Origin of the sequence: uncultured Vagococcus sp., assembly GCF_963518325.1 — a bacterium.
Lineage (GTDB): Bacteria > Bacillota > Bacilli > Lactobacillales > Vagococcaceae > Vagococcus_D.
The window spans coordinates 1-56,066 of record NZ_CAUQJB010000012.1; the positions used below are offsets into that span (position 1 = coordinate 1).

Annotated in this window: 69 protein-coding genes, 1 tRNA gene and 1 other annotated feature (1 of these 71 running past the window's edge); of the genes, 15 read left to right on the forward strand and 55 right to left on the reverse strand. The window is 38.5% G+C overall.

Annotation, left to right across the window (positions count from 1 at the left end; translation table 11 throughout):
* Positions 1-65: 65 nt before the first annotated feature.
* From RWN13_RS11315 to RWN13_RS11405, 19 genes are all read right to left on the reverse strand, one after another.
* Positions 66-851, reverse strand: a complete 786-nt coding sequence (locus RWN13_RS11315) for a DNA adenine methylase (RefSeq protein WP_314063481.1) — start codon at positions 849-851, stop codon at positions 66-68.
* Between the two features lie 44 nt (positions 852-895).
* Positions 896-1,174, reverse strand: coding sequence for a hypothetical protein (locus RWN13_RS11320; RefSeq protein WP_314063484.1), 279 nt, complete (start codon positions 1,172-1,174; stop codon positions 896-898).
* 124 nt (positions 1,175-1,298) lie between these two features.
* Positions 1,299-1,472: a hypothetical protein gene (locus RWN13_RS11325; protein ID WP_314063486.1), complete on the reverse strand. Its 174-nt coding sequence runs from the start codon at positions 1,470-1,472 to the stop codon at positions 1,299-1,301.
* A 33-nt stretch (positions 1,473-1,505) separates the two neighbouring features.
* The gene (locus tag RWN13_RS11330) at positions 1,506-1,877 is read right to left on the reverse strand and encodes a hypothetical protein (RefSeq protein ID WP_314063489.1); all 372 of its coding nucleotides are present in this window, start codon (positions 1,875-1,877) and stop codon (positions 1,506-1,508) included.
* A 30-nt stretch (positions 1,878-1,907) separates the two neighbouring features.
* Positions 1,908-2,087, reverse strand: coding sequence for a hypothetical protein (locus tag RWN13_RS11335; protein ID WP_314063492.1), 180 nt, complete (start codon positions 2,085-2,087; stop codon positions 1,908-1,910).
* On the reverse strand, positions 2,084-2,281 hold the full coding sequence (locus RWN13_RS11340; protein WP_314063494.1) for a hypothetical protein: 198 nt from the start codon (positions 2,279-2,281) through the stop codon (positions 2,084-2,086). Before RWN13_RS11340 ends, RWN13_RS11335 begins: the two co-directional genes overlap by 4 nt.
* 42 nt (positions 2,282-2,323) lie before the next feature.
* The gene (locus RWN13_RS11345) at positions 2,324-2,578 is read right to left on the reverse strand and encodes a hypothetical protein (protein WP_314063496.1); all 255 of its coding nucleotides are present in this window, start codon (positions 2,576-2,578) and stop codon (positions 2,324-2,326) included.
* Between the two features lie 12 nt (positions 2,579-2,590).
* Complete coding sequence (locus RWN13_RS11350) at positions 2,591-3,409, reverse strand: tyrosine-type recombinase/integrase (RefSeq protein WP_314063499.1); 819 nt, start codon at positions 3,407-3,409, stop codon at positions 2,591-2,593.
* Between the two features lie 65 nt (positions 3,410-3,474).
* Positions 3,475-3,837 (reverse strand): RusA family crossover junction endodeoxyribonuclease, encoded by a 363-nt coding sequence (locus tag RWN13_RS11355; protein ID WP_314063501.1) that lies wholly within the window; start codon positions 3,835-3,837, stop codon positions 3,475-3,477.
* The gene (locus RWN13_RS11360) at positions 3,834-4,010 is read right to left on the reverse strand and encodes a hypothetical protein (protein ID WP_314063504.1); all 177 of its coding nucleotides are present in this window, start codon (positions 4,008-4,010) and stop codon (positions 3,834-3,836) included. The genes RWN13_RS11355 and RWN13_RS11360 overlap by 4 nt, the downstream gene beginning before the upstream one ends.
* Positions 4,011-4,013: 3 nt before the next feature.
* Positions 4,014-4,325, reverse strand: a complete 312-nt coding sequence (locus RWN13_RS11365; RefSeq protein WP_314063506.1) for a hypothetical protein — start codon at positions 4,323-4,325, stop codon at positions 4,014-4,016.
* Positions 4,322-5,146: a helix-turn-helix domain-containing protein gene (locus tag RWN13_RS11370; protein WP_314063508.1), complete on the reverse strand. Its 825-nt coding sequence runs from the start codon at positions 5,144-5,146 to the stop codon at positions 4,322-4,324. The genes RWN13_RS11365 and RWN13_RS11370 overlap by 4 nt, the downstream gene beginning before the upstream one ends.
* A gap of 13 nt (positions 5,147-5,159) precedes the next feature.
* Positions 5,160-5,633 carry a single-stranded DNA-binding protein gene (gene ssb, locus RWN13_RS11375; RefSeq protein ID WP_314063511.1) on the reverse strand — a complete coding sequence of 158 codons (474 nt, stop codon included), beginning with the start codon at positions 5,631-5,633 and terminating at the stop codon, positions 5,160-5,162.
* On the reverse strand, positions 5,626-6,324 hold the full coding sequence (locus RWN13_RS11380; RefSeq protein ID WP_314063513.1) for a putative HNHc nuclease: 699 nt from the start codon (positions 6,322-6,324) through the stop codon (positions 5,626-5,628). The genes ssb and RWN13_RS11380 overlap by 8 nt, the downstream gene beginning before the upstream one ends.
* Positions 6,325-6,336: 12 nt before the next feature.
* Positions 6,337-7,245 (reverse strand): DUF1351 domain-containing protein, encoded by a 909-nt coding sequence (locus RWN13_RS11385; RefSeq protein WP_314063515.1) that lies wholly within the window; start codon positions 7,243-7,245, stop codon positions 6,337-6,339.
* Positions 7,246-7,256: 11 nt separating this feature from the next.
* On the reverse strand, positions 7,257-7,928 hold the full coding sequence (locus tag RWN13_RS11390) for an ERF family protein (protein ID WP_314063518.1): 672 nt from the start codon (positions 7,926-7,928) through the stop codon (positions 7,257-7,259).
* On the reverse strand, positions 7,925-8,242 hold the full coding sequence (locus tag RWN13_RS11395; RefSeq protein ID WP_314063520.1) for a hypothetical protein: 318 nt from the start codon (positions 8,240-8,242) through the stop codon (positions 7,925-7,927). Before RWN13_RS11395 ends, RWN13_RS11390 begins: the two co-directional genes overlap by 4 nt.
* Positions 8,243-8,293: 51 nt before the next feature.
* A complete protein-coding gene (locus RWN13_RS11400; protein ID WP_314063522.1) occupies positions 8,294-8,419 on the reverse strand; it encodes a hypothetical protein in 126 nt (41 codons plus the stop codon).
* Between the two features lie 234 nt (positions 8,420-8,653).
* Positions 8,654-9,046, reverse strand: a complete 393-nt coding sequence (locus RWN13_RS11405; RefSeq protein WP_314063525.1) for a helix-turn-helix domain-containing protein — start codon at positions 9,044-9,046, stop codon at positions 8,654-8,656.
* A 94-nt stretch (positions 9,047-9,140) separates the two neighbouring features.
* Between RWN13_RS11405 and RWN13_RS11410 the strand changes: the two genes are divergently transcribed.
* Complete coding sequence (locus tag RWN13_RS11410; RefSeq protein WP_314063528.1) at positions 9,141-9,359, forward strand: hypothetical protein; 219 nt, start codon at positions 9,141-9,143, stop codon at positions 9,357-9,359.
* On the opposite strand, the gene RWN13_RS11415 is transcribed toward RWN13_RS11410, so the two are convergent.
* From RWN13_RS11415 to RWN13_RS11430, 4 genes are all read right to left on the reverse strand, one after another.
* Positions 9,313-9,786, reverse strand: coding sequence for a hypothetical protein (locus RWN13_RS11415; protein WP_314063531.1), 474 nt, complete (start codon positions 9,784-9,786; stop codon positions 9,313-9,315). The two genes, RWN13_RS11410 and RWN13_RS11415, sit on opposite strands and share 47 nt — an antisense overlap.
* A gap of 11 nt (positions 9,787-9,797) precedes the next feature.
* Entirely contained in the window at positions 9,798-10,556 is a 759-nt protein-coding gene (locus RWN13_RS11420; protein WP_314063534.1) for a phage antirepressor KilAC domain-containing protein, read from the reverse strand.
* A gap of 9 nt (positions 10,557-10,565) precedes the next feature.
* The gene (locus RWN13_RS11425; protein ID WP_314063537.1) at positions 10,566-10,799 is read right to left on the reverse strand and encodes a helix-turn-helix domain-containing protein; all 234 of its coding nucleotides are present in this window, start codon (positions 10,797-10,799) and stop codon (positions 10,566-10,568) included.
* Between the two features lie 96 nt (positions 10,800-10,895).
* A complete protein-coding gene (locus tag RWN13_RS11430; RefSeq protein ID WP_314063540.1) occupies positions 10,896-11,105 on the reverse strand; it encodes a helix-turn-helix transcriptional regulator in 210 nt (69 codons plus the stop codon).
* A gap of 275 nt (positions 11,106-11,380) precedes the next feature.
* On the opposite strand from RWN13_RS11430, the gene RWN13_RS11435 reads away from it, so the two are divergent.
* The 4 genes from RWN13_RS11435 (at position 11,381) to RWN13_RS11450 (ending at position 13,989) form a co-directional block, all read left to right on the forward strand.
* The gene (locus RWN13_RS11435) at positions 11,381-11,701 is read left to right on the forward strand and encodes a helix-turn-helix transcriptional regulator (RefSeq protein WP_314063543.1); all 321 of its coding nucleotides are present in this window, start codon (positions 11,381-11,383) and stop codon (positions 11,699-11,701) included.
* Between the two features lie 14 nt (positions 11,702-11,715).
* On the forward strand, positions 11,716-12,078 hold the full coding sequence (locus tag RWN13_RS11440) for an ImmA/IrrE family metallo-endopeptidase (RefSeq protein ID WP_314063545.1): 363 nt from the start codon (positions 11,716-11,718) through the stop codon (positions 12,076-12,078).
* A 45-nt stretch (positions 12,079-12,123) separates the two neighbouring features.
* The gene (locus RWN13_RS11445) at positions 12,124-12,732 is read left to right on the forward strand and encodes a hypothetical protein (protein WP_314063548.1); all 609 of its coding nucleotides are present in this window, start codon (positions 12,124-12,126) and stop codon (positions 12,730-12,732) included.
* A gap of 102 nt (positions 12,733-12,834) precedes the next feature.
* The gene (locus tag RWN13_RS11450; protein ID WP_314063549.1) at positions 12,835-13,989 is read left to right on the forward strand and encodes a site-specific integrase; all 1,155 of its coding nucleotides are present in this window, start codon (positions 12,835-12,837) and stop codon (positions 13,987-13,989) included.
* A gap of 152 nt (positions 13,990-14,141) precedes the next feature.
* On the opposite strand, the gene RWN13_RS11455 is transcribed toward RWN13_RS11450, so the two are convergent.
* The 4 genes from RWN13_RS11455 to RWN13_RS11470 all read right to left on the reverse strand — a co-directional run bounded on the left by RWN13_RS11455 (position 14,142) and on the right by RWN13_RS11470 (position 17,152).
* Positions 14,142-14,214: transfer RNA gene (locus RWN13_RS11455), tRNA-Lys, on the reverse strand.
* A 153-nt stretch (positions 14,215-14,367) separates the two neighbouring features.
* On the reverse strand, positions 14,368-14,511 hold the full coding sequence (locus RWN13_RS11460; protein ID WP_399553656.1) for a FeoB-associated Cys-rich membrane protein: 144 nt from the start codon (positions 14,509-14,511) through the stop codon (positions 14,368-14,370).
* Between the two features lie 9 nt (positions 14,512-14,520).
* Positions 14,521-16,680 carry a ferrous iron transport protein B gene (gene feoB, locus RWN13_RS11465; RefSeq protein ID WP_314063550.1) on the reverse strand — a complete coding sequence of 720 codons (2,160 nt, stop codon included), beginning with the start codon at positions 16,678-16,680 and terminating at the stop codon, positions 14,521-14,523.
* Positions 16,681-16,684: 4 nt separating this feature from the next.
* Positions 16,685-17,152 carry a ferrous iron transport protein A gene (locus tag RWN13_RS11470; protein WP_314063552.1) on the reverse strand — a complete coding sequence of 156 codons (468 nt, stop codon included), beginning with the start codon at positions 17,150-17,152 and terminating at the stop codon, positions 16,685-16,687.
* Between the two features lie 538 nt (positions 17,153-17,690).
* On the opposite strand from RWN13_RS11470, the gene nrdH reads away from it, so the two are divergent.
* From nrdH to nrdF, 4 genes are all read left to right on the forward strand, one after another.
* On the forward strand, positions 17,691-17,921 hold the full coding sequence (nrdH, locus tag RWN13_RS11475) for a glutaredoxin-like protein NrdH (RefSeq protein WP_314063554.1): 231 nt from the start codon (positions 17,691-17,693) through the stop codon (positions 17,919-17,921).
* A gap of 1 nt (position 17,922) precedes the next feature.
* Positions 17,923-18,303 carry a class Ib ribonucleoside-diphosphate reductase assembly flavoprotein NrdI gene (nrdI, locus tag RWN13_RS11480; protein ID WP_314063558.1) on the forward strand — a complete coding sequence of 127 codons (381 nt, stop codon included), beginning with the start codon at positions 17,923-17,925 and terminating at the stop codon, positions 18,301-18,303.
* Positions 18,281-20,440, forward strand: coding sequence for a class 1b ribonucleoside-diphosphate reductase subunit alpha (gene nrdE / locus RWN13_RS11485; RefSeq protein ID WP_314063560.1), 2,160 nt, complete (start codon positions 18,281-18,283; stop codon positions 20,438-20,440). The genes nrdI and nrdE overlap by 23 nt, the downstream gene beginning before the upstream one ends.
* Positions 20,441-20,590: 150 nt before the next feature.
* Positions 20,591-21,553 carry a class 1b ribonucleoside-diphosphate reductase subunit beta gene (gene nrdF / locus RWN13_RS11490; protein ID WP_314063562.1) on the forward strand — a complete coding sequence of 321 codons (963 nt, stop codon included), beginning with the start codon at positions 20,591-20,593 and terminating at the stop codon, positions 21,551-21,553.
* Between the two features lie 75 nt (positions 21,554-21,628).
* On the opposite strand, the gene RWN13_RS11495 is transcribed toward nrdF, so the two are convergent.
* The 3 genes from RWN13_RS11495 to spxA all read right to left on the reverse strand — a co-directional run bounded on the left by RWN13_RS11495 (position 21,629) and on the right by spxA (position 23,678).
* On the reverse strand, positions 21,629-22,312 hold the full coding sequence (locus RWN13_RS11495; RefSeq protein WP_314063563.1) for a YjjG family noncanonical pyrimidine nucleotidase: 684 nt from the start codon (positions 22,310-22,312) through the stop codon (positions 21,629-21,631).
* A 132-nt stretch (positions 22,313-22,444) separates the two neighbouring features.
* Positions 22,445-23,140, reverse strand: coding sequence for an adaptor protein MecA (locus RWN13_RS11500; RefSeq protein WP_314063566.1), 696 nt, complete (start codon positions 23,138-23,140; stop codon positions 22,445-22,447).
* Between the two features lie 139 nt (positions 23,141-23,279).
* Positions 23,280-23,678 (reverse strand): transcriptional regulator SpxA, encoded by a 399-nt coding sequence (gene spxA, locus RWN13_RS11505; RefSeq protein WP_209532780.1) that lies wholly within the window; start codon positions 23,676-23,678, stop codon positions 23,280-23,282.
* Positions 23,679-24,111: 433 nt separating this feature from the next.
* Here spxA and trpS point away from each other — a divergent pair, with 433 nt between their 5' ends.
* Positions 24,112-25,122 (forward strand): tryptophan--tRNA ligase, encoded by a 1,011-nt coding sequence (gene trpS / locus RWN13_RS11510; RefSeq protein ID WP_314063569.1) that lies wholly within the window; start codon positions 24,112-24,114, stop codon positions 25,120-25,122.
* A gap of 125 nt (positions 25,123-25,247) precedes the next feature.
* Complete coding sequence (locus RWN13_RS11515) at positions 25,248-25,820, forward strand: ATP-dependent Clp protease proteolytic subunit (RefSeq protein ID WP_314063571.1); 573 nt, start codon at positions 25,248-25,250, stop codon at positions 25,818-25,820.
* A 191-nt stretch (positions 25,821-26,011) separates the two neighbouring features.
* Here RWN13_RS11515 and RWN13_RS11520 read toward each other — a convergent pair whose 3' ends face one another.
* From RWN13_RS11520 to RWN13_RS11550, 7 genes are all read right to left on the reverse strand, one after another.
* The gene (locus RWN13_RS11520; protein ID WP_314063574.1) at positions 26,012-26,155 is read right to left on the reverse strand and encodes a hypothetical protein; all 144 of its coding nucleotides are present in this window, start codon (positions 26,153-26,155) and stop codon (positions 26,012-26,014) included.
* Entirely contained in the window at positions 26,146-26,376 is a 231-nt protein-coding gene (locus RWN13_RS11525) for a hypothetical protein (RefSeq protein ID WP_314063576.1), read from the reverse strand. The genes RWN13_RS11520 and RWN13_RS11525 overlap by 10 nt, the downstream gene beginning before the upstream one ends.
* 118 nt (positions 26,377-26,494) lie before the next feature.
* Positions 26,495-27,895 carry a glucosaminidase domain-containing protein gene (locus RWN13_RS11530; protein ID WP_314063578.1) on the reverse strand — a complete coding sequence of 467 codons (1,401 nt, stop codon included), beginning with the start codon at positions 27,893-27,895 and terminating at the stop codon, positions 26,495-26,497.
* Positions 27,896-28,223: 328 nt separating this feature from the next.
* Complete coding sequence (locus RWN13_RS11535) at positions 28,224-28,712, reverse strand: aromatic acid exporter family protein (RefSeq protein WP_314063770.1); 489 nt, start codon at positions 28,710-28,712, stop codon at positions 28,224-28,226.
* Positions 28,713-28,886: 174 nt separating this feature from the next.
* Positions 28,887-29,891, reverse strand: coding sequence for a lipoate--protein ligase (locus RWN13_RS11540; protein WP_314063580.1), 1,005 nt, complete (start codon positions 29,889-29,891; stop codon positions 28,887-28,889).
* A 21-nt stretch (positions 29,892-29,912) separates the two neighbouring features.
* Positions 29,913-30,653, reverse strand: a complete 741-nt coding sequence (locus RWN13_RS11545) for an MBL fold metallo-hydrolase (protein ID WP_314063582.1) — start codon at positions 30,651-30,653, stop codon at positions 29,913-29,915.
* 130 nt (positions 30,654-30,783) lie between these two features.
* Positions 30,784-31,866 carry a M42 family metallopeptidase gene (locus tag RWN13_RS11550; RefSeq protein WP_314063585.1) on the reverse strand — a complete coding sequence of 361 codons (1,083 nt, stop codon included), beginning with the start codon at positions 31,864-31,866 and terminating at the stop codon, positions 30,784-30,786.
* 329 nt (positions 31,867-32,195) lie between these two features.
* On the opposite strand from RWN13_RS11550, the gene RWN13_RS11555 reads away from it, so the two are divergent.
* Positions 32,196-32,972, forward strand: coding sequence for an endonuclease/exonuclease/phosphatase family protein (locus tag RWN13_RS11555; RefSeq protein ID WP_314063587.1), 777 nt, complete (start codon positions 32,196-32,198; stop codon positions 32,970-32,972).
* A 51-nt stretch (positions 32,973-33,023) separates the two neighbouring features.
* On the opposite strand, the gene dltD is transcribed toward RWN13_RS11555, so the two are convergent.
* From dltD to RWN13_RS11590, 7 genes are all read right to left on the reverse strand, one after another.
* On the reverse strand, positions 33,024-34,292 hold the full coding sequence (gene dltD, locus RWN13_RS11560) for a D-alanyl-lipoteichoic acid biosynthesis protein DltD (protein ID WP_314063590.1): 1,269 nt from the start codon (positions 34,290-34,292) through the stop codon (positions 33,024-33,026).
* Positions 34,289-34,528, reverse strand: a complete 240-nt coding sequence (dltC, locus tag RWN13_RS11565; RefSeq protein ID WP_314063592.1) for a D-alanine--poly(phosphoribitol) ligase subunit DltC — start codon at positions 34,526-34,528, stop codon at positions 34,289-34,291. The genes dltD and dltC overlap by 4 nt, the downstream gene beginning before the upstream one ends.
* A gap of 30 nt (positions 34,529-34,558) precedes the next feature.
* The gene (gene dltB / locus RWN13_RS11570; protein ID WP_314063773.1) at positions 34,559-35,812 is read right to left on the reverse strand and encodes a D-alanyl-lipoteichoic acid biosynthesis protein DltB; all 1,254 of its coding nucleotides are present in this window, start codon (positions 35,810-35,812) and stop codon (positions 34,559-34,561) included.
* 26 nt (positions 35,813-35,838) lie between these two features.
* Positions 35,839-37,350, reverse strand: coding sequence for a D-alanine--poly(phosphoribitol) ligase subunit DltA (gene dltA, locus RWN13_RS11575; RefSeq protein ID WP_314063594.1), 1,512 nt, complete (start codon positions 37,348-37,350; stop codon positions 35,839-35,841).
* A gap of 29 nt (positions 37,351-37,379) precedes the next feature.
* Positions 37,380-37,538: a teichoic acid D-Ala incorporation-associated protein DltX gene (locus tag RWN13_RS11580; RefSeq protein ID WP_314063776.1), complete on the reverse strand. Its 159-nt coding sequence runs from the start codon at positions 37,536-37,538 to the stop codon at positions 37,380-37,382.
* 343 nt (positions 37,539-37,881) lie between these two features.
* Complete coding sequence (locus RWN13_RS11585; protein ID WP_314063597.1) at positions 37,882-39,951, reverse strand: ABC transporter permease; 2,070 nt, start codon at positions 39,949-39,951, stop codon at positions 37,882-37,884.
* Positions 39,938-40,702, reverse strand: a complete 765-nt coding sequence (locus tag RWN13_RS11590) for an ABC transporter ATP-binding protein (protein WP_314063600.1) — start codon at positions 40,700-40,702, stop codon at positions 39,938-39,940. The genes RWN13_RS11585 and RWN13_RS11590 overlap by 14 nt, the downstream gene beginning before the upstream one ends.
* A 454-nt stretch (positions 40,703-41,156) precedes the next feature.
* On the opposite strand from RWN13_RS11590, the gene RWN13_RS11595 reads away from it, so the two are divergent.
* The 3 genes from RWN13_RS11595 (at position 41,157) to RWN13_RS11605 (ending at position 43,788) form a co-directional block, all read left to right on the forward strand.
* Entirely contained in the window at positions 41,157-41,936 is a 780-nt protein-coding gene (locus RWN13_RS11595) for a hypothetical protein (RefSeq protein WP_314063603.1), read from the forward strand.
* Positions 41,937-42,042: 106 nt separating this feature from the next.
* Positions 42,043-42,717 carry a response regulator transcription factor gene (locus tag RWN13_RS11600; protein WP_314063605.1) on the forward strand — a complete coding sequence of 225 codons (675 nt, stop codon included), beginning with the start codon at positions 42,043-42,045 and terminating at the stop codon, positions 42,715-42,717.
* Between the two features lie 27 nt (positions 42,718-42,744).
* Positions 42,745-43,788, forward strand: coding sequence for a sensor histidine kinase (locus RWN13_RS11605; protein ID WP_314063607.1), 1,044 nt, complete (start codon positions 42,745-42,747; stop codon positions 43,786-43,788).
* Between the two features lie 105 nt (positions 43,789-43,893).
* On the opposite strand, the gene nrdG is transcribed toward RWN13_RS11605, so the two are convergent.
* From nrdG to RWN13_RS11660, 11 genes are all read right to left on the reverse strand, one after another.
* Entirely contained in the window at positions 43,894-44,496 is a 603-nt protein-coding gene (gene nrdG, locus RWN13_RS11610; RefSeq protein ID WP_314063609.1) for an anaerobic ribonucleoside-triphosphate reductase activating protein, read from the reverse strand.
* Between the two features lie 99 nt (positions 44,497-44,595).
* Positions 44,596-46,785 (reverse strand): anaerobic ribonucleoside-triphosphate reductase, encoded by a 2,190-nt coding sequence (nrdD, locus tag RWN13_RS11615; protein ID WP_399553660.1) that lies wholly within the window; start codon positions 46,783-46,785, stop codon positions 44,596-44,598.
* Between the two features lie 318 nt (positions 46,786-47,103).
* Positions 47,104-48,738, reverse strand: a complete 1,635-nt coding sequence (locus tag RWN13_RS11620; protein ID WP_314063614.1) for a peptide ABC transporter substrate-binding protein — start codon at positions 48,736-48,738, stop codon at positions 47,104-47,106.
* A 30-nt stretch (positions 48,739-48,768) separates the two neighbouring features.
* Positions 48,769-49,845, reverse strand: a complete 1,077-nt coding sequence (locus tag RWN13_RS11625; RefSeq protein WP_314063616.1) for a M20/M25/M40 family metallo-hydrolase — start codon at positions 49,843-49,845, stop codon at positions 48,769-48,771.
* 174 nt (positions 49,846-50,019) lie between these two features.
* Positions 50,020-50,760 carry a glucosamine-6-phosphate deaminase gene (locus tag RWN13_RS11630; RefSeq protein ID WP_314063619.1) on the reverse strand — a complete coding sequence of 247 codons (741 nt, stop codon included), beginning with the start codon at positions 50,758-50,760 and terminating at the stop codon, positions 50,020-50,022.
* A 54-nt stretch (positions 50,761-50,814) separates the two neighbouring features.
* Complete coding sequence (locus tag RWN13_RS11635; RefSeq protein WP_314063621.1) at positions 50,815-52,644, reverse strand: beta-glucoside-specific PTS transporter subunit IIABC; 1,830 nt, start codon at positions 52,642-52,644, stop codon at positions 50,815-50,817.
* A 107-nt stretch (positions 52,645-52,751) separates the two neighbouring features.
* Entirely contained in the window at positions 52,752-53,579 is an 828-nt protein-coding gene (locus tag RWN13_RS11640) for a PRD domain-containing protein (RefSeq protein WP_314063623.1), read from the reverse strand.
* Between the two features lie 272 nt (positions 53,580-53,851).
* Positions 53,852-54,211 carry a 50S ribosomal protein L20 gene (gene rplT / locus RWN13_RS11645; protein ID WP_314063625.1) on the reverse strand — a complete coding sequence of 120 codons (360 nt, stop codon included), beginning with the start codon at positions 54,209-54,211 and terminating at the stop codon, positions 53,852-53,854.
* A gap of 111 nt (positions 54,212-54,322) precedes the next feature.
* Entirely contained in the window at positions 54,323-54,523 is a 201-nt protein-coding gene (rpmI, locus tag RWN13_RS11650; protein ID WP_209531305.1) for a 50S ribosomal protein L35, read from the reverse strand.
* Positions 54,524-54,553: 30 nt separating this feature from the next.
* Positions 54,554-55,078: a translation initiation factor IF-3 gene (gene infC / locus RWN13_RS11655; protein WP_314063627.1), complete on the reverse strand. Its 525-nt coding sequence runs from the start codon at positions 55,076-55,078 to the stop codon at positions 54,554-54,556.
* A 28-nt stretch (positions 55,079-55,106) separates the two neighbouring features.
* Positions 55,107-55,243 (reverse strand) — a sequence feature (ribosomal protein L20 leader region).
* A gap of 91 nt (positions 55,244-55,334) precedes the next feature.
* Positions 55,335-56,066: the 3' portion of a plasmid pRiA4b ORF-3 family protein gene (locus RWN13_RS11660; protein ID WP_314063629.1), read on the reverse strand. It continues 249 nt past the right edge of the window; 732 of the gene's 981 nt are visible here — the last part of the coding sequence; its start codon lies beyond the right edge, outside the window; it ends in the stop codon at positions 55,335-55,337.

The following is a 56,066-nucleotide window of genomic DNA, read 5'->3' on the forward strand; positions in this document are numbered from 1 at the left end:
AATTCTAAATTTAGCCATTTTATGACCTCCTATTTTTGATTGTTATTCTTAAACCAATTAATAACTTACTCAAATAAATTCATCTGAGTTGGTGGCTCAAAATTACACCAAAGCGTCTCTAATCGTTTCTGGCCACCTTCTGCATTCGCATGATAGTAAACCTTATACCAATCAGGCAAAGCTTTGTCATACATTTCATGATCATATCCACTTAAAATTACTTTCCCTTGGAAATCATTCAGGATCTCGAGCATTGCGGCATGATCTTCATTTGATAATTCTGTTTCGTAATAGCGGCTTGTTCTGGTTTCTAATAAATATGGTGGATCAATATAAGCAAAAACATCTTTTCGGTTATATCTTTCCAACAACTTTATTGCATCCTGGTTCTCGATCTGAACTTGCTTCAATCGACCAGCTACCTCTAAGACTCTTTCAGGTAAGTCATTCCATTCATGCAGCTTGCCACCTAATTTATCAATATTGCTCCGCCATCCTGTTTTATACATTTGGATTCCACCAATAGATTGCCAACTTTGAACTAAAAACAGACGTGCGTTTTCGATTGGATCTCGAGTATTTGAGTTACTCAATTTATGCTCTTCTCTACTCATCGGTGTGAACATAATTGAATTTGCTAACTGCCCTGGTTGGTCTCGGCAAACTTTAAAAAAGTTAAATACACGAGAATCAAAATCATTGATCGTTTCCACTTTTGATGGCGGCTTATTAAAAAGCACTGCTCCGCTTCCGAAGAACGGTTCTAAATAGGTTATGTGCTCCGGAATCATGTTGATAATAAACTCGGCCATACTCCATTTACTTCCCGGATAGTTTAAAATCCTTTTCAATCAGCGTCCCTCCTTTGGTTGGTATTTCTAAATCAATTAACAAATTACTCAGCGGTTTCAAGCCACTCTTTTTTTAGTTTATCTATTTCTTGTTCCATCTGCTCATAACTTTCGATATCCTTAATAGATAATGACGTTCCGACACTGCTATCCCAAAACATAACTTTGGTATCTTCCGCCTTCACGTTTTCCAATTTGCATTTGCTATATTTCATGACGTTAAAAACTATCGAAAACTTACCTTCTTTTTTGACTAAAATAAAATTGAATCTTGCCGGTAACCTCATTCCGCTTTTTTCCATCGCTTTTTGTAATTCACTCATCTTGCTCACTCCTCTAATTTCGTCGTTTTTAATCATCCTTGTGTTGCTAGTGCTGTTTTGTATCCTTACTGGTCTATTTATACCATACGTGCCTAAAACGTCTGTACGGGTCTTAAAACACTGTTTAATTATTAGCTTTACGTTTCTCAAATTCTGCGATTGCTGCAATTAACACCAGCTCGTTAATCTCTATGTCCTCAGTGCTCATTGATTCGTAGTTATTTTGTTGATCCGCATGGTATCTCATCTTGTTTATGAGTTGGCCCATGGTGTAGTCTTCAAAAACATCTTTAGTCATGCTATTCCCTCCTAGTTGGTATTTCTCCGCAAATTAATTATCTTTAATAGATTCATCTAACAGATAATCTATATCCGTGAATTTTAAAGCTGGATAATTGTTGCTCCATCCACAATCAACATTTACTTTTTTTACATCAAATCCAAACTCTTGGTAATTTGCAATGACTTCATTTTGAACTATGATCTGATTGTTTTTCGACAATGATTGGTCATACCACAGATCGTAAAATTCTGTTTTTACACTTCCGTCTCTGGTATATTCACCGGTACAAACTGTAAAAGTTGTTTTTCCACTCAATGCGTTATATTTTATTCTTTTATCGATAAAAGCTTCCAATTTTTCTTTACTTTTATTTCGGTCGCCTTCAGCCAGCCAGTCTTTTAAATCGTCTTTTTTTATCATTTCGTTTCCTCCTTGGTATTTCGTGGTAAACTAATCATTTCCCTTAGCTTCATGCCAATTATCAGCTACTAAAACTTTATAAGGTTTGTCCTGCCGCTCTTTATTTAATAATTCGCAGCGTTTAATGGCTGATGACTTCCTTTTATAAACTTTCATGTCATCAGGCATCATGTAGGGACCGCTAACGATTGCTACACAATAAATTTTCATTCTGGCACCTCAATCAATTCAACTGCTTGGCCATGAGCATACTCATTGTTAAACTTGTATATTTCTTGCATGACTTCTTCAGCGTATTTCCCCTTAATTTCTTGACCTATTTTATAGTTTGAGTTGTTAAATCTGTTAAAAGCTCCCATCCAACCTTGTTGGTCCCCATCCGTTGTAATTATATATTTTGCCATTTTAATCCTCCTTGGTAATCCGCCACATATTAACAACATGGCTTATAAAAAATCGTCTTCCTCTTCGTCTTCGTTATCAAGTTGCATTTCATCAAATAACTTTCTCATAAATCTAAGACTATCAATCCACTTATCAACATCTTGTTTCGTTTCCATACTGGGCCAATGCCCTGGAACAACTCTAATCGGCTGCTCCATATATTTTTCTACAAAATATTCTTTAATTTCTGGTGCAACATATCCAGTATGACCTTCATGTGTAGTAACTTTGTGACCTCGTTCTTCAAATTTAGTCATTCTATATTCTCCTTATGCAGCTATCATCATGTCTGCAACCTCTGTATTGGAAAATTGCAGATATATCATTGTCGTTGAAATGTCGCTATGCCCCAAAATTACTTGGAGAACTCTTAACGCTCTCTGGTCCTCAGCGGTGCGGAGAAATTCTTTAGCGAAATAATGTCTAAAGGCGTGAGGATAAACAAGCTCCGACTCAACACCTGCGAGGCGTCCCGCTTCACTCATTCTGTTTCTATAGGTCGTCTGAGAGAGACTAAATAACGGTTCATCAGGTTTCTTATCCTTGAAAAATGCTCTTATCTCAGCTTTTAGTTCTGGCTTTAACCCAATAGTTCTCCATTTCCCCTTATTCTTTATCATAATTTTCTTAGGCTTAATTTGATCGAGCGTGAGGCCTGTGGCTTCACTTATTCTCAGACCGCTGTTAGCAATCACCTTAATTAATAGTTGTGTTTCACTGTGGACGCAGTTCTCATAGATGGCTGCATATTGACTCTCAATTAAATACTCTCGATCATTTGTACTCTGTATTTTTTCTTTCTTGAGCTTCAATTTCCGTGTACGCCTAACTTTCTTTTGATTTTTTAAGTAGTTGAAATATGTGTTTAGAATTGTTATTTTGGTGTTTACGCTAGACACTTTGTCTTTTTTTATTTTCAACAAGTAATCTTTGTACGCTTCCGTCGCTTCACCAGATAACCCAGTATAGCCATTTGCAATCATGAATTTTTCAAACATCCTCAATTGAGTCATGTAATTCACAATAGTCCCTTCGGCCTTCTTAGTTTCTTTTAAATACTGTCTGTACTCTTCTAAATTAATAATCATTTCAACCACTCTCCTATAAAAGTTTATGAATCTGGACCATTAAGAAAATTAAGTTTATTCAGTTATTAAATTACTTCTATCTCAACTCTCGGATTCCTCTTATCAACTTCAAAATAATCCTCAAAACCTAATACTTGCTGCCATCCATCATTTTCGATGAATCCCGCTTTAACCATCCCATCTAATACGAATTTCTTTTGAAAAGCTATATTGTCTGGATCTTGCCGTTTATCTTTGCAATACCAGGTAAACTTTAAACGAAAAGGAGGCTCGAATCTTACGCCACAATTCATTGCACTTTTCACATGGGTCTGACAAATTCTGGTACTTTGCTTCTTTGCGTTTGCACCTGCATATCTGTTAATCCGTTGCTTGTTCGTGTACTCATTCAACGTCATAAGCGGTAAAGGTATTATGATTCTATTCAACTAAGCCCTCCTTTAATTTCCAATGGTTCAGGATATACATATTTAACCTTATTAACCCCATCGCCAAATTGATATGAACCATAATAAAACAAATGATTGGCCATCCTTAACAAGGTTTGCTTGTCGGCAGCCTCAAGATACACTCTTCTAGTAAACGTGCCGACTAGTTGCATAAGCTAACCTCCTATCAGTTTTTCTCGGAATTTACGGCCGTACTCCCATACATAATCGTTATCTTTTTGGATCATACGTAAGTACTTACTACCAGTTGTTCGATGTAAGTACAAATCAACCATACACATAAACGTTTGGAAGTATGCTGCACTATGATAATCGTCTTTACTACCACCTTTTGAAACATTTTCAGCAATTTCACGACGACACCGTTTGCCAAAACTTTGTAACTCTTCTGACACTTCCTTAGAGAATTGCTCAGTAATTGATAAATCGTCAATAAGAACCTCAGTAATCTGGAAGTAATCTCTCATAGCACACCCAACTTTTTAAGACGAGCAATCTCAGCTTCTTCATCGAATTCCTTTTTTTCTGGAGCTTTTTCTTTTGCCCATTCGGGCAGTGTTTCTTTTCGATTTGACTGATTCCCGTATGAATTCTTAAAACCTGCTTTTGGCTTGTTACTTTCATTTTTAGCCCATTTACGTATTACTGCTAAGAAATTTTTATATTTTGCTCCATTAGCCGCCACATATTCAGATACTTTTTCAATCCTTTGTTGCCAATCGTTTGGAAATTCATTCTTAAGCTTCTCCATTTCGGTATCACTCAGAAGAACATTTTTGTATTCTCCATATTTATGACGAGTTGGCTTAGACGGAGAAGTCTTCTTCGGAGGCGTCATATCTTTTTTAGTATTATCAGTATTTTGTATAGCTAAGTCATTAGTAATATAAGTACTTAGTAGCTTCCGATTTTCTACTTCTAGGTTTTCTACTTCTAGGTTTTCTACTTCTTGAAAATCGGTATGTGGTGAGAATGCTGTTAAATCAACAGTTTCGAATATTTCTGTTCTCCACTCTACTATTTTTCCGCCTTCCCTTATCGGATATCTCTTTACATATCCTTTTTCTTTAAGCTCGTCCCAGCCACTTCTAAAACTCGCTTTTTTATCAGTTGCGTTGTTCATCAACTCTTCGAGATAGATTTCCCAATTGTCAGGAAGCATCAATATGTAACACATCAATCCTTTAGCTTTCCAACTCATGTCCACACGTCTTAATACTTCATTATTTATGATTGAATAGTTATTCTTATTTGTATTTCGGTATATTCGGGTTCTTTTTTCAGCCATTTACATCAACTCCTTAGAATGGCAAATCGTCATCTGAAATATCTATTTGGCTTACTGATCCGAATGGATCAGTTCCTTTATTATGCGGATCAACGCCTGGGAAACTACCTTGTTGCCCGCCTTGGTTAGATTGAGTATTTGACGACTGATTATTTGATTGGTGATTATCAGATTTTGAATCAAGAAACTCAATTCCATTAAATTTGTCAGCAACTACTTCCGTTACATATACTCGTTGACCTTGTTGATTTTCATAATTCCTTGTATTGATAGAGCCTCTAACAGCAATTTTCGAACCTTTTTTCGTGTAGTTAGCAAGCGCTTCTGCTGATTTCTCCCAGACCACACAACCGATAAAGTCAGCGCTCTTCTCACCGTTGGAATATTTATCAACTGCGAGTGTAAATGTCGCCACCGCTTTACCGCTTGATGTATATTTTAAATCCGCATCTTTTGTCAATCTTCCAATCAAAATTACATTATTCATTTTTTTCCTCCTCTATCTCGATTACAGGCATATTTAATTTCTTCAAATCTTTCCTTGTTAACCAAGTTGGGATAACAATATGCTTTTCCAAAAATTTCGTTAACCCTATTGTGTGTTGCTCGCTATGGTGCATTCGGCATAAACTCATGAATTGATGTAGCGTATGATCGATTGTTTTACGGCTGCGACCAATCCCAACTGCTTGAACGTGGGCTTTCTCACCTTTATCTCCACATAAGCAACACATCGAGTTCATGAGACACGAATAAAACCAATAGTTACTATTACCTAAATATTTGAATGATTCACTGAACTCAATATTTCTTGATAATAAAACGAAATCAATGACTAAGTTTATTAAATTTGTTACCTCTTCAACAGAATTAATTGAATCATCAGCCACAGATACATTGCGATAGTATTTGTTGAAGAAGGCATTCTTAAAGTATTCATCAAGTGACTCTCTAGGCTGTCCATAAGACAACTCTATGTCATTTAGCATCGCCCAATATAAACGCCTTTGAGCCTTGCTGAACTTTCTTGGGTCTTCTACTTCGTTATGAACTAACACTCTGCTTAAATCAGCACTATAGTAAGTCTCAATTCGTTTTACATTTAAAGGTTCCCTTAACTTTTGAGTTAACAAATTATTTTTTTCGTCATAGCTAACTATTCGTCCGGCGAACTCCATCCAATCACGCCTTTACACTTTTTCTACATGAATTCCAATGCTCGTAATAAAATCGCTTAGTTGCGTTAGTTGTATTTCAGTTCCAACAAATTTCAAAATTAAGGTTTGAGTTGCAAGCATTTCCATTTCTTTATCGGGTACTTCTTTTTTAGGTATGGCACATTTTTCAGATTCAACTTTGACACTGCTCTGCTCAGCTAACTTCTGCTGTTCGATTCTTGCTTGCCGATCAATTTCAAATTGTTTTTCACGTTCAATACGTTCTTTTTCACGTTGATTGTATTCGTCAATCGACTTCATTACTTCCGGACTTGAAACGCCTTGATGAATTTGTAACAGCCAGCCTCCATCGTCTAAATTTAGCGCTTTACAATAGCTTTCGATGATACTTAACTCATTAGCTAACTTTTGCTTTTCTTGTTGAATTCGCGTCATTTCATCAGTGACTAACTTAGTTCGCTTAATATCACTGATAGATTTAATTAGCCAGGAATCTTGAATAATTATCTCGCTGGGTTCTAAGTCAAAATTAACCGCCGACTCATTAATTAAACCTTCTACCACTTTTTTTCGTTTATTTTTTTGGGATTCTTCGAATTCTTTAATCCCTTCATCGATAGGGTTAATTACATTTGTAATACGGTCTACAAAGCCTTTCATCTTTTTCTCGAAATCTGCTACAGGTTTAAGAGCTTCATTCTTAACTCCTTTACGACCAGTATCTATTTGTTTGATAATTTTATTTAAAGTTGCTCTTGTTTCTTTTGCTTCTGGTACATTTTCATCTGTAAAAACTAGTCCAGCCATTTTGCTTTCCACCTCAGTCACAAGGGTATTTAACTGATCTTCATTTTTCATTTGAACAGAAGTGTTCACCTCCACATCAAATTGTATTTCCTGATTAATTAATTCGTTTGACATATTGTCCTCCCTTAATCCCACGCTTTTTGTTTAGATTCCGTTTGACGTGGAGCTTCATTTTTAGTTTTTAAATTTTGATTTAGATAATTCATAAGCTTTCCAAAATCGTCATCTGTTAATTTAGAAACTTCACTATTAATTTTCAAATAGCCAGACAGTTTATCCAAAACATCAACAAACTCAAGCCCCTGTTTTTCAGCGAATTCGTTTACTTTTCCAGTTACAATTACTTGTTTGGTTTCGTCAATTATCTTTTCGTTTCTAGCAGGTTTATTTTGCGAATTTTGATACTCATCACTATCAGAGTCTTTAGTATCATCAATTAGATACAGTCCATTCATTGCATACTTGCGGGCATACGAAGATGCTGTGCCAGTGATTTGGCTGTCATCCATACCTTTCTTTGTCTCGGACTCTCTAGCGTAACCCGTTGCTGATTTTGTTGTGTTTTTATCACTAATTGAAGCAGTAGCCTTAATATAATATCTATCACCAATTTGTACTATTTCATCCGATAGGTTAGGCAAAAGTTCATACTTAACTGCTAATGGCTTCACAGCTTCTAAGATATCTTCAGCTGACCTGAAATTATACTTACCAAAAGTATTCTTCTGTCCTTTTGGAGCTTTTAATTCACCTACTAACTTAATTAATTTTTGGTGGAAAGTTAATTCTTCACTCATTCACCGTACACCTCTCTCTTATAATTTTTACCAACGCCTTGCCAGTCCAGAGATAAATAGCTATCAATCTCACCCTCCATAAAATTGGTTAACGAATCATGTGTTAGCACCGCTGAAGTTTCTTTATATCCAGCAAGCAATTTCTTCTCTGAATAAATTGGCCGATTGTAACGAACAATGAAAACTCCGTCTTCGTCTTGAATCTCATTACCAAAGTAATCAGTCACCGATTCTTCAATACACATTTGCTCTGGCACATCATACGGTTGCTGACGTGCTCCGAGGCTGTCATAATCTTCCAACGCTTGACACATCCTCTCGCTGTGTGATATTCTTTGTTCAAATTAATTTACGTTTGTTTTACACTAGCCTTCGGTTGCAGCCGTTGGCTCTTTTTCGTTTTCTTGCTGCTTTTGAATAACAGGAGACATTAGTTCCCACCAGTCATCAGCTAACTTTTTGTTTAGCGCCCAATCTTCTGTACTGTCCATCTTCGTCCCTCCTTGTAAACGCGTTTTATTGATCAATAATTTCTAGGGTGCCGATCGTTCTTGTGTACCCAATTTCTGTCTTCCCAATGGAATAGATAACCTACCGCTACACCTCCAAGTAAAGCGTATGCTAGAGTAAGAGACTTGTCTCCTACGTATGAGAACAAAACTGCGAATACTAACATAAACACAAATCTGCGTAGTTTGAATTTCATTAGATATCTCCTTTCATCGTTAAATCCAAGCACGGGCTGTCATATTGTTCGAACGCTCACGCCATCCACTGACTAACTTTTTCTGACTCTTATGCCAAAGACCTGTTCTGTTGCCGTCTTGAACTGCTATTGTATGTTCGTATTCGTTTAATACTTCAACTTCAATACCATCAACAACCATTGTCTTATTCGTGATCATTACAGCTTCAGGGACAAACGGAATCATGGGTCGTTTGCGCTTATTCGCCGCTCTTTTAGCACGAACACCGGTTATTCCTTCTTGTTTTAAGATTCGATACACCGATGACCGATTAATTGATAATTCGGATGCAATCACTTCTTGTGATAACCCTTGCTGTTTCATAGAAATTATTTGTTTACGTTTTAATTGTGATATTACTGGTCCAGCCATTTGATTTCCTCCTATTTATTAATTACTCACTTTGATATAATTGATCTATCAGCAAACTGTTTGCTGAATACTAACTATGAAAAGTGGTGAGAACATGTCTAAAACTTTAATTATCAAAAACATGAAGACTGGTGAACAGAAAATTTTTACAGATGTTCACAACTTAATAATCCCGAATTACGAAACTAAAAGTTTTCGCGCTATTTTTGATTTAGCTGATAAGCAAGACGTTAAAGCCATTACTTTTAACCATTCTGACGGTGAATTTACTTTTTCAACGGCAATGTGGACTCCGATTCACTTAAAGGGTTAAACATAGAAACTATCAATTCACGATTTGGACAACCATTAAACGGGCCGTGTGAAATACTTGAAATTTCAAAACCCTCTCGATTACTTTTCTCAAGGGAATCTAATATCACTTTATAAAAGTATGAGTCAGACGATTTTGGAGAATTTAAAATTTCATTTCGCTCCTGGTTACTCACAATAACTTGGAGCAATTCGTTCGTTTTCTTTTGTTCTGCCAGATTTTCTCTTAATAATTGTTCACTCGTTTTTTTGCCTACTTGCTTATTCGCGAGTTGGTTCTTTAATTTATCTACTTCTATTACTAAATCACCTACCAAGTACACCACCTGGTTAATTACATCTGTTGACGATGGTACATCTGGCATTTCTTTCCTAGGAGTATCTCCAGCTAGCTTGACTACATGTTCTTTAAAATTCATTTCATTCATTATATTTCCTCCTATGCTATGTCTTGTTGTTCAATCACCGGGTAATATCCATTTGTTTTTAACAGCTGATAGATGAATAAATGGCCTTTTTGTGTCCATTTGGTACTAGGCACTAATTTCCCACCATTCTTAACATCAATCATTTCAGTGTGTGTATATCCTTTATCTTGATACTTGCTATAAAGAAGCCACGTCTTACCCTGGCGGTACTGGACAGCTAAATCATGAAGTAAGCTGTTTAATTTATTTGCGCTCATTCCGTAGTTCTTGGCAACAACACTGATCGTTGTTAAGCTGTCATTTTTCAGTATGTTGTCGTAGTAGTCAGCTTTCGGCTGTAACTCGTTTACTCGCTGCTCTGCGACAAGTCTTAGCGTTTTTTCTTCCTTATACTTAGTTGCAACCTGTATTAGCAAGTCTGGATTGTCCACTAAAGCGTCTGTAGCATACATACCGTACTTTCGGATATCCTTAAGTATCTTCTTTATCTCTTTTTTAAACCGTTTAGCGATTGGTTTACGAGATTGCATTAACACTTCGTAAAGGCCATCTTCTGTTAAGAACCACATTTGACGATTTTGACCTGACACGAATATTGTTCGTTTCAGCTTTTCTTCTGCATCAATAGTTTCTAACATTTTGGAATTATCTGAATGTTCAATCCATCCAGCTACATCTTTAGATAGAAATAGCAGATTATCTATGTCACCATAAACTTTAAAATATCGGCCTAGTAATTCTTGTTCATTGATCACTTGTAATTCATCCATGTTGTTACCTCACTTTCCTCTATTAGATACAAACTCAAACAATGCGATTGAACTGTACTTCCACTCTGAACCAATTTTTACGCAAGGTATGTTCCCAGCTAAAGATTGCTTGGTAAGGTGAGATATAGAAACATTCAGATAGTTACTAGCTTCTTTCGTTCCCCACACTTCATTTTTGATTACTTTCTCAGATAAAATCGCTCTTAAATCTTCCATATCAATTAATGCTAAATTTTGGCCCATCCCTTTTACCTCCTGTGTGACGTAATAATTAACCACCTTTTAAATCAATTTAACTTCAAAATGCTTTACTTTATTTCGTAACATGGTAAAATTTAATCACGAACACACGTTCCCTTTTTCTGTATCATCACTTTTCAAATTTAAAAATAATTTGATTCTTTCGATTTGCTCGGCTGGCTCATCTCTACCATTCAATATTCTCGATAAATAACCAGTATTCATATTCAATTCATTTGCTAGCCAAGTTTGAGTTTTGCCTCTCAAAGCTAAAGCAACCAGTACCTGACGTTTCAAATCTACTGACATTTGAACACCTCCTTTTGTATAATATTTTCGAATAAACAATAATATTTACAAATTATATTGACAATTAGTATAAAGTTTTGTACAATTAATCCATACCAAATAGATACACTAACCCCTAATTTATAAGCTTGGCGGCAATTGATTTAGGTTTATTAGGTAATTTATTTTGTAAATATTATTGCTATGACATAAATTTAACATAGTTTTATACCTATGTCAACCGAAAGGTACAAAACTTTATAATTTATTTCAACGCATTAAAAGGATGGATATTTATGTCTCTATTCGAAAGAATAAAGGAACTCGCAACAAAAAGAGGAAAAAACTTGAAAGAAGTTGCTCTCGAACTTGGCTTGAGTGAGAATATTTTCTACACATGGAAAAAGAGTAGCCCGAAATCAGAGGTGCTAGAGAAAGTAGCTGACTATTTTGACGTTTCGACAGATTACTTACTTGGGAGAGAAGTCGAAAATGAAATAACTGAAACTGATTTAGAAAAAATGATTGATAACGCAATGAGTTTTAGTGGTAAACCCATGTCTGAAAATGACAGAGAAGTGATTATGGCCTTTTTAAAGGGTAAATTCGGAGTATAAATGAGGGATGATTGTTGCAAAAGATAATGCGTAAACTACAGGAACTAGGGATCGACTTAATTTTAGCTGATATTGAGGATGGAGCACATTATCTACCGGATTGTAAAACAATCATAGCAAATAACCACCTTGAAGAATCAGAATTAATTGCGGTTATTCTTCACGAAATAAAACACATTATTTCTCACACTGATTACATTGCTTTGTATGTAATGTCGTCTTCCTACAGATCGAAAATGGAATACGAAGCAGACTTATACATGATTGAAGAACTAATAAGTGAAAATGATGGCTATTTCAATTTTTCTGCACTTTTGGAAGAATATAGATTGGGTATAGGTATGGAAGATATATTGAAGTTGAAGATAGCACAGTAACATCAAGTTATTGACAATACAAATGTTTGAAAGGATGGTATCGAAATGGCTACTTTTTTGGGAAAAAATAAATATATCGACAAATCGCTAGAACACCTCTTTAAACCTACAAAAAAAATAGGTAAACTAATGTGGATAGACGATGTAAACGAATTAATAGCAATCGCTGTGAAAGACGGAATGAAACCAAATTACATTTTTAAAATCCAGAATTACATAGGATATTCAGTTTCAACTAATGAAAAAGATATAGGTGGTAAAAGCGGTTTAGGTCGTGCGATTGGAGGCGGAATATTATTTGGGCCAACAGGAGCAATTGTTGGAGCCGTTACGGGTAAAAAAGGAGCGGAATCAATAATCAATAATTTGATGATTGACATCCAATTAAATTATAACGGGAAAACTGTTTCAGAAAAAATACCTGTTATCTTATTTAGAAAAGTAAAATTGAACTCCGCTGAATATAAAAAAATAGAAAGTGAAGTATCTGAAATAGTAATAATTCTTGATAATTTATTATCACCTACTATCAACCAACACACTGTTCCCAGTACATTGAAGCAAGAACTTTTAGATTTAAAAGAATTGCTAGATTTAGATATAATCTCGGAAAATGAATTCACCCAACATAAAGAAAAATTATTAAAAAATTAAAAACACGCCCCACGATCTTGGCAGATGAAGGCGTGCAGAAAAATAACCTACTAATAGGCATATTTACTATGTCCATTGTACAGGATTTAAGGAGACAGTTCAATGAAAGGTTCTATCGAAAAAATAAGCAATTCTACATACAGACTACGTTACCCAATTGGTACCTTACCAAACGGTAATCCGGATCGTATATCAAAAGTCGTTAAAGCCAAGACAGATAAGGATGCTTATATGGAGCTGGCAAAATGGAATATTGATATAGAAAAAAAGGGATATTCCAAATTAAACTCAATTACATTTAAGAATTTTTTCGAAAATAATTGGAAAAAAGAAGCGAAACTTAATCTTGAGGAAAAAACCTATGAAGAGTATGAGTCTATTATTGAAAGTAGATTCGTTAAAAAATTAGGGAATAAAAAAATCATAGATATTAAGCCCTATGAAATAAAAGAATTGGTTATTAACGTGAAACGTCTGGACAGTCGAAAAGGGAGTGTTTCAAGACAACGTAAGAAACGTATACTAAGCGCTCTTAGCAATGTTTTTATAGTAGCTATAGACGAGTATAGGATTATCACAGAAAACCCTTGTAACTCTGTGCGAATACCAAAAGAAAAGAATGTTGAAATTCACACTTTCCCACCTTATACAACTACCGAAATAACTGAACTATTTAAGATATTAAGAGGTGCTCCACTTAGAACGCAAGCTATTATTATGAGTGCAATAACCACTGGTGCTCGACAAGGAGAGATTGCAGCATTAGAAGAAAGACACTTCAATTTTTCAACTAACGAAGTCACCTTTGATCAGAGGATAATCGCACTTAAAGAGGGCCTAAAAAGAAAAGATGGGCTCAAATCATCTAATTCAAAAACAATGATTGTTCCGGAACAATATCTAAATGTAATAAAGGAACAAATTGAACTAAACGATCAGGATCGGCATAAATTAAATATTGATAAAAATGAATTAAAGCACTTGTATATATTTGGACACCCTGACGGCAAACCGATAACCCCAATTTCTCTAAACAGGCACTGGCGAAGATTCGCAGATACTAATTCATTAAGATATATTCGTTTTCATGATTTTCGTCACACCTCTGCCACCTTTTTGATAGGGAAAAACACTCCCGTGAAAAATGTACAGGAGAGATTAGGACACAAAGATTTTAGCACTACAATGAACATTTACTCTCATGCTTTAAAAGAAATCGACGAGAAAGCAAGCAATGAATTCTCGTCATTTTTTTAAAAATTAGTGTTATTTTATTACGAACATATACTATAATCTGCCCAACTTTCTGCCCAACCAGGTGATTAAAACAAAAAAAGAGAATGCGTATCACATCTTCGAAACGTCTTGCGACGCCGATGTGACACCATTCTCGTGGGTTTGGCACCCAATGGGCTGTGGGGGGTTCGAACCCTCGACCCACGGATTAAGAGTCCGTTGCTCTACCAACTGAGCTAACAGCCCAAAAATTAGCTACAAGACATATTTTAGCACTCGCTATGTTCAATAGCAAGTGTTTTTCTTGGTTAATTAAAAATTAACAAGATGGGAAATTCTCTTTTTTTATGAGCAGCCCTCACCCAGCTTTTAATAAAGTGATAAGGGCTGCTTTACTTCTTATTTGTCTATCAAATGCTGTGGTTTAGCTGGGCAATCGCAATCATGGCAACTCTGGCGGTTCTTTTTAAAGTAAGTGCGATAAATAATAGCTCCTGCTCCCCCAAAAATCATCAGGCTTAAAATTAAAGTCCACACGTTCATTCATCCCTTCTATATGGTTGATAAAGTGGCTATAACATGTTTTGGTTTTTTGACTAATAAATATATCAGCCCCACTACAACTCCTATTGCCAGACTAGCACCTAACCCAAAATGAGCCCCCTCAAAGAAAACATGGCCTAATTGATACACCACAAAACTTGTCAAATAAGCGACCCCACACTGAAAACCAACAGCTGTCATGGTCCATTTCAGATTAGCCATCTCACGGTGGATGGCGCCAATCGCAGCAAAGCAAGGGGCGCATAATAAATTAAAGACTAGAAAAGAATAGGCTGCAACTGGCGTATAGGCCGCTCTTAAAGCCGGCCAGACTTCATTACCAGCTTCTGACACTTCACTGAAACCACCAAATAGAATCCCGAAGGTATTGACCACATTTTCTTTAGCAATTAACCCTGTAACAGTTGCAACGGTTGCACGCCAATCTCCCCAACCTAAGGGAACAAAGATAAAGGCAATCAAATTACCAAGGTTAGCCAACATACTCTTTTCCGCCGTCACCATTTGCAGCCTTAGATTGAAGCTAGACAGGAACCAAATCAGAATACTGGAAACAAAGATAATCGTACCGGCTTTTTTTACGAAAGCAAAGCTTCGATGCCAAGTTTGTTGCAGAACCCCTCGCACTCTCGGTAAATGATAAGCAGGTAATTCCATAATAAATGGCGAGACATCTCCTGCAAATGCCTTAACCTTTTTTAATACAATTCCCGACAAAACAATGGCACTCATTCCGATAAAGTACGCAGAAGGCGCCACCCAACTAGCGTGAGGAAAAAAGGCGCCGGCAATTAAAGCAATAATCGGCAATTTAGCCGAACAAGGCATAAAGGTCGTCACGATAATCGTGATTTTTCGATCTTTTTCATTCTCGATGGTTCGACTGGCCATAACACCTGGCACACCACAACCTGTCGCAATCAGCATCGGAATGAAGGATTTCCCTGACATGCCAAAACGGCGAAACAAGCGATCCATTACAAAGGCAATTCGCGACATATAACCACAGTCTTCCAAAATAGCTAAACAAAGAAAAAGGACAATCAACTGGGGCACAAACCCAAGTACTGCTCCCACACCGGCAATAATCCCATCTAAAATTAAACTCTGCATCCACTGAGCTACATTTAACTGAACCAGCAGATTGGAAACCGCTGAAGGAACCAGATCACCAAACAAGGTCTCATTAACCCAATCTGTGCCCATCGTTCCCACAGTCTGAATCGAAACGTAATAGACCAGCCACATGATAAACGCAAAAATTGGCAGGGCAAAAAGACGGTTAGTAACAATTCTATCTAATTTATCGCTGAGGCTTAGCTTAAAGTCCTCTTGACTAATGACGCAAAGCCTCACCAATTTTGTAATATAGTCATAGCGTTCATTGATTAAAATACTTTCGCTATCATCTTCAAAAATCTTCTCAGTCATTGCCACAATTTCAGCAATTTCTTTTTTGTCCTCTGAAGACAAAGCTAACTCAGCTAACACCTGAGCATCGCGTTCAAATAATTTCATGCTATACCAACGGCTTGTATCAGCTGTCACCACCCCATCGGCAATTGATAACACTTTTTTACCTTCTATTATAGAAGTAATTTCCTTTAAGGCTCTTTCCAAACGCGGATCATAGATGATGGCTCGCTGACGAGTCTCTTCTTCTATGGCAGTTAACGTCGTTTTAAGGACTTCTTCAATTCCTTGTCGCTTAACAGCACTAGTTCCCACTACTGCTACGCCTAAACCATAGGCAAGTTTATCCAAATTAACGGTTTTTTTCTGATTTTTCAGGACATCCATCATATTGAGAGCAATCACCACAGGAATACCTAAATCCATTAATTGTAAACTCAAATACAAATTTCGCTCCAAATTCGTGCCATCGACCACATTTAAAATAGCATCTGGTCGATCTTGCAAGAGGTAATTTCGCGCAACGACTTCTTCTGGCGTATAAGGCGCCAGAGAATAAATCCCAGGCAAATCCTGAATAACCACTGATTTATCCTTCTTATAATGGCCTTCTTTTCGTTCTACCGTTACTCCTGGCCAGTTTCCTACAGACTGATTGGCTCCAGTTAACTCATTAAACAAACTGGTCTTGCCGCTGTTTGGATTTCCAGCCAAGGCTATGATTTTATTTGTCATCTATCTAGACATCCTTTACTAAAACTAATTCGGCTTCAGCTTTGCGCAAGGTTAGTTCGTATCCTCGAATCGTCACCTCGATGGGATCACCTAAAGGAGCCACCTTGCGAATCATCACGTCAACACCCCGGGTTAACCCCATGTCCATCAGCCGTCTACGCAGGACCCCACCACCTAAAACGTTTTCAATTTTTTTAACCGCACCGATACTAACACTATCTAATGTCTGATAGCTAACTGCTTGATGATGTTCCGTCGATACCTTAACTTGGCTAGCAACCTTTTGACTAATTGCCAGGCGAGCATCTTTGACTGAAATTATTAAATCTCCTCGTTTGTCTTGAGAAATAATCCTAATTTTCGCTCCTTTAACAAATCCTAAGTTAGCTAAATGCCGATCAGAAGTACTGGCATTGATCACTTCTTCAAAATAATAAAGAATTCCCACGGAACCTTCTTGTAAATTAAGCATTTTTTCACCTCACTCATTTTAACTTGTTTCTATTTTCACATGTTAAATTCCAACGATACTGATAATCATTCTCAATTGTTATCTTAATAGTATCTCCCTTCCGATTATTTGTCAATGCTTTTCCGCCAGACTTTGCGTCTTTTTTCACGATAAAAAAGAGTAGAAACCACGACCTCCCTTTGTTTTTTTATGCTGATTCTTCTCAAATTAGCCAATGGGGTCAGACACAACATATAGATGATCTCCTTATGACATTATCCAGTATGAGTTCCCATAAAACATCTCTAATATAGAAGTAAGCGATTGCCATTAACTAGATGATGTGCCACGAAAAAAATATGGCACTATTTAACAAATTTTTTTCAATGAAAAGCATTATGAAAGCCCGATAAATCAGTTTTGTGAAAGTTAACACCTACCAACCGTTGTGTTCGTTCGTGTTTTAACCACAATATATAGTGTTTTCCAGTTGACTTTTTTTCTGTAGGGGGTATACTAGTAATTAGTTAAAAAACGAAATTCCTTGGAGGTAATTGACATGACTAATATCACATTATATACAAAGGACAACTGTCCACAATGCAAAATGACTAAACGGTTTTTGACCGATAAAAATATTTCATATAGCGAAGTAAACATCGATTCAGAACCACAATATATAGATTGGTTAAAAGATCAAGGACATCGTAGCGTGCCTGTCGTAACTGCTAGTGAAGATATCACAATTGTTGGTTTCAGACCAGATCAATTAAGAGCTTTAGCAGTTTAAGATGAAACTTGCTTATTTTAGCGTCACGGGCCAAACCAGGCGCTTTATTAAAAAAGTCGGCTTACCCGCTTACGAAATCGATCGAACCAATCCATTTCATGAACTAAATGAACCTTATATATTAGTCGTTCCTACTTACGATAGAGACATTACCGAGGTAGCGGACGACTTTATTGAATTTAAGAGTAACCAACAGCAACTCAAAGGCGTTGTTGGCAGTGGCAATTTAAATTTTGGCGAGCTCTATGTCTATACGGCAAAAGAGATAGCACACAGATACCACATCCCCATGCTGTTTGATTTCGAAATGAATGGCACCCCAGATGATGTAGAAAACTTTAAGAAAGTAGTGAGTGAAATTGAGTCTAAAACAACTAGATGAAGTAAGTTACTTCAAATTAAACAATGAAATTAACCGCCCTGTAGATGGACAAATTCCGTTACATAAAGATAAAGAAGCCTTGGCAGCCTTTTTCTTAGAAAACGTTGAGCCCAATACCATGAGCTTTAGTTCTACAAAAGAAAAAATTGACTACTTAATCGAACACGAATTCCTTGAAGAAGCATTTATTCGTGATTATTCAATCGAATTTATTGATTCCCTTTACACTTTCTTAGATGAGCAACACTTTGAATTTAAATCCTTTATGGCTGCTTACAAATTTTATTCTCAGTATGCCCTTAAAAGTAATGACGGAACTCAGTATTTAGAACGTTACGAAGACCGAGTGGCCTTTAATGCGTTGTATTTTGCTGAAGGAAACGAACAGTTGGCTTTGGACATTGCCGATGAAATGATTCACCAACGTTATCAACCAGCAACCCCTTCCTTCTTAAATGCGGGACGGAAGCGCCGTGGTGAATTAGTCTCTTGTTTCTTATTACAAGTCACAGATGACATGAACAGTATTGGTCGCTCAATTAACAGCGCCTTACAATTGTCACGAATTGGCGGTGGCGTGGGTATTTCACTGAACAACTTGCGTGAAGGTGGGGCTCCGATTAAAGGTTACGAAGGTGCTGCAAGTGGCGTCGTACCTGTTATGAAATTGTTTGAAGATAGCTTTAGCTATAGCAATCAATTAGGTCAACGTCAAGGTGCTGGCGTCGTTTACTTAAACGTCTTCCACCCGGATATTGAAATGTTCCTATCCACTAAAAAAGAAAATGCTGATGAAAAAATCCGCGTTAAAACATTATCCCTTGGATTAACTGTTCCAGATAAGTTTTATGAGCTGGCACGAAAAAATGCTGATATGTATCTATTTAGTCCCTATAGCGTTGAAAAAGAGTATGGCGTCCCCTTCTCTTATCTTGATATTACAAAAGAATACGATAATTTAGTGGCTAATCCTAAGATTCGTAAAACTAAAATTAAAGCTCGTGATCTTGAAAATGAAATCAGTAAACTACAACAGGAATCAGGTTATCCTTATATCATCAATATCGATTCGGCAAATCGCCAAAACCCAATTGATGGCAAAATCATTATGAGTAACCTTTGTTCTGAAATTTTACAAGTTCAACAACCTTCTGCTATTAACGATCGTCAAGAATACGAAACATTAGGAACTGATATCAGCTGTAACTTAGGGTCAACCAATATTCCCAACCTAATGAATAGCAAAGACTTTGGTAAATCAGTTAGAACCATGACTCGCGCTTTAACTTATGTGACAGATGCGTCAAACATCGAAGTGGTTCCTTCAATTAAAAATGGCAATGATTTAAACCACACCATCGGTTTAGGTGCTATGGGCTTACATTCCTACTTCGCTAAAAATCAAATGGAGTATGGCTCGCCTGAATCTCTAGACTTTACTAATATTTACTTTATGTTATTAAACTACTGGACCTTAGTGGAAAGTAATAACATCGCAAAAGAACGTGGCGAAAGTTTCGATAACTTTGAACATTCTGATTACGCTAAAGGCACATACTTTGATAAGTACACCACAGGCGAATTCACACCACAATTTGATAAAGTAAAAGAACTCTTTACAGGTATCTTTATTCCGACAGCAGAAGACTGGGCTAACTTGCGTGATGCAATCAAAAAAGATGGCATGTATCACCAAAACCGCTTAGCTGTTGCACCAAATGGCTCGATCTCTTACATCAACGACACTAGCGCTAGTATTCACCCAATTACTCGTCTAATCGAAGAACGTCAAGAGAAAAAAATCGGCAAGATCTATTACCCTGCACCATATTTAAACAATGATACCTTGCCGTATTACAAATCGGCTTATGACATGGACATGCGGAAAGTGATCGACGTCTATGCCACAGCACAACAACACATTGATCAAGGAATGAGTATGACACTCTTTATGCGTTCAGAGATTCCTGAAGGCTTATACGAATGGAAAGACACACCTAAACAAACAACACGTGATTTAAACATTTTACGTCACTACGCCTTCCATAAAGGCATTAAATCAATTTATTACATTCGTACCTTTACCGATGACGAAGAAGAAATCGGCAGTAATTCATGCGAAAGCTGCGTAATCTAAAGGCGTAAGAAGCATCGTTTTGAGTGGAGTCATTTAGAAAAAAACGGAAAAATGCTTGTGAGATTCTCACGTCATTTTTCCCTATTTTTCTGTTATTAACAGTAAGCCGATACAGGCGGAGCAGCCTTTTAAATAGGAGGAAATGGACCAATGAGTGAAACTTTTTATGAAGCAATAAACTGGAATGCTATCGAAGATGCCATTGATAAATCAACATGGGAAAAATTAACAGAACAGTTTTGGTTAGATACGCGAATTCCGCTATCAAATGATTTAGATGACTGGCGCACCTTGTCTGCCTTGGAAAAACAAACAGTTGGCCGTGTGTTTGGTGGTCTAACCTTACTTGATACCCTGCAATCAGAAAATGGGATTGACGCTATCCGCAATGATAGTCGAACTCCTCATGAAGAAGCCGTATTGAACAATATCCAATTTATGGAATCCGTTCATGCTAAGAGTTATTCTTCGATTTTCAGCACATTAAATACCAAAACTGAAATTGATGAGATTTTTGAATGGACAAATACTAACGAATATTTACAGAAAAAAGCTAAAATCATCAACGATATTTATTTAACTGGTTCACCTTTAGAACGTAAAGTGGCTAGTGTTTATTTGGAAACTTTCTTATTTTATTCAGGTTTCTACACCCCTTTGCGTTACCTGGGTAACAACAAGTTAGCAAACGTGGCTGAAATCATTAAACTAATCATTCGTGACGAGTCAGTTCACGGTACCTATATTGGCTATAAATTCCAATTGGGATTCAATCAATTATCTGAAGCGGAACAAGGTAAGATGGAAGACTGGATGTATAACTTATTATACGAATTGTATGAAAATGAAGAAAAATATGCCGAACTTTTATACGATGATCTTGGATGGACGGAAGAAGTTAAAGTCTTCTTACGTTACAATGCTAATAAAGCGTTGATGAACCTAGGACTAAACCCACTCTTCCCAGATACAGCTAACGATGTTAATCCGATTATCATGAATGGGATTTCAACAGGTACTAGCAACCATGACTTCTTCTCGCAAGTCGGGAATGGTTACTTATTAGGATCTGTCGAAGCCATGAAAGATGACGATTACTTAATCGGCATGTAATAATATAACAAAACAAGGTCAAGATAACCGCACTCAGCGGATCTTGACCTTGTTTTTTAGGCACCAGGGAGCGCCTTAGACGATCTCGTGTAGCTCCTTTAATTGCTGAATTTCATAAGTAGGGGTAATGGCCGATTCTCCTGCCAATTGCTGAGGATTGTACCAACAGCTAGCAATTCCCGCTTGATTTCCGCCTTGAATATCCGCTACTAATGAATCGCCAATAATCATTGTTTTAGCTGGATTGAAATTGTCAATCCGCTCAAATGCGTAGTTAAAAAATTCAGGCATTGGTTTTTGATAGCCAGTATCTTCCGAAACAAACACCTCGTTAAAGTAAGGTCTCAAGGCAGATTTTTCCAAGCGCCGGTATTGAGTGGTGGACACCCCATTGGTCACCACGTACAATTGGTGACTTCGGGACAGTTCCGATACCACTTCAAAGGCGCCTTCTAAAAGAATCGCTTCTTCCTTTAAGTAGTTCCGAAAAAGTCGATCCATCTCAAGCCCATCTCTAACTAAGCCACACTCCTTAAAAATATAAGTAAAGCGATCTCCTAAGACCCGCTCCTTACTCAGTTCGCCTAGTTCAAAGGCACGCCAAAGAGCTGCGTTTCTAGCTTCATAGCGTTGGCGAATCTCTGGCGTTAACGCCACGCCCTGATCACTAAACAACTGGGTCAAGGCATTGTGTTGCCCTTCTTTAAAATTTAATAAGGTTTCATCTACGTCAAACAGTAAGGTCTCGTATTTAGTCATTTGCAACACTCCATCTTTTATTTCGTTAAAACAATTTCTTCAGTTTACCGTAACTGACAAATGATTGGCAACTAAAAGGAACTGAATCAAGAAAAAAAGTCCTAACTATTTTAACATAGTTAGAACCTTTGCTTATTTCTTAAAGTAATATTTTGTTTGTTCCAAGGCACTGCGTTCCATGATCAGCTGGCCATACTCTTCAAGTACTTCCGGCGTAATTTTTGTCAGACTTGAAAATTCCAAAATCACGGCCATGTCATCATTGACTTGTGATTCGGTCGTGTCTTCCAAAAAGAACACAACATGTAAGAAATAGGCATCTGGTTCATCTTCTAAACGATACAAATGTGTCACAACGTTCTCAAACTTAACCATTTTAGCTAGTTGAATCAAATCTTCAAAAGAATCTAATCTAACCACGGATTCAATTACTGGCGAATCTAGGTTATCAATGTATCTGTCAATTCGGTCAGGACTGCTCATCTCTTCCAAAGGAGTACCATCAGACATTTGTTTTTTGACAAACTCGCCAAAGGCATCTTGATTCATCATGTCAGACAACTCAGGAATATCTCCGTCATCACCCATCATCATGTTTTTACTAATAAATAATTCTAAGCCATTCCGATTCGGTAGCACCTGAAACGTGACTGCGTCTGTTTCTTGGAATTGCTCATCAATATCTACTTCTTCTAAAATACTGTAAAAGAAATTTTCGATTTGCTTGTGGTTGCCTAACAGATCCAAAAAAGTAACCCCACGTTCTTCTAAATCTTCGTTCTCAATTAATACCCGAATAGTATTCTCATTAATGCGCTCCATTTCCATATTGGCTACACCTCTCTTCTTTAACTATACTTAATGTTAGAAATTATTCTCTATAGTCACATTGTAGCCTAAAACCTACAAAAGTAAAGAAAAAAATCCTAAAAATACCTCGTCAAAACAGACGAGGTATTAAATCATTCTATAAACCAGCCATCAATTGGGCGTGGCGCAACTCTAAAGCACGGACTTCCCGTGGTAAGAAACGACGGATTTCATCTTCATTAAATCCTACTTGAAGTCGTTTTTCATCAATCATAATTGGACGTCGTAGCAAACCTGGGTTCTCTTGCACGAGTTTTAATAACTCTTGTAGCGGCAATTCATCAAGATCCATATCCAACTTTTGAAATACTTTAGAACGTGTCGAAATGATTTCTTCTGTTCCATCCTCTGTCATTCGTAAAATTTCTTTTAATTCAGTAATATCCAATGGTTCTGAAAAGATATTACGTTCTCTAAAAGGAATTTCTTGTTCCAATAACCACGCTCTTGCTTTACGGCAAGAAGTACAACTTGGAGAAGTATATAGTGTTAGCATATGATTCACTCCTTTTTTCATGCACTCTACATCTGCATCCATAATTTATTACAGCAACCTTAACTGTAACCCTTACAAGTTATATTATACATCATTTCCGAAGTAATTACTACACCAAATTAAATTATTGTCAAGAAAAAAACCTCTCAGAATCCTTGACCTGTATGTATTTCTTAATACCTTCCCGTAATTATTATACAATATTCATAAAAAGTTCACAAATGTAAATCGTACCTTAAATAAACACTAGTACAGTTACATCTCTGTATTAGTTTTTTAACACCACTCATTCAGCCCTTCTCAAATGAACTGTCTTTTTCCATGAGTTTCCAGTATAATAATAATGAGAAACGCTAGCAAATCTGGCTGGCGACTATTTTGGACAGGGAAGAGACACTCCTCCCTAAAACTGACAGTTAGGAAGATGACAACTATGGACACTATTTTTTCTGGAATTCAGCCCAGTGGAATCCCCACTATCGGCAACTATATTGGCGCAATGCAGCAATTTGTCGCCTTGCAAGAAGACTATAACTGCTACTACTGTATCGTTGATGAACATGCCATTACGGTCCCTCAGGATCGCTTAAAGCTGAGGGAACAAACCCTTGGACTGGCAGCTCTTTATTTAGCTGTTGGCTTGGACCCTCAAAAAGCCACCATTTTTATTCAGTCGGAGGTTTCCGCTCATGCTGAAGCGGCTTGGATCGTTCAGTGTAACACGACGATTGGTGAGTTGGAACGAATGACTCAATTTAAAGACAAATCACTTAAAAATGGCCGTACAGGGGTTAGCGCTGCCCTCTTAACTTACCCGCCACTGATGATTGCCGATATTATTTTATACAATGCTAATCTGGTTCCTGTGGGGGATGATCAAAAACAACATTTGGAATTAACTCGTGATTTTGTTGAACGCTTTAATAAACGTTATGGTACAGAAAAACAACCTATCCTAATTGTTCCGGAAGTTAAAATCCCAGAACAAGGAGCGCGTATTATGAGTTTACAAGAACCGACGAAAAAAATGAGTAAATCCGATGTCAATACCAAAGGTTATATTTCCATGCTCGACGAGCCAAATGTGATTCGCAAAAAGATCCGCTCCGCCGTCACCGACTCCAGCGGGAAAATTGAGTACGATGTGGAAAATAAACCTGGGATTTCTAATTTACTGACAATTTATGCAGCTGTTTCAGGTAAAAGTATACCTACTTTAGTTGAACAGTACTCAGAGGCCGGTTATGGCGATTTTAAGGCCGATTTAGGCGAAGCCATCGTAACTGTCCTAGAACCGATTCAAAGCCGCCAGAAAGAGCTCCTAGCCTCTGATGAGCTCAACCTAATTCTTGACGAGGGTGCAGAGAAGGCCAGACGAGTGGCAAACAAAACGTTACAAAAAATGCGCAACGGTGTTGGCTTAGGTCGAAAAGTCCGCAGATAGGCACCATAGGCGTAGTTAAAAGATTAGTCAAAGAAGGTCAAATATTTTGTCTAATCCTTTTCTTTGTGCTAAGATATTTCTAGACAGCATTTTGCTAGTAACTAACACATATGGAGGCACTAACCATGACAGAAGAAACAAAAGCAACAGACGTAAACAGCTTATTAACTAAAAAAATGATTGAAAACCGCACCATCTTAATTTATGGCGGCATTGATCAAGACTTGGCTAAAGAAGTCACTAGCCAGTTGTTGTTATTAGAATCCTTAGGCGACGAGCCAATCACCATCTTTATCAACAGCCAAGGGGGTCATGTTGAAGCTGGTGACACGATTCACGATATGATTAAATTTGTTAAGCCTGAAGTCAAAGTAATTGGAACCGGCTGGGTAGCAAGTGCCGGTATTACGATTTATTTAGCGGCACAAGCCAAAAATCGATACAGCTTGCCAAATACCCGCTACATGATCCATCAGCCTGCTGGTGGTGTTCAAGGACAAAGTACAGAAATCCAAATCGAAGCAAAAGAAATCGTTCGTATGCGTGAACGGGTCAACCGTTTAATTGCTGAAGCAACTGGCAATTCTTACGAAAAAGTCGCGGCTGATACTGACCGTAATTTCTGGTTAAGTGTTGATGAAGCTGTGGATTACGGAATCGTCACAACAATTGTTGAACATACAAAAGATGTCAAATAAATAAGAAGCCATGACTGGTTAACTAGTCATGGCTTCTTTAATTGCCCCGATATCAGCTATTATTAACTGGGTTTTGGCTCAACGCTCTGCCAAATAGCTGGGTAAAAATTCTTCTGCTAGTGAATTAGAACGGATGGCTTCTTTGGCCTGACTGAAAATAAACCAGGTAACCTGACCCACTTCAGGAATTTTTAACACGTACTCCCTGCCACAGCTGAAATAAAATCCATCATCAATGTGTTGGATGGTTCATAGTAACGGCACCTAAAGAAACATGTGTCCGTCACCAACAGACCTAATTCTTCCGCGACTTCTCGAATAACCGCTACTGCCACAAACTCCCTGGTGACACGTAGCCTGCTGTCAAAATATCCCCTACTCCTCCTTGTTTAATCAATAAAAGACGATCCTTTGAAGGATTATGAATCATGGTCCTCATGGCGGCAGAAAAATGGGGGGACTTGTATTGCTGACAAGAGGTGCAATAAAGATAAATCCCTTCCTCGTGTTCTTTCTTAATTAACATAGCGCCACACTCATCACAATACTGGTTCATACAATCACTCCTGACTTATCTCTTTACTATACCGAGTGATTGTAGTTTCTACCCATAAGTCCAACATAATTCGACAAAAGAAACTTGCAAAGAGTCATCTCTCAGCAAGTTTCTTTGATTAATTTAAAATTCGTTTAGCAAAATCAGGTTTAAAGTCAGCAATCGATGTAATCTTGATTACATCTCCTGGTTCAGGTGCGTGGATGAATAACCCATCTCCCAAGTACATGGCCACGTGATGAGTCGCTCCTCGTGTTCCGAAGAACAATAAATCACCGGTTTTCAACTCATCTAAGCCTACTTCTGTTCCGACTGTTTCCTGTTGCCAGGTCACACGAGGTAAATTAACGTTGGCAGCTTTTTGATAGACATACTGGACTAGACCGGAACAGTCAAACCCGTTGATTGTCGTCCCGCCCCAAACATAAGGCAAACCTAAAAATTGTGTGGCCTCAGCCACTAATTTTTCTTCTTTCGGCCCCATGGTCATCGCCGCTAAACGTTTTTCCATCTCTTTATCAAATTGATCATACTTGTTTAGTTCATAGGTTTTAATCAACCCGTTTAACTTGGCGTCGTAATGAATATCAGTGGCGTATTTTCCTGTTAAAAAAGCTGTTGCCTCCTGATAAGTTTTCGCTGATTCTTTCCATGTTCCTTTGTAGAATTCTTGATTGCCACTAATGCCCTCTTTTAAAAGCTTCGCGTAATCTTCCAAGGATTCTTTGTAGGTTGGGTAGCGTCTAAAGTTAGCGTTAATCGTATAAAGTGAACCCGAACCAGTATCTTCCTGTGTGGCCATCCCTACTGATTTCCCTTTGTAACTGCCTTTAATGCCAAATAGATTATAGTTTGGCATACCAGCTAAGGTTGAGTTCCCAGAAGCACTTTCCAGAATAGCTTGAGCAATCATGACTGAAGCGTATAGCCCATGTTCGTCACCAATCTTTGCTGCTAGAGGTCCAATTTTTTTGATAAATTCCTCTGTTGTATTGTTGAACGTAACGGTTGCTTCACTGCCAATTTCCACTAGGCCTTCACCTGATTGTGGTTCCTCATAAACAGGGTTAGCTGGACTGGTCGGTTGAGCTGGCTCCTGTGGTCTTGGAACAACTGGTTTAGCCGGTGTGGTCGGTTTCGACTCACTTGGTTTCGTTTCGCTTGGTTTTGTTTCACTTGGCTTTGTTTCGCTCGGTTTCGTTTCGCTCGGTCTCGTTTCACTTGGCTTTGTTTCTGGCTGGCTTGTAGACGGCTCAGTAGAAGACTCACTTTCTTCTGTGGAGCTAGTTGTCGGTACTTCCTCTGAGGATTCTGGCGGCTCACTACTTTCACTTGCCGATGTTTCTGGTTCTGGCAGGACCGAACTACCTTCTGTTGTTTCGACTACCTCTTCAACAGGTGCTGTTTCACCTTGATTTCCTTGAGTTAATTGAGCAATTTCAGTCGCTGAAACTGCCACTGGTTGTAAGAGTGATAATAAGGCGACAAATAGAAAGGTCCTAATCGCTTTTTGTTTCACTTACACCATCTCCTTCCACGTCATAAAATAAGTCTTGCTTTCTAGATTTAATATACACTAATCCTCTTTTATTTTCTTTATTTATGCTTATTTAAATAACGTATTTTCACAATAAATAAAATAATTATAGCTATATCAGTATCCATAACAACTGTTCCATTAAATAACACTTGATTTAAGAACCTTTAACGAACGACTCTTATCAAGCATTATTAATAGTTCTGTTTAAATATACCAAATGAATGTGAAGTTAATGTAAAGAAGCCATGTCGTCTTTATAAAGGTAAAAGAACCATCAGCAATCGTTCGCTAATAGCTCTTTATTTTTTCACGATTGACTAGTGTCCGTTTCCTCATAGTTCTTAACTTCTCGTCGATTAACCAACACATTAATCCCTAAGGCAACCCCCATGCCGATAAAACTGTCGATAACCCGATTAAGAGCATAGACATAAGAATCTTGTTCCGGGATCATGAATAAAATCGTTAGTAAGGTGGCGCAGGCACCTACAACCCCTTCATTATAGCCAAATCCAGATAACAAGGTGATCAATAAAATGATCACACTGGGAATCGTCAAAATTTGTGTTAGCTGGCTGTTGCCAAAAACATCAAAAATAAAAATAACCAGTAATGACGTCAAGGCGCCAAAAATATTACCGGCAATGCGATGTTTGCCAAACATCACCGTTTTTTCCATGTTTTCACGCAATGTAAAAACTGCTGTGATTGTTGACACAATATACGTTTCACGCTTAAATAAAAAAGTTATTAGCATGCAAATAAAGACACTAAGGCCGGTCTTTAGTGTCCGCATCCCTATTTTAAATTTCAACTTACCATCACGTCTCCTATTTCCCGTGTAAAAAAACACGCCTCTTACTAGCATAAGCAAGGAGCGAGTAATAGTCAAGTTCATTTTTTCACTTTCAAAAAAACCAAACCAAGAAACTGGTCTGGTTTAGATTCTTACTCTGGTTTCACAAAAGCTTTAATAGAGCAACTTAACTAAGTCAGCAACTTCAATATTGCCGAAATATTTCTTAATATCAATCGTCGAAACAGCCTCAGTAATGGATTCCTTATCGTATTGAATACCTGTAAGCTGCCCTTCCACATCGGCAATTTCACCTAAGCCAAAAAAATCACCAAAAATACGAATCTCATTGATTTTACCACCGGATACATTCATCTTAGCCTCAATCGAACCGATTGGGAACCGTTCCCGTCTCACCAAATCAAACTCAGGCGAACGACCATAGTTCCAATCCCAATTGCGATAATACTCATTTGAGATTTGATTAATTTTTAGCCAGTCCTCCTCTGTTAATTCATAGGTTTTAACTTCGGCCAAGGTTTCAACCCCAAAAATACGCAATAAAATATCTTGGCGAAAATCAACTGTTGATAAGTTTTGATACTCGTCTGATAAAAATGGTTTAATGTTGGTCACTCGCGAACGAATCGATTTAATTCCCTTTGATTCAATCTTATCTTTTCTAACCCTCAAAGCGTTCACCACTTCGTTAACATCGCTGTCGAACATGATCGTTCCATGGGCAAACATGCGACCGTTCGTTGCATACATCGCGTTACCGGAAAACTTCTTATCGCCAATCACTAAATCGTTACGCCCTTTTAGCTGCGCCCCCTCAACCCCCATAGCATGTAAGGCATCAATAATCGGTTGTGTTACCTTTGCAAAATCACGGAAAGAGTTGCCGTCATCCGGCATAATAAAACTAAAGTTTAAATTGCCAAAGTCGTGGTAAACTGCCCCACCACCGCTTAAGCGCCGAACCACATGGATGCCTTTTTCCTCCACGTAATCCTTGTTAATCTCTTCAATAGTGTTTTGGTTGCGCCCAATAATAATAGATGGTTCATTGATATAAAAAAGTAACATTGGCTCATCTAAAGGTTTTTCTTTTAATAAATAGGTTTCAATGGCTAAGTTAACCCGGGGGTCGTTGTTTTCATTTGGTACAAATAACATGGTATCATCCTTCCGTTTCATCTAAATGGTTAATGTTAAATTCCTTTGAGCTAAGAGCACCGCCACTTGTTCACCTGCATGGTGTTGAGCTTGCTCTCGTAATAAGTCTAAATCCACCTCTTGAGGTAAATGACTTAAGATCAGCGTCTTAATGCGACCCTCTCGCGCCATTAAACCGGCTTCTTTTGAGGTGAAGTGGGCGTGATGGTTTTCCTGACCTTCTAAAAGATAGGTATCGGCAATCAGTACGTCGGCGCCCTCATTAAACTCTTTAAAGGCTGCCAAATGACCAGAATCAGCGGTGTAAACCAAGACCTTCCCCGTTTTAATTTCCTCAATCCTCATAGCAAAACAGGTCACTGGATGAACCGTTCGTAAAAATCCCAGACGAAATGGCCCGATGTCAAGAGGCTCTCCCTCAACATAAGGACGTCCCTCTGAGACTCCCGGCAGGGTTAAAGACTCATAGTGCCCCTTATCTTCCTGATGCCCATAAATCGGCAAAATTGGGATAGGCAGCCCCTTAGGTTTTAACTGGCGGTAATATTGCAAGACACCTAAATCAGCAATGTGATCGTGATGGTAATGAGAGATAATTACTGCATCGAGAGTCAACGGGTCTAGTTGCTCCTGTAAGACGTTTAAAGTGCTACTGCCTGCATCGATCAACAAACTAAAACCATCTGCCTCTAATAGATAGGAACTGGTTCCTTCTCCATTCCAGGGAAACGCTCCCCAATAGCCCAATACTGTTACCTTCATAATCCGATCCGACTCCCTTCACTCTCTTACTCTATACTTCTTTCACCTATTTTAAAATGAAAAAGCTCATAAATCAAAGATTTACGAGCCAAATATGCTTTTTTAATAAATAAAAGGACAAAAATGTTTTTTAATAAGCTTTCAATTTCGCCACTGTCTCAGCATCAAGACGGCGAACAACTTCCGTAACAAGCTTAACTGTATTTAAGTAATCATCTTCATGAATCACTGAGGTATGAGAATGTAAATAACGGGTTGCCACCGTAATCGCCAACGACGGAATCCCATCACGGGTGATGTGTTGTGTCCCAGCATCAGTCCCACCGCCTGTGATCACTTCCAATTGATAGGGAATGGCTAATTCATCTGCAACGTCAATAACAAAATCCCGTAATTTTTTATGAGGAATCATCGACGCATCAAAGATTAAAATTTGCGGCCCTTTCCCTAACTCTGAATTGGATTCTCTGGCCGTCATTCCCGGTGTGTCCCCGGCTGTTCCCGTATCCAAGGCAAAGGCAATATCGGGATTCGTCAGATGAGTGCTCGTCCGTGCCCCTCTTAGGCCCACTTCTTCCTGAACGTTACTCCCAGCAAAAAGAACGTTTGGATGACCTTCTTTAGCTAGTGCTTCCAGTACTTTTAAGGAAACAGCCGTCCCAATTCGGTTATCCCAAGCTTTAGCCATTAAATATTTCGACTCATTTAAACGACGGTACTCCGTATAAGGCGTCACCATATCACCAGGACGGATTCCCCAGTCATTAACTTCTTGCTCACTAGTCGCCCCTACATCAATAAACATCTCTGCCACATCGTATGGTTTTTTGCGGGCCTCTGCCGATAGCACGTGGGGCGGCTTGCAACCAATCACACCGTGAATCAGTTTGCCTTTACTTGTCTTGATTTGAACTTGTTGCGCCAACATGACTTGACCCCACCAGCCACCTAGTGTTTGAAACTTAATAAAGCCTTTTTCGGTAATTTGAGTCACCATAAAGCCAACTTCATCCATATGCCCCATTATCAAGACACGTGGACCTTCCTGATTCCCATTATGACGAGCCACAATGCCACCTAAGCCATCATAGATCAGTTTATCCGCATGTGGTTCTGCGTATTTCTTGAAAATGGCTCTTACTTCCTCTTCATTTCCTGGTACACCACGAGCATCTGTTAATTCCTTTAAAAACAATTCTTCCTGGATATCCAAAAGATTCACCTCTATTTATTATTTTCCCATACGCCCTAAAAGATTAGCGTGTTTAGTCACCTTAACTTTAAGAGCTCATCCGTTCATCCAACTAAAGTGATTTAAAAGGATGTCTAAAACAATTATAACATTACAAGTGATTTTTATGAACTACCTCTCATCAGATACACTGTTAAAATCACTTTGATCTCATCTACATCAACCGATTCGTCAAACACCAACACCATTGATTGCTCTCACCAAATTTCCACATCTTGTGTTTTATCACAACTAGTCTTATACTTTTAACTATAAAACAAATTCACTTTAGATAGGAGCTTATTTATTCAATGGAACAAATAACTGTTGCCACATACAATATTCGCACGGACACAGAAGCTGACGGCCAATGGTCGTGGAAAAACCGTCAGCCTCATGTGGTCAACCTGATTCGTTATCACGACTGGGACATCTTTGGCGCTCAGGAAGTACAACCCAATCAACTTGCAGACTTAAAAGCCCTGACCGCTTATGAGGTAGCCGGTTTAGCCCGAGAAGATGGTCTCAACCAAGGTGAATACACCGCGCTTTTTTATAAAAAAGAGAAGTTTGAACTACTGAAGAAAGAAGCTTTTTGGTTGTCTGACACACCGGATTTACCAAGTATTCATCCAACTGCCGGTTGCCCAAGGGTCTGCGTCTGTGCCTTTTTAAAAAGCAAAGAAACAGGAACAGAATTTGCTGTGGCCACGACTCACCTAGATCATATCTCTGCTGAATCTCGTTTATTTGGTGCACAGATTATCTTAGATCACTGCCTCTCTAAAATTAGTAATCAACCATTGATTTTAATGGGGGACTTTAATGCCCTTCCAGAAGAAGCGACTTATCACTTGATTACTGAGCATCTAACCGATGCCAAACAGCAAGAAGGAAGTTCCTTCTATGGTCCAGTTGGCACCTTTCAAGACTTCGCTTACGACAGAGCCTGGGAAGACTTAGAAGAAATAGACTACATCTTTGTCTCAGATCAAATCAATGTGGAAAAAGTCGGCGTTCTAACGGATAACTGTAACCGACGTTATCCATCAGACCATTTTCCAGTGGTTGCCACCCTGCACCTTTAAAGGGGGAAGTGTAAAAAAACAAGCAAACCCACCATGGAGTTTGCTTGTTTTTTAGTTTATCTCTGATGGGCGTAACTTTTTCCATTCTTTAGAAAAATAATAACTATTTAAGTGATAATTTGGTCGTTCGCTTTCCGGTTCAGCAAGGAAAGGAGCTACCACCTTATCCAAGGCAACCCAACCGCGCCAACCAATATGGATTGTATCTTCCATAAAGTAATCTTCTCCACGATCCTGAGTGAAGTCAAGAACATTATCAAATCCTTGATCCTTTAGCTGCTTGTTAATCTTTAAGCTAAACTGATCCAACATTTCCGTTGACAGGCCAGTATACTCTGACCAGCGGGCATTGACCGGTGGAATCACAAATAATACATCCATCTTCAAACGAGCCACTTCGGCTAAGAACAACTGAAAATCACCAAATTCTGGTGACTGGCGGTAATCAAAGTCTTTTTGAGAACCTTTCAGTGAGTTCTGAACGGGGACAATACGCTTCTTATAAAAGTTATCAGTAATTTGAAACTTATTGCTTTTCGTACTGTCTTCACCAATTCTAAAGGCTAACTTGTCCAACTGGTCTAAATCATAATTTGCTGGTAATAGTTTTTCCTCTTTTTTAATTTTCCCTTGTTTGCCCAACATTCCTAAATGGCCAAACAACTCATCTTCACGATTTAAGACATTCAGCTTCACCTGACACAACTTTTTCTGAGTCGTAGACAGAGGTTTTCCTTGAGCGATTTGGCTTAAGAGAGTCTTCATAGTCGTGTCTGAGCGCACACTGGAAAACTTCAATAGACGCTTGGCTGTGTATATTTCACTATCTCCGATCTGATCAACATGTTTCGCCCACTGATAGGTCTGCAAAGGTGAAAAATAAAGAGAAAACATCTCTTTACTAACACCACCCTTGACGAACCATTGTGGAGAGATAATAAAAACAGCCTTTTTGCCAACCATTTCATCAGCCATCGATTGAAGCATTAAAAATTGGGATAATGACTGGGTTCCTGCAGCACCTAAGAGAAACGGTCGATAGTTACGATCGTATTTTGTGGCTAAGACAGAAGGATGAAAAGCATTAAAGCGACTCAACTCTGATGATCCAAAGAAAGGCACATATTCGCCAGTCCCCATCGCCTTATTTTTCAATATATTCCCTTTGATAACATTAACGGCCATTGAGGTAGAAGCTTCTTCAATCACTTTAGGACTGGTCTCACTAAACTTAAAAGGGGATAAAAAGATCCCTCCTAAAATACCAAAGGCTAAGACCAACGGACCTATCGTGGTAAAAAGCTTCTTTTTAAAACTCATGCTTCCATGGCAACGACTTTATCCACAATTTTTTGAGGTGTTGCCCACTCATCTCTTTCAAATTCTGATACTGGTACCGTAACGCCTAATTGACCTTCAATTTCCACTAACAATTGAACCGTTCCTAAAGAATCCAATAACCCTTCTTCAAATAAGTCAACGTTTAAATTGTCCTTTACTTCTTCCGTCCCTGTTAACTCTTCTAAAATATCTAAAATAGTTTCTTGTGTATTCATCTTGTATAATCTCCTTTTAGTTTTATCTTCTTATCTCAAAGGCACTTTCATTAAGGTATCTAAAAATCCTGAGAATATCAGGAAGCTTAAGGCCACCCCGTGGAAGGTCAAAAAGATTGACAACCCGTGCGTGAATTGATTGCTTGGTAATTGTTCCTTGTGTTTTTTCTTGTAACGCAGCCAAACATCTGTCAAACAGATCCAGGCGGCATGATACAGTCCGTAGGCTAAGTACCACCACGTCAAGCCATGCCAAAGCCCCATTAGAATAAAGAGGGCAAAATAACCGACATTCGAAGCGGTAATCCGACTTTTAAAGACTTTTTTCTTAATTAAAGTAAACATCAGTCTCATGTAGACGTAATCGCGAAACCAAAAGGACAAAGACATGTGCCATCTGTTCCAAAATTCTTTAATATTGTGACTTAAGAAGGGCTTGTTAAAATTGACTGGCGTCTCATAGCCCATTAAATTACTGGTGCCGACTGCGAATAAACTATAGCCAGCAAAATCGAAAAACAAGTAAAACGTGTAGACATACATCGTGCCTAACAAACCTAAGGACAAACCACCTTGCTGAATCGCAAAATCCTGGACCCGAGGCAGTAACTGACTACCAAATATATAGCCGATAATAAATTTATATAAAAATCCCATAAAGAACATTTGAATCCCATTTGATATTAGTTCCAAGTACTTCTCTTTTTCAGGTGGGTTTAACAAATCCTTCTCAAAACGACGATAACGGTCAATTGGACCAGACGAAATGGTCGGGAAGAACAATAGAAATTGCAGGTAGCGTCCGACATGGTACTCTTTAATCAAGCCATCACGAATTTCCATGATCATTTGAACAGCTTTAAAGGTCAGATAGGAAATTCCTAAAAATCCGATTAAACTTGGCATTAGCTTCAATGCAGGAGTGGCCTCTGCCATCATTCTAAAGGCTTTCTGCTCTAGAATAAAAGGAATCACTTTTACTAAAAATAAGGGGATAATGGCTAACACAACTGCTAAATAAAAGACCCCATTTGTATTTCTAGCTTGGCGATGTTTGAAATACAGCCAGACTAACAAGGTTTGCCAAGCCACATAGAGAACTAATGCAATCCCTTGATGAAGACTGGGGCCTCCAAAACTCATCCATAAAAAGAACACGGTTAAGATATTTTGATACCACATCATTCGCTTGCCTCGCAGCAATTGGATGATTAGAGGCAGTAAAGCCACACTGAGAACCACAAAATAAAAAGGATTCTCATAAGGTGACAAGTAAACCATCATCGAAGATAACTTGCTTAAGCCCTCCATCATGAGCCATTCACCTCATTTATTAGGCCTTTACGATCTACTTTGCCATTTTGGGTCAAGGGTAAAGCATCCACATAAAGATACTTTTGAGGCACCATATAATCCATCACGGTTTTTCGCAACTCTTCCTTAATCGCTTTAGACAATTGATATTCCTTTTCGAAAGAGTGTTCTTCTGGCACGATATAAGCCACTAATTGTTGCACTTTATGATCCACATATTTAGGTACCACAGCTGCTGCTTTGACATAAGAAACCTCTCCTAAATGATGATCAATATCTTCTAATTCAATTCGGTAACCATGTAGTTTAATCTGGAAGTCCATCCGTCCTTTATAAAAGAGCAAATCCTCTTCCATCATCCCACCATCGCCTGTTTTGTAAGCTTGTTTTCCTTGATAATCATAAAATGCTTCAGCAGTTTTTTCAGGATTGTGGTAATAGCCTTTGGAAACACTTGGTCCCACTATGACGATTTCTCCTACTTGGCCTTCTGGCAGTACCTGACCCGCTTCATCCATAATATAAATAGCCGTATCAGCTTTAACTCGACCAATAGGCAAACGCTGATACCGTTCTAAAACATCCTGGGTTATTTCGATTTCCGTCACTGCCACCGTCGCTTCTGTTGGACCATAGGTATTGTATATGTGAGCCTTTGGAAAACGCTGGCTCAACTTACTAGCCGTGCTGTGAGCTAACTCCTCACCACAAAACAGAAAATGGGTGATGCTAGGGTTTTCTTCTCCATTGAAACGCGGATCCATTAAACAAACATCTGCAAATGAAGGAGTCGAAACCCAGACATTTATAGCTAGTTTCGGCAATTCTGTAAAAAGGCCTTTAAAATCATTAACCAACTCTTTTTTTAAAGGGCTTAACTGTCCCCCTGAGAGAAGTGCCGGATAGATGTCCATCACCGATAAATCAAAAGAATAGGGTGCTTGAGATAAAAATACTTGACCTGTTTTAAGACCAAACTCCTGTAGCATCCAATCTGTATAACTTACTAAGTTATCGTGGCTAATCTGGACACCCTTTGGCACACCCGTTGTTCCTGATGTAAAAATCAGGTAATAATTATCATCCCCATTGACCCCTTTACCTTGTGGACAGGCCCCTGTAGCCATCTCATCTAACGCTGCCTCAGCTGTCAATAAGCCTTGAGCATCAGCTAATGGCCAGTCCTCCCAGGCGATGATGGCTGTGTAATCAGCCACTTCTGCAATTAGGGCAACACGATCTGCCGGCGTATGACTGTCGATTGGAATATACGCATGACCCGATTTGCTACAAGCTAAAAATGAGACAATCATCTCATACTCCAAGCCACCGTAGACAATAATCGGTTCTTGATTCGCGTGTGCCTCCTCCAGATAAGCAGCAAGACCATCTGAATCAGTTTTGAGCTGACTGTAGGTATAACTTTTGGTCCCCTTAAAACAAAGTTGCTCTGGTGAGGTTGTGGCCCACTGATCGATTTTTTCAATTAATGTCATTCTTTCCACCATTGTATTACCCTTCTTTATAACTGATTATTTTAAAATTCATTGTAAATAAAACTACCGCCATCAATATGGCTAAAGTGATAAAAATAAATCAACACAAGCATCACTGTTAAGTAAAACAAGGTCTTACCGAAGAATGTTAACCAGTAATTGACGTTTTCATCCGCTAATTTCATTTTTAGTTTATTCATCATTTTCAATTCCTCCTACGATTGTTTGTCTTTCTTATTTAACTGCGGTGACTGTCTAACTTCACCTTCATTGTAGAACAAAATAATTTATTTGTTATCAAGCCTTTGCCTGACTTGTTTATCAGACTTGCGACCGACTTCGAAACTATTTTATATTACAAATATTACATTGCCTAGTATATCACAGTTAACCTGAAAATTTATTAACATTTCCCTAAATAATCCTTACAGTTTTGTAATCTCACGCCAATTACACTGAAAACGTCTAACAAAATCAATTCCCAACATCAGCAGTATCAACAGTTATTGTTACAAGCATATTACAAACGGTTTCAGACTTTTTTTAATCATTAACAATTCGATTGTAAGTCGCTGCTGTTCCGAGATAAAACCCGATGTAAATGACCAATAAGAAGCCACGAGACAACCAAGTTAAACTGTTATTTCCCGTTGCAATCATGTAGTTCAAAGTCGTTAAGGCGTATTTGGAGTGGAGATAGGCAATCACTAAGGGAGCAAAAAAAACAAGGAAATTTTGGCGATAAACACTGTTTGAAATCATCTTTCTCGAGACTCCAATTTTTCGTAACATCTGATAGCGTATTTTTTCTTCTTCCGCTTCCGATAATTGCTTCAACATGATAATACTGCCTGTGGCAAACAAGAAAACCACTCCTAAGAAAATGGCGATGTACACCAATGACCCATAACTAATCCGATTATCCCTAACAGCCGGGTAACGTGTATCCAAGTTAATCCGCTCCATTTGGTTCTCATCATAAGAGCGCTCAGTTCCCTCTGAAATTAAGACTTCCGGTTGAATTTGCCCCTTAACCTGACCCTCTTGGAAAGTGAAACTAGCTTGTTGCCGATACCGTCTTTCTGGCAGGCGAGACTCGACCTCATCTGCCAACACTTGGCTGTCTTCACCACTTTCCACATTGATCATCGTCAACTCATAGGCCTGTTCAGCAGGCAATGACGCAAAAAGTTTATCGGTCACGACAATCGTAGACAGATTGTAGCGTACAGTGCGAGAGCCTCCCAGAGCGTCCATTTGGTGGTTCCTAATCATCAGAGGTTTTTCAATTCCTTGCAGTATTAAGGGACTAAATGATACCTCGCTCATTAGGGAGCTACTGCCAATCTGGCGGTCCAATAATGCCGCCTCAAAATCATCAGCTAACTTAATGGGCGCCAAATAAGGATTCACTTTTCGTAATGCCTCATACGCACTGAAAGAAATCACACTTAAAGGTCCTGTCTGTCTCGTTCGATACTCAAAGGTAGTCTGTTCATAGGAGCCGCCAATTTGTTTAACCTTGACCTTGACTTTAGCTGTTACTGGAAAGTCTGGAAAGTCTCCTAGAACTGTTTTCAATTCCTCGTCTTCTCGGCTGTCCACCACAAAATCCATGGGCTTCTCCCGATTGGTCAGTTCCATCCCAAAACTATAGACATTCGTCGCCCCGCCAATAGCAGCCAAGGCAGTTCCTGATAAGACGGCAATCGTCCCCAAAGTTGTGGCATTTTTCTTAAGGTGAAAACGCAAGCCCCCTGTGGTGACCATGTGGATATCCCGATAGTAATAGCTTTTAAGTCGTTGCATAAGATCAATCACAATCGGCAGAAACCCATGAAAAAAGAAATAAGAACCTAGGACGCACGAGGCTAAAATAATCATGATGCCATATAAAAACCCCATATCTGATTGCGTTTTTTCATTTAGTATGTTAGAAAAACCAATGATGTTAACCGCCTGATAATAGCCGTAAATCAACAAACCCAGACCAGCAGCCCCCATTAACCAAGTGATAAAATTAGGTTTCTTGAGACGATCGCCAATCTGCATCGCCTTGAATAAATCAACTAGCTTATAACGATAAACAACGCGACCACTACGCAAGGAGACCATCATCAAAATAACCACAAACATTAAACTAGTCGAATGAATAGCCTTCAAGGAAAAAGCAAAACTACTGTCCATTTCAAGGTACATTGCCCGAATTAATAACATGGCAAACAACTTTGAAAAGACTATGCCTGCCAAAATTCCCGCCCCTAAAGCCGCGATTCCAATCACACAATTTTCCATAAAAAAGAGGAAGCTAATTTGAATTTTTCGCATCCCTAATAAATGATAGAGGCCGATTTCTTTTTTGCGTTTCTTTAGAAAAAAAGAATTGGCAGAAAACATAAAAACCAGTATAAACAGCACAATCATTACACTGGCAGCTTGTAATGAACTTGCCAGATTTTGATTCACTCCTATTCGCTCAACTAAATGTTGGTCATAACTCATAGCTCTAAAACTGTAATAAACCATCACCGAAAATGCCATGCTGACGAAATACATTAAATAACTCTTTAACTGTGTCCTAACGTTCTTAATAGCTAAATCAACTAAAATCATCGACACCCCCACCAATGGCTGTTTGCATGTCCATTATTTTTTGAAAAAATTCCCGTCTCGTTCCTTGACGAACAATCTCCGAAAAAATAACGCCGTCTTTAATAAATAAAATCCGATGACAATAACTCGCGGTGAAAGCATCATGAGTAACCATTAAAATAGTCGCTCGTTCCTGCTTGTTCATTTCGGTTAGATACTGCAACAATTCGGTTGCCGACTTTGAATCCAAAGAGCCTGTTGGTTCATCTGCAAAGATTAACTGTGGCTGAGTAATAATCGCTCGAGCCGCTGCCACACGTTGTTTTTGACCAATGGATACATCAGCGGGGATTTTTCCCAGAAGATGATCGATTCCAAGTATCCGGGTAATTTTCTCCAGACGGTCCACCATTTCAGCATAGCTTAAGCGATCCAGAGCTAAGGGCAATAGAATATTGTCTTTCACCGTCAGTGAATCCATTAAATTAAAATCTTGAAAAATAAACCCAAGCTCTTTTCGTCTAAAATCACTTAGCTTGCGCTCGTTCATGCGCGTAATATCCGTGCCACTAATCATTACTTTTCCCGTTGTAGGTTTATCGATGGTTGACATCATATTTAATAAAGTGGTTTTCCCTGCACCACTCGGTCCCATAATTCCGATAAACTCTCCTTTATCAACCGAAAAAGAAATGTTATCTAGCACATTAGTTGGATTTAATTTACTGCCATAAATTTTGGTCAAACGGACTACTTCTAGAATTCTCTCCATTTCTTTTTGGCTCCCTTTTTTATCATTAAGTTACTTTTATCTATACAGTTCCTACCTAATAACCACTACCAAAAGCCTTGATCTCGACAATTTTTAGACCCTAAAGCTCTAAGAAGCGCCGAAAGTTCCATTCTTTTCTGATGATGATGGGATAATCCAAGGGAACTATCTGTTTGATTAGTTAACATGATGTCTCTGCCTACTTATTGTATCAAGCATCTTAAGCAATGAAAATCTAATTATCTTACATTTTTCTTAACTAACTTACAAAAATGTCACTAAACCTCCCATTTTACCTTAAATCTGATAAAATAGGTATCCATTTCTAAAAGTTGTCTTAAGTATGCAGATGATAATCCTAATTTCATTTCGTGATTTTCATAAAAGATGCTATAATAAAGTTATACGTTTGTTTTGTCATCAACAAACACACCTCATAAAAGGAGGCAAACATGTGCCTGATTTTAACTTTAAACAACTAAAACTACCGTCAGACAAAAAAACACTGATCTATTTTGCCGTAAGTGGGCTTACTCTCTTACTGCTATTAATAACGTTAATATACACTGTGGTGAATTCTGGCACTACACCGCCACCTATTGAACCTGTCAACCCTTTAACTGGAAACAGTTCAGAAAGCCGAAGTCAACCAGCCGGCGCCAATGACAGTTCGACAGCCCCCACTAAAAACGGGGAGTCTGGCAATACGTCTAGTTCAACCAGCACCGATTCATCTACCAAGGAAAGCAGTCCTCCTGGTCTCAAAAATGTCATCATCGATGCCGTTTTAGCTGCGACAGAAAGTAATAATGGAGAAAGCATCAATACTTTTACCGTTAACAAAGCCATTGAAGAAAAAGGTTTAGTCGCCATTGTAACCGAAGTGGCCGTTGCCAAAATCAATGAAACGGATATGGAAGCATTTGGCTATAAAGGGAATCAAGGTCTGATTGATATCACTCTCCAACTTGAGAATAAGAGTAACGAAGCGATCTCGATTAAACCCGAAGAGATTAAATTTACGGTAAATGGCAAAGACTATCCCTTAGCCAAAACAGCCACCTTAAAAAATATGACCATTGAAAAAGGTCAAAAAGTCGAAAATACGGATCTAACATTCGTTATGCCAGAACTAGAGAATGCCGATGCCATTAAAGAAATTAGTTTTAACTGGCAGACGACTGGTAAAACCACTCAAGACTACAACGTCTTATTAGTCTTAAATAAAAGCTAAATACCCAGTAAAAAAGGCTGGGTATCATAGCTTTTTTTTTCTATTTTTGGTACGATACCAGTAAAGCAAGTGAATGCAGTCGTTCATTGGAAGTGAGGAACTTAAGATGTTTAAAATTATGATTGTGGAAGACGAAGAAACCATACGTGACCTATTAAGCGATGCCTTAAAAAAATGGAATTTTGACACTTGTGCACCAGATAGCTTTCAAGATATTCTTGGTGAATTTGTCACGCAACAACCTAATCTTGTTTTATTGGATATCAATCTACCTGTTTTTGATGGCTTTTATTGGTGCCAAAAAATACGCGAAATCTCAAAAGTACCAATCATTTTCATTTCCAGCCGCAACACTAATATGGATATGATCATGGCCATGAATATGGGAGGGGATGACTTTGTTAACAAACCTTTTTCCGTGGACATTTTGATTGCCAAAATCAATGCCCTCTTACGGAGAACCTATAATTACAGTGAAGCTACCAGTGAAGTGATGGAACACAATGGCATTTTACTGAACATGGAAAACAGCACGTTCCAAGTCGGCGACGAGACAATTGATCTGAGTAAAAATGAGTATAAATTACTTTATCATTTAATGAAAAATCACGGCAAAATTTTAAGTCGAGATAAATTACTCCGAGCCCTTTGGGATGACGAACGCTTTGTGGACGATAATACCTTAACCGTCAATATCAATCGCCTCCGAAAAAAAATCGAACAAGCAGGTTTAGACACTTACATCGAAACAAAAATTGGCCAAGGCTACATCGTGCCATAACTCACAGAACAAGAAAGCAGGAATAACATGTCCGTCATAACCTTTTTAAAAGACAAGTTAGGCGTCATCCTCCTATGGCTGAGTTTTATTTTGATTACCTGTTTAATCCTCTGGCTAACACCAAGTGTCCAGTTTAATCTTTCAGCCGTGAGTTACCTTATTATTTTACAAGCTGTCACACTGATTATTTACTTAACCGCTAGTTATGCAAAAAAACAAAAATGGTTACGAGCCATTGAAAACCAAGAAAATCGCAATGACTTTCTCTCGGAGCAACTTAAACAAGCAACTTCAGAAGAACAAAAAATAGTTCAAACCTATATTAATCAATTAATCATGGATCAACGGGAGTCACTTGAAAACGTGATTCAAAGTCAACAAGACCAAAAAGACTTCATTGACAGCTGGGTTCATGAAATCAAGGTCCCTCTGGCCTCAGTGAAATTATTAAACGACGCCATCGAAGACGATATTCAAGAGCAACAGTTTTACCAATTGGAAAATGACTTACAAAAAATCGAAAGTTATGTGGATCAGGTCTTGTATTATTCCCGCTTAGACACCTTTTCACGAGATTATTTAATTCAAGAAATTTCACTAAAACGGATTATTCTGCCGGTGATTCGCCAAAATGCCAATTATTTTATTCAACACAACCTTCATTATGCCATTGAAGGCGAGGATTACGAGGTATTAACCGACCAAAAATGGCTCAGCTTTATCCTAAACCAGGTCATTAGCAATGCCATTAAATACACAGGAGACAACGGGTCTATCACCCTCAGCCTTTCTAAAAATGACCGAGGCATTTGGCTGGAAGTTAAAGACACAGGCATCGGCATCCCCTTGGCCGACCAACGCCGTATTTTTGATAAGGGCTTTACTGGACAAACAGGTCGTAATCAACTCCATCATTCCACCGGCCTTGGCCTCTACCTGGCAAAAAGCTTAGCGGAAAAACTAGGCCATTCTATCTACGTGACGTCTACTGAAGGAGAAGGCACAACAATCAGCCTCCTTTTTCCTATCCTCACCTATTACACCGATGGTACAGAAGAAAAATTAATATGAAAATCAAACAAGTGCTTGAGGCATCTCCAGCACTTGTTTGATTTTAATCAGTCGAATTAAACGAATCAAAAGCAAGTTCTCCTTTATGGTAAATGGGCTTTTGAGTTAAATTAACTGTGCTTTTTTTATCTGTTCAAAACTTTCTGTACCATCCACACATTTATCCCACATGACCGCTTCACCGGCAGCCAGTGACTTCTTAACATCAATAATTCGCTGATTACTGCTTCCTCGAAACTGAAGGTTTAAGTTGCGTTTACCTAGCTCAAATCGACCGTCGACTAAGACATCGATCTTATTTAGCAAGCTCAATTTATCTTCGGACTCTAGCAATAATTCTTCGTAAGTATAGCCCGTCCATGACCAGATATCCCGGGTCCCACCAAATTCATGACGAATCCGATCGACTAAGGATAGACAAACAGCTGTATTTAGAAACGGTTCTCCACCCAAAAGGGTCATGCCTTGAACATACTCATGACGTAAATCAACCATAATCTGATCTTCCAGCGTCTTGGTATAGGGTTGACCATAGTTAAATCGCTGCACGGCTTTATTGTAGCAGCCCTCACAGGCAAAAAGACACCCACTAAGATAAAGGCTACAACGTACACCTTCACCATCTACAAAGTTAAAAGGTTTGTAGTCCCCGTAATAATTTTGACTAAGTTCTTCTGAAAGCCATTCTTGTGGCTTAGGATTACGCAAATCGACTCACTCCTTACCTTATTTTTAGCTATTCCAAAAATTGACTGAAAAGAAAAGACTACTCAACTGTAGTCCTTTCATTTATTTGCTTTTATGCCATTATTTCATGTGCTTAACACGTGAGGATATTTCTTTATGACGGCCATGAACCATTGGACGCGCTTGAGGATTACCTAAGTAACCACAGGTCCGTTTAACCACGTCACATGATTTCGGATCGTTATTGCCACATTGTGGGCACTCAAAACCACGCTCAGTTGGGTTAAAATCTCCCTCATAATCACAGTCGTAACAATGATCGATTGGCGTATTAGTACCTAAATAACCAACTTTATCATAAGAATAATCCCAAACTGCTTCCAATGCTTTTGGATTTTGTTGCAACACAGGATATTCACAATAGTGAATAAAGCCGCCTGAACAGTACTGAGGGTAATCTTTTTCAAAATCAAGCTTTTCAAAAGGAGTCGGATTCTTACGAACATCGTAATGGAAACTGTTTGTGTAATAATCTTTATCTGTCACATGTTCCACCACACCAAATTTCTCCGTATCCAACCGACAGAAACGGTCAGTTAAACTTTCACTTGGGGTTGAATACACACTAAAATGATAGCCGTATTCGTTCCCCCATAAATCGGCATGAGCTTTTAATGATTTCAAAATTGCTAAGGTAAACTCTTTAGCTTTAGGATTTTCTTCCCATTCTCCCCCATAAAACTGCGAAGCCACTTCATATAAACCGATGTAGCCCATGGAAATCGTTGCCCGTTTATTTTTAAATAACTCATCGGTTGACTGGTCTTTTTTCAGCCGTTTACCAAATGCACCATACATATATAAAATCGGCGCATTAGCTGGTGAGGCTTCTTTACACCGTTCTATCCGATAAACCAAAGCATCTTTCATAATGCCCAAGCGCTCTTCTAAAATATTCCAGAATTTATCTTGGTTGCCATCTGCTTCCATGGCGATCCGTGGTAAGTTTAAGGTGACTACGCCCAAGTTCATTCGACCAGCATTGACTTCTTTGCCCTCTTCATCCTGCCAGCCTTGAAGAAACGAGCGACACCCCATTGGTACTTTAAAACTACCGGTTAATTCCACTAACTTATCATAGTTCAAGACATCCGGGTACATCCGCTTAGTGGCACATTCTAAGGCTAGCTGTTTGACATCGTAGTTAGGATCACTTGCCTTCAAGTTAACCCCTTCTTTTATCGAGAAAATCAACTTAGGAAAAATAGCTGTCCGATGCTCTTGGCCCAATCCCTTAATTCTGATTTGTAAAATAGATTTCTGAATCTCTTTTTCAAACCAATTTAAGCCTAAACCAAATCCTAAAGAAGTAAATGGCGTCTGTCCATTAGAAGTAAAGAGGGTATTGATTTCATATTCCAAACTTTGCATGGAATCATAGATATCTTTGCTTGTTTTAGCCTTAGCATACGCATCGTGTTGGCGGCTATCTTCAATCCATTCTTGAGCGTCTGCCAGATGTTTCTGATAGTTTTTCTCAGCAAAAGGCGCCAAAAGCTCATCGATTCGATCAGCAGAACAGCCACCGTACTGGCTAGATGCCACGTTGGCAATGATTTGCGAAATTTGAGCTGTTGCCGTTTGAATCGATTTAGGCGCCTCCACTTCAGCATTCCCAATCTTAAAGCCATTATTTAACATGCTGTCAAAATCGATTAAACAACAGTTTGTCATCGGCGTATAAGGATGGTAATCCAAATCGTGATAATGAATATCACCTTTTTGATGGGCGTTAGCCACATGAGGCGGTAACATTTTTAAGCCAATTGATTTGCCGACAATCCCGGCTGTTAGATCCCGTTGCGTGTTGAATACGTCACTGTCTTTATTGGCATTCTCATTCACCACAGCCTGATCTTTATCAATCAATTTACTAATCGTAAAATTAATATCCGTCGCTTTGCTCCGTTCAAAATCTCGGTGAGTCCGATAATTAATGTACTCTTCTGCTAAGTCATACTCCTGTTGACCTAATAAAATATGCTCCACGATATTTTGGATTTCGTATATTTTAACGTCTTCGGAAAAACGTTCAGCAATTTCTTCGTCTATCAGTTCTACAATGTGTTGAATTCTAGCTTGGGCAAGGGGACGAATTTCACCTTGAATTTTTTCCTCCGCTTTTAATAATGCATCATAAATTTTCTTGTCATCAAATTCCACTGATCGACCGTCTCTTTTTACCACTTTAATATTCTGCATCTTTGAATTTAAATACACAATTTCCTTATTTTTCCCCGCTACTTCCATCATAGAACATCAAACTCCTTTATATTTCTCTCCATATATCTTATATCAATTCCGCTGATTTTACAACCATATATTGTGGTTTTATTTTTATTTTTTATCATTGATAACTACATATAGTGTGTGTTTGTTTTGAAAAAAATTGATGAAAGCAAGAATACGAGGTGTTTCACAAGCTGTGTAACAAAAAAACTTTTTTCACATTCGTCCCTATTTCCTTATATTGAGTTTTTTTTTATCTCAGTTTAATGGCAAATGAAACTGAATCAAAAGCAAAAAACACCACGCTGATTCCTTCATTAGCGTGGTGTTAACTTCTCCTTATTCTTTTAGAGACACATTTTTATAATACGGACTACCTAAGGAGCGGTATACAAGGTTCTCCACCTTAGGTTTAACCAAGTAACTTTCGCTACCTTGATACAACGGAGTAACTGGCGCCTCTTCTATCACTAACTTATGCGCATCCAATAACAAACTCCAGCGTTTTTCATTGTCATTCACAAACGTCGATGAGGCATCTTTTAATAACTTGGCATATGCTTCATTCTGCCAGTTTCCATAGTTTTGTGGCGTGCCTGAGTTAACTAGCTGTAAGAAATCATAAGGGTCTGCATAAGTGGCTGCCCAACCAGCTAAGACTACATCAAAGGTTCCTTTGCTCATGGCATCTAAACGATTATTAAATGGCACGTTGGAGATATTGACTTTTAGGCCTTCCAACTCACCTAATACACCCTGGACGTATTCTGCTAGTTTTTTAGCCGAGTCCGTGTCCGAAGCTAGCAAGGTAACTTCACCAGTTTCCATTTTCAATTCTTCTTTGGCTTTCGCCCAAAGTTCCTTGGCCTTGTCTGGATCTGTCGTTGTTAGTTTCCCCGATTCCTTGGCAAAATCTTGTCCCGTTTCAGGGTTGACAATGCCAGTGGGAACATACCCATTAATCGCTTTGGAACCATCTCCCAAGATACTCGTCACAATTTGTTGCGAATCGATCATCAGCGAAATTGCATTGCGGGCATTTTTATTAGCAAAAATTTTATTTTCAAAATTATACTGCAAATAAAAACTACTTGGGTATTCCCTAATGACTAAATCTTTATTTTCAGCTTCCTGTTGGGCGAACTCTCCTTTGACTTGAATCACATCCACTTCATCTGAATTATACAAATTCAAACTAGTGCCATTCTCCTTAATCACCTGAACTTCAACCGCTGCTAATTTTACTTCATTAGCTTTGCGGAATGTCTCGTTTTTTTCATAGTTCCAAGTTAAACCTGTACCATCCCACTCCGTTAACTGAAAAGCGCCGTTGTACAATACGCTATCACTATTGGTCCCATAATCCTTACCTGTGGCTTCCACAAACGTTTGATTTTGTGGATAGAAGGTTGGTTTGGCCAAAATAGAGGTCAAATAAGGAATTGGGTATTCCAAATTAATTTCCAGCGTATAATCATCTAAGGCTTTAACACCAAGCTCAGTTGGCTTTTTCTCACCCTTGACCACTTCATTATAATTCACAAATCCATCAAATAAATAAGCGTATTCGGAACCTGTGGTTGGATCAACTGTTCGTTGCCATGAGTAGACAAAGTCATGGGCCGTTACGTCATCGCCATTGCTCCATTTGCCACCTTCTTCAATCTCAATGGTATAGGTTTTCCCCTCATTTGTCGGTTGAACCACTTCCTTAGCCAACGCCGGCTGACTGCTGCTGTCATCTGCGAATTCATACAACCCTTCCATCACTTGACTAATAGCCGAAAAACTAACGACATCTGTGGCTTGAGAGATATCCATCGTCGGCAGTTCCGCCGTTTCCACCACTTTTAGTCGTTGCTCTGTCTGCCCTTTTTCCTTTGATTCTTTAGGTTTCTCTTGACTGCCGCATCCTGTCATTAAAGCCAAACTTGCCACCGCCATTAATCCTATCCCTAACTCTTTGATTGTCATCTTACAACTCCCTTTCATTTTTACCACTCTTTAGAAGCTAGCAATTGTCTCCTTATCTAACCTTTTAATTAACGCTACTGCCAATTCCCTTGCATGAACAAAATCCTCATAAGCACTATAACCATAATGGGTATGAGCGTATCGCACAGGAATGCCGATAACAATACAAGGCACGCCACGTTTCACCAGATTAATCACTGCCCCATTTGTACCTCCGCCTTTTCTAACAGAAGCTTGGACAGGAATATTTAGCTCCTTGCCTAACTCTAAAGCAAACTTTTGAAAACGTGGATTCGTGATCATCGAGACGTCAAAATGACGCAACATCGGCCCTTTCTTTAAAGCCGACTGAATCATATACGTCTCTTCAAAGGTATCATCCGCTGGGCACCCTTCAAAAACAATCGCAATATCCGGTTGAACATTCCGGGCCGCAACAGTGGCACCGCGTTCGCCCACTTCTTCCTGACTCGTCAGCGTAGCCACAACATTACTGTGACCATCCAAATCCACCACTTCTTTTAAGGTCTCCAACAAACAGGCACAACCAATCCGACAATCAAATGCCTTACCACTTAGAACATCTAATTCTGCTGAATAAGTAAAGGTCACCTCAGGAACAACTGGCGCTCCTATCTCAATTTTTAATACTTCCACTACTTCTTGAGCACTAGTCACACCTAAATCGATCACCATGTCTTCGATCAGCAACGGTTGATTCCGTTCTTTCTCTGACATAAAATGAGGCGGTTTACTGGCAATTATTCCTGTCAGGTACCGTCCTTCACTATTTTGAACTTTTACTCGATGTGCGGGAATATTGCTTGGTACCCAGCCTCCCAAAGGTAAAAACCGCAAGGTGCCATTTGGTTTAATAGCCTGTACAATAAACCCAACTTCATCCATATGGGCATCTAATAATATCGTTGGTTTTGTCTTGTCCTGAGCCTTTCCCTTCAAATAGACGTTGCGCATCTGATCTTCCGTAACTGTTCCAAAGTCTGCAGCATAGCTCCTCACGACCGTCACAACTTCGTCTTCAAAGCCTGACACACCATTAGCTTGTGATAACCTTTTAATCAAGTCAATCGACTCTGATTTACTCATCCTTTCCCTCCTCATTAAAATACTATTAGTCCAACTAATTAAATTCTCATAGTAGAGTTTAGTATACGTAAAACCAACAAAAAAATCAAGGGTATCTTTTAATGAAAAAGCTGTTATTACAGCCTTTTGTTCATAAAGGTAGAGCTATATGTATCCATTCTCAGTCGTGATCTATCACAAGTAATTGAGTGCCCTATATTCCTCTGACAACTCCGATGCAGCCTCACGATCTATAATGACAGTTAAATTAGGGTGTAGTTTTAAAATAGTTGCTGGCAAATCCAGCGAGATCTCGCCTTCGATAAATTGGCGCATAATCGCCGCTTTCTTTTGACCATTAGCGATTAAAATCAACTGCCCAGCAGCCATAATACTCTTAGGCCCCATAGTCACATAAAATTCAGGAATTTCCTCCTCATTCTGAAAATGAGGACTAATCCGCTTTTTCATTAAACTATCGCAATTGACTTTAGTTGTACCGTCATTAATCGTCGTCGTACCAGGCAAATTGCCACAATAGTGACCATCTACTCCAATTCCCAACAAGACTGCATCAAGCCCCCCTTCCTGTTGAATCCGTTCATCCTGTTTCTCATAATTTTGGTCATTTAACGGATGAATTTGACTTTCCTGAATAGCTGCCGGTTCAAAAAAAAGCTCTCTTAAGTCCGACATAGTAATCCCTTCACATTGCTGATGTTTATACGGAATTTCATCAAAATTGTAAAAATGGACATGACTAAAATGAGATTTCCCTTTGACTTCTGGAACCAAATAACGATAAACCTCTAAGGGTGTCGTTCCTGCAGTAATGGCTAAGTTAACTCGATTTTGTTTAGTCAATACATGACCTAGCACATGTTGCGATGCCACTTTCCCTAACTCTTCGTAACTCTCGGTAACAATCACTCTCATTTGTTTCTCCTTTTTCACTTTTATTTTTTTTGTCTCACAAAGACAAGTTATTAATTAAACAGTCATGGTCATAATTTTTTGTTTTTTGGTAATTTTCCCATTTGCCACTTCCAAAATAGTTGGATAGCTTTCGGCATTTGTCACAATAGTTATAACCGTTGAATCATAGCCAGCCGAGATAATTTTTTGCCGCTCAAACCTTAATAAGGGGTCACCAACTCTGACTTTTTGACCTTCCTCACACACTAACTGGAAATACTTCCCATCTAGCTTAACCGTGTCAACTCCAACGTGAATTAATATTTCGACCCCTTCATCAGAAATTAATCCTATGGCATGTTTCGTTTTAAAAATAGTATTAATTACGCCATTAACTGGCGAAACAATTTCGTTACTCGTGGGTCGAATCGCCATGCCTTTTCCCATAACACCACTGCTAAAAGTCTCATCGTTTACCTCACTCATCGGTACCAGATTACCTCCGACTGGACTAAAAATCCCTAACTGAGCTACGTCTTCCATCGTTGCCGCTTCCCCTTCTTTTAAGATCCTATTAAAAATAACGGTGATAACAACGGTTGAAAGAACCGTTATAGCAAACGCAATGAAAAAGCCAATAGACCCTTTCCCCATGTAGACAGGAATTGACAAGACACTTGGCATGGCAGGTGCATATCCTTTTGCCCCTAACATGGCACCGACTGCCCCTCCAATTCCACCTCCTAATGCTGCCCCAATAAAAGCTGAACGGTATTTAGTCAATACGCCATACAAAGCTGGTTCAGTAATCCCCAGAAAACCAGAGATAGTGGCCGATAAGGAAACTTGTTTCATTTTTTTGTCTTTAATAAATACGTACACTGCTAAAGCAGCCGAAGCCTGAGCCATCGTACTCATAAAGTTCATAGGTCCCATTGTAGAAAAACCATATGTGGCTATTTGCTGTTGAGTAATCGGTCGAATCGCATGATGCATACCCGTTAATACAAGGAATGGTCGACTAGCGCCAATCACAAAGCCGGCTAACCATGGCGAAACATCAATTAACCAACCAATCCCTATGGCGATATACTCGCCAATATAAAAACCAAGGGGGGCAATCCCAAAAAGCATGATTGGGATAACTATTAATAAGGTCAGTAAGGGGGTAAAAATAATCGTTACCATTGAGGGCATATGTTCTTCCGTAAACCGATACACATAACTCAATAGCCAAACTGACAAAATAATCGGAACAATTGAGCCACTATAGTTCAACAACGGAATTGAAAAAAGGGTTAAAAATTTGAAATTGCTCACTTCACCTACTTTTGCTACTTCCAAAATAGATGGGTACATCAATGCTCCTGCCAATGACAGTGCCATGTACTCATTGGTTTTAAAACGCTTGGCTGCACTGACCGCTAAAATAAAAGGAAAAAAGTAAAACATACAATCTGATGCAATATTCAGCAGATAATAAGTCCCCCCTTCGACGTCTATCCAAGAAAAAGTTGACAGTAAAAACAAAAAACCTTTTAACATCCCACCACCAACAATTGGAGCTAAACTCGGAACTAAAATTGCTGATAAAGTCTCGATTATCTGGGTCCCTAATGATTGTTTAACTGTCTCTTCTTCCACCTCCCCTCCCACTAACTTTGGTAACATATTCGCGACCTCATTATAAACTTTCCCGACCTTGCCCCCTATGATAATCTGGTACTGCCCTCCTTGATACTGACTCCCCATGACATCATCTAATTTTTCCAATTCATGTCTATCTACCTTTTCAGGTTTTTTTAATTGAAACCGCAAACGGGTTATACAATGAGTGACACTGTTAATATTAACTTCACCTCCCACTAATTTAATAATTTTCTCTGCCAATTTCTTGTTTTCCATCTTTTTCAGCTCCTTTTTATAAAATAAAAACCTAGAGAAAGACAGACTTAAATCGTCTCTTTCTCTAGGTTTTGCCGGCCAAATCGTAACGAATCCCATATTTTTATTTAGTTAATTAAACGATTAACATGTAAAATTAAATACAATTTTTCATCATCGGTTGTCTGCCACTCAAACTTTTTTTCAATAAAACGAGAAATTTTTTCGACACAATTACTCTCTTCTGGAAAACGTTCTTTCATGATAAAATAGACATCTTCATTGCCTAAATTGAGTGATTCATGATTTTTTTGCCGAATCAAATAATAGCGTATATGTGTTAAAAATCGTTGATAATTAACCGACTCTTCATCCATTTTAACCTGAAAGTGATACTTAACGATTGAATTAACCTGATTCATTGTTTCTGAAAATGCAAACGTATCACTCATCGTCTCATTTTTAAATTGACCATTAATAAAATATAGTGCGATAAATATTGCCTCGGATTTCGGCAAGCTCACCTTCAATTTTTCTTTGATCAAACGCAAGGCTTCCAAACCAATGGCCGTCTCCACTCGATACATTTGTTTAATTTCCCATTCAATGGGACTTTTAGTCACCATCCCCTTTTCGTAACGAATAATCGCAAAGTGCAAGTGATCCAACAACGCAATTAGCAAGTTTTCATTTAAAGACTTCTTCAGAATTTTTTCTCCATAGACAATAATTTCTTTTGCGACCTTTACTTCCATCGGATGTGAGTCACACAACAATTCGGCCATCCCTTCAATGTTAACACTATCGGATGGCACAAAAGTTTGTTCAATCAATTCCGATTTAACTGGGTCATTGGGATATACTTGAAACCCAATCCCCTTTCCCATTAAGATTAACTCCTGCTGGTTATTTCGAGCTAGTATGACATTGTTATTAAATCTTCTAGAAACAAGCATCCAACCACCTCCTAAAACACAAAATGACCTAAATACATCCGAAAGAAAACACATTTCTTTTAGACGTATTTAGGTCATGCCTGATTTAACAGTAACAAATCCTTTAATAAACCTTATGATAAACCATGGAGTAAGCGGTGTCAATATCATTATCGAAAAAAGTTCCTTTATCAAAATTCGTCGCTACGTCTTATCCAGGTACAACCTCATCTAACAAAAAATACCCACTCGATTGAGTGGGTTAAAACGTTGAGAAATCAACGTTAATTTAATTATTTAGCTAATGCATCTTTAGCTTGGTCAGCTAGTGCAGTAAATGCAGGAGCGTCGCTAATAGCTAATTCTGATAACATTTTGCGGTTGATGTCGATTTCAGCTAATTTCAAACCGTGCATCATTTTGCTGTAGCTTAAGCCGTTCATACGAGCAGCTGCGTTGATACGCGCAATCCATAATTTACGGAAATCACGTTTCTTTTGACGACGATCTCTATAAGCGTAGCTATAAGATTTCATCACTTGTTCTTTTGCTGTTTTAAATAATGTATGTTTTGAGCCATAGTAGCCTTTCGCTAACTTAAGCACCTTTTTACGACGTTGACGGGTTGTTGAACCACCTTTAACACGTGCCATGATAAATTCCTCCTTGAGTTCTGTTCATCATTTCGGAGTCTTCCTACGAAATGTTCTAATTGTAACGTTGTCTCACGTTAAAGCGAGAATGGATTCACTAAATGTTGCTGTTTATTTCAAGTAAGCTAACATTTGGCGTACGCGTTTGTAATCGCCTTTTGAAACCATGCTTGGTCGACGTAATTGACGACGTTGTTTCTTAGTTTTTCCGTGGAAACGGTGACTTGTAAATGCGCGGTATCGTTTTAATCCGCCACCACCTGTACGTTTTACACGTTTAGCTAGTCCGCGGTGTGTTTTTTGTTTTGGCATCTTAATTTCCTCCTCAGATCATCTTGCTTATTACTTATTATCGTTTTTTGGTGCTAACATTAGAAACATGCTTCTACCGTCCATTTTCGGACGCTGCTCGATGTCTGCGACATCTTTTGCTTCATCTGCAAATCTCATTAAGACATCCTGACCAATTTGTTTATGAGTAATTGCCCGGCCTCTGAAGCGGATTGACGCTTTAACCTTGTCACCTTTTTCAAGAAACTTACGTGCATGACGCAATTTTGTATTAAAATCGTTATCGTCAATTGTTGGACTTAATCTTACCTCTTTAACACTGATCACTTTTTGATTTTTACGAGCTTCACGAGTTTTCTTTTGTTGCTCGAAACGATGCTTTCCGTAGTCCATAATACGAGCTACTGGTGGTTTTGCTGTTGGCGCAACCACTACCAAATCTAATTGAGCGTCTTCGGCGATTTTCAAAGCTTCCGCCTTAGTTTTAACACCTAACTGTTCGCCTGTTTCTGAGATCAATCGTAGTTCACGTGCACGAATACCGTCGTTTACCATCATATCCTTTGCTATGGTCATTCACCTCTCTGTAATTATTCCGAGTTTTAAGGCAGAAAAAAAGAGTCTTTCTTTTCAAAGACCCCGCAAAAATTTCACAAAATAGCCAAGCTATTTTTGTAAAAAACTATCTGGCCCAGAGACATTGTCTGCTAAGGCGAGAAGCGGGTGCTTCTGCTTAATTCTCAACTTCACTAGTATATCAAGCTTTGCCACTTAAGTCAAGGTTTTCTGAAAAGAAAGACTAAAACTCTGAAAACTTTAGTCTTTCTCCCCCTTATACCTTAAGGCTCGCTAATCGTTGATTGATTTCTTTTAACGTCGAATGCCCCATTCTTCCGCTCATTCGGGAATCATCCAGAGGCGCATCATTAATGACTTTTACGCAATACATCTCCTGGGAATTGGTCCATTCTTTTTCTTCAATAATTTTTTCAAGAACAATTTCGTGAAACCAATCCTCACCAAAATCATACACATAGGCCATATCACTGAGGCTATCCATAGGCACTGAGGATAAAAGGACTTTTTCACTAGGTTTAATAGCCTCACTATCCAGGTTGCCAATACCACCTACAGAAGTCTGAAACAAATGCAAATGATTGTTTTCCCATTCAAATAGGTTTTGAATCACTAGATGAAAGGTTTCAAAGGTAATCGTATTTGGGACAACTACACGTCGCCAAATAGATGGTTTAAATCCTTCAATATCAATTCTAAACTGTAAGTATTGCTTAGGGACTGCCTGCTGACGAGTTGCACCAGGCATTTGAATCACATTGTTCTTTGATTTTGTTTTAGGAGCAGACGACTGACTCACCCCCGGATTGATTGTGAAATCCTCAAGGACTTCGGAAAAACCAGCCTCCATACTTTCAGATGCTTTAGCTAATTTCTTAAAGAAAGCATACATATTCATTTGGAAAAACAGTAGCATCTCCACATACTCTTCTTTATTCAATCGTTTTTCTGTATATAAAAAATCATAATATGACAGTAGACACACATA

Bases quoted from the DNA above. Each gene is read 5' to 3' on its own strand.
- RWN13_RS11320 (WP_314063484.1), bottom strand. From the start codon at position 1,174: ATGAGTGAATTACAAAAAGCGATGGAAAAAAGCGGAATGAGGTTACCG.
- RWN13_RS11325 (WP_314063486.1), bottom strand. From the start codon at position 1,472: ATGACTAAAGATGTTTTTGAAGACTACACCATGGGCCAACTCATAAAC.
- RWN13_RS11330 (WP_314063489.1), bottom strand. From the start codon at position 1,877: ATGATAAAAAAAGACGATTTAAAAGACTGGCTGGCTGAAGGCGACCGA.
- RWN13_RS11335 (WP_314063492.1), bottom strand. From the start codon at position 2,087: ATGAAAATTTATTGTGTAGCAATCGTTAGCGGTCCCTACATGATGCCT.
- RWN13_RS11340 (WP_314063494.1), bottom strand. From the start codon at position 2,281: ATGGCAAAATATATAATTACAACGGATGGGGACCAACAAGGTTGGATG.
- RWN13_RS11345 (WP_314063496.1), bottom strand. From the start codon at position 2,578: ATGACTAAATTTGAAGAACGAGGTCACAAAGTTACTACACATGAAGGT.
- RWN13_RS11350 (WP_314063499.1), bottom strand. From the start codon at position 3,409: ATGATTATTAATTTAGAAGAGTACAGACAGTATTTAAAAGAAACTAAG.
- RWN13_RS11360 (WP_314063504.1), bottom strand. From the start codon at position 4,010: ATGCAACTAGTCGGCACGTTTACTAGAAGAGTGTATCTTGAGGCTGCC.
- RWN13_RS11365 (WP_314063506.1), bottom strand. From the start codon at position 4,325: ATGAGAGATTACTTCCAGATTACTGAGGTTCTTATTGACGATTTATCA.
- RWN13_RS11370 (WP_314063508.1), bottom strand. From the start codon at position 5,146: ATGGCTGAAAAAAGAACCCGAATATACCGAAATACAAATAAGAATAAC.
- ssb (WP_314063511.1), bottom strand. From the start codon at position 5,633: ATGAATAATGTAATTTTGATTGGAAGATTGACAAAAGATGCGGATTTA.
- RWN13_RS11380 (WP_314063513.1), bottom strand. From the start codon at position 6,324: ATGGAGTTCGCCGGACGAATAGTTAGCTATGACGAAAAAAATAATTTG.
- RWN13_RS11385 (WP_314063515.1), bottom strand. From the start codon at position 7,245: ATGTCAAACGAATTAATTAATCAGGAAATACAATTTGATGTGGAGGTG.
- RWN13_RS11390 (WP_314063518.1), bottom strand. From the start codon at position 7,928: ATGAGTGAAGAATTAACTTTCCACCAAAAATTAATTAAGTTAGTAGGT.
- RWN13_RS11395 (WP_314063520.1), bottom strand. From the start codon at position 8,242: ATGTGTCAAGCGTTGGAAGATTATGACAGCCTCGGAGCACGTCAGCAA.
- RWN13_RS11400 (WP_314063522.1), bottom strand. From the start codon at position 8,419: ATGGACAGTACAGAAGATTGGGCGCTAAACAAAAAGTTAGCTGATGAC.
- RWN13_RS11405 (WP_314063525.1), bottom strand. From the start codon at position 9,046: ATGGCTGGACCAGTAATATCACAATTAAAACGTAAACAAATAATTTCT.
- RWN13_RS11410 (WP_314063528.1), top strand. From the start codon at position 9,141: ATGTCTAAAACTTTAATTATCAAAAACATGAAGACTGGTGAACAGAAA.
- RWN13_RS11415 (WP_314063531.1), bottom strand. From the start codon at position 9,786: ATGAATGAAATGAATTTTAAAGAACATGTAGTCAAGCTAGCTGGAGAT.
- RWN13_RS11420 (WP_314063534.1), bottom strand. From the start codon at position 10,556: ATGGATGAATTACAAGTGATCAATGAACAAGAATTACTAGGCCGATAT.
- RWN13_RS11425 (WP_314063537.1), bottom strand. From the start codon at position 10,799: ATGGGCCAAAATTTAGCATTAATTGATATGGAAGATTTAAGAGCGATT.
- RWN13_RS11430 (WP_314063540.1), bottom strand. From the start codon at position 11,105: ATGTCAGTAGATTTGAAACGTCAGGTACTGGTTGCTTTAGCTTTGAGA.
- RWN13_RS11435 (WP_314063543.1), top strand. From the start codon at position 11,381: ATGTCTCTATTCGAAAGAATAAAGGAACTCGCAACAAAAAGAGGAAAA.
- RWN13_RS11445 (WP_314063548.1), top strand. From the start codon at position 12,124: ATGGCTACTTTTTTGGGAAAAAATAAATATATCGACAAATCGCTAGAA.
- RWN13_RS11450 (WP_314063549.1), top strand. From the start codon at position 12,835: ATGAAAGGTTCTATCGAAAAAATAAGCAATTCTACATACAGACTACGT.
- RWN13_RS11460 (WP_399553656.1), bottom strand. From the start codon at position 14,511: ATGAACGTGTGGACTTTAATTTTAAGCCTGATGATTTTTGGGGGAGCA.
- feoB (WP_314063550.1), bottom strand. From the start codon at position 16,680: ATGACAAATAAAATCATAGCCTTGGCTGGAAATCCAAACAGCGGCAAG.
- RWN13_RS11470 (WP_314063552.1), bottom strand. From the start codon at position 17,152: ATGCTTAATTTACAAGAAGGTTCCGTGGGAATTCTTTATTATTTTGAA.
- nrdH (WP_314063554.1), top strand. From the start codon at position 17,691: ATGACTAATATCACATTATATACAAAGGACAACTGTCCACAATGCAAA.
- nrdI (WP_314063558.1), top strand. From the start codon at position 17,923: ATGAAACTTGCTTATTTTAGCGTCACGGGCCAAACCAGGCGCTTTATT.
- nrdF (WP_314063562.1), top strand. From the start codon at position 20,591: ATGAGTGAAACTTTTTATGAAGCAATAAACTGGAATGCTATCGAAGAT.
- RWN13_RS11495 (WP_314063563.1), bottom strand. From the start codon at position 22,312: ATGACTAAATACGAGACCTTACTGTTTGACGTAGATGAAACCTTATTA.
- RWN13_RS11500 (WP_314063566.1), bottom strand. From the start codon at position 23,140: ATGGAAATGGAGCGCATTAATGAGAATACTATTCGGGTATTAATTGAG.
- spxA (WP_209532780.1), bottom strand. From the start codon at position 23,678: ATGCTAACACTATATACTTCTCCAAGTTGTACTTCTTGCCGTAAAGCA.
- trpS (WP_314063569.1), top strand. From the start codon at position 24,112: ATGGACACTATTTTTTCTGGAATTCAGCCCAGTGGAATCCCCACTATC.
- RWN13_RS11515 (WP_314063571.1), top strand. From the start codon at position 25,248: ATGACAGAAGAAACAAAAGCAACAGACGTAAACAGCTTATTAACTAAA.
- RWN13_RS11525 (WP_314063576.1), bottom strand. From the start codon at position 26,376: ATGAACCAGTATTGTGATGAGTGTGGCGCTATGTTAATTAAGAAAGAA.
- RWN13_RS11535 (WP_314063770.1), bottom strand. From the start codon at position 28,712: ATGCGGACACTAAAGACCGGCCTTAGTGTCTTTATTTGCATGCTAATA.
- RWN13_RS11540 (WP_314063580.1), bottom strand. From the start codon at position 29,891: ATGTTATTTGTACCAAATGAAAACAACGACCCCCGGGTTAACTTAGCC.
- RWN13_RS11545 (WP_314063582.1), bottom strand. From the start codon at position 30,653: ATGAAGGTAACAGTATTGGGCTATTGGGGAGCGTTTCCCTGGAATGGA.
- RWN13_RS11555 (WP_314063587.1), top strand. From the start codon at position 32,196: ATGGAACAAATAACTGTTGCCACATACAATATTCGCACGGACACAGAA.
- dltD (WP_314063590.1), bottom strand. From the start codon at position 34,292: ATGAGTTTTAAAAAGAAGCTTTTTACCACGATAGGTCCGTTGGTCTTA.
- dltC (WP_314063592.1), bottom strand. From the start codon at position 34,528: ATGAATACACAAGAAACTATTTTAGATATTTTAGAAGAGTTAACAGGG.
- dltB (WP_314063773.1), bottom strand. From the start codon at position 35,812: ATGATGGTTTACTTGTCACCTTATGAGAATCCTTTTTATTTTGTGGTT.
- dltA (WP_314063594.1), bottom strand. From the start codon at position 37,350: ATGGTGGAAAGAATGACATTAATTGAAAAAATCGATCAGTGGGCCACA.
- RWN13_RS11580 (WP_314063776.1), bottom strand. From the start codon at position 37,538: ATGAATAAACTAAAAATGAAATTAGCGGATGAAAACGTCAATTACTGG.
- RWN13_RS11585 (WP_314063597.1), bottom strand. From the start codon at position 39,951: ATGATTTTAGTTGATTTAGCTATTAAGAACGTTAGGACACAGTTAAAG.
- RWN13_RS11590 (WP_314063600.1), bottom strand. From the start codon at position 40,702: ATGGAGAGAATTCTAGAAGTAGTCCGTTTGACCAAAATTTATGGCAGT.
- RWN13_RS11600 (WP_314063605.1), top strand. From the start codon at position 42,043: ATGTTTAAAATTATGATTGTGGAAGACGAAGAAACCATACGTGACCTA.
- RWN13_RS11605 (WP_314063607.1), top strand. From the start codon at position 42,745: ATGTCCGTCATAACCTTTTTAAAAGACAAGTTAGGCGTCATCCTCCTA.
- nrdD (WP_399553660.1), bottom strand. From the start codon at position 46,785: ATGGAAGTAGCGGGGAAAAATAAGGAAATTGTGTATTTAAATTCAAAG.
- RWN13_RS11620 (WP_314063614.1), bottom strand. From the start codon at position 48,738: ATGACAATCAAAGAGTTAGGGATAGGATTAATGGCGGTGGCAAGTTTG.
- RWN13_RS11625 (WP_314063616.1), bottom strand. From the start codon at position 49,845: ATGAGTAAATCAGAGTCGATTGACTTGATTAAAAGGTTATCACAAGCT.
- RWN13_RS11630 (WP_314063619.1), bottom strand. From the start codon at position 50,760: ATGAGAGTGATTGTTACCGAGAGTTACGAAGAGTTAGGGAAAGTGGCA.
- RWN13_RS11635 (WP_314063621.1), bottom strand. From the start codon at position 52,644: ATGGAAAACAAGAAATTGGCAGAGAAAATTATTAAATTAGTGGGAGGT.
- RWN13_RS11640 (WP_314063623.1), bottom strand. From the start codon at position 53,579: ATGCTTGTTTCTAGAAGATTTAATAACAATGTCATACTAGCTCGAAAT.
- rplT (WP_314063625.1), bottom strand. From the start codon at position 54,211: ATGGCACGTGTTAAAGGTGGTTCAACAACCCGTCAACGTCGTAAAAAG.
- rpmI (WP_209531305.1), bottom strand. From the start codon at position 54,523: ATGCCAAAACAAAAAACACACCGCGGACTAGCTAAACGTGTAAAACGT.
- infC (WP_314063627.1), bottom strand. From the start codon at position 55,078: ATGACCATAGCAAAGGATATGATGGTAAACGACGGTATTCGTGCACGT.